Origin of the sequence: Burkholderia sp. 22313 (assembly GCF_052045245.1) — a bacterium.
Lineage (GTDB): Bacteria > Pseudomonadota > Gammaproteobacteria > Burkholderiales > Burkholderiaceae > Burkholderia.
Genome location: NZ_JBQEON010000010.1, coordinates 1 through 54,895 on the forward strand (window position 1 = coordinate 1; position 54,895 = coordinate 54,895).

Genomic DNA, 54,895 nt, shown 5'->3' on the forward strand with positions numbered 1-54,895 from the left:
CTGCTCGTGCTCGACGATGCGAACCTGTCGCTGCGCGAAGGCGAGATCGTCGGGCTGCTCGGCCGTTCCGGCTCGGGCAAGTCCACGCTGCTGCGGATCATCGCCGGCCTGATCGAGCCGACCGGCGGTGAGGTGACCTATCTCGGCAAGCCGCTGGACGGCCCGGCCGAAGGCGTCGCGATGGTGTTCCAGACGTTTGCGCTGTTCCCGTGGCTGACCGTGTTGCAGAACGTGGAAGCCGGGCTGGAGGCGCTCGGCGTCGGCGCGCGCGAGCGGCGCGAACGCGCGCTCGCCGCGATCGACCTGATCGGTCTCGACGGCTTCGAGAACGCGTATCCGCGCGAGTTGTCGGGCGGGATGCGCCAGCGCGTGGGCTTCGCGCGCGCGCTCGTCGTCGACCCGACGATCCTGCTGATGGACGAGCCGTTCTCGGCACTCGACGTGCTGACGGCCGAGACGCTGCGTACCGACCTGCTCGACCTGTGGACGCAAGGCCGGATGCCGATCAAGTCGGTGCTGATCGTCACGCACAACATCGAGGAAGCGGTGTTCATGTGCGATCGCATTCTGGTGCTGTCGTCGAACCCGGGCCGCGTGATCGCCGAGATCAAGGTGCCGTTCAAGCATCCGCGCAACCGGCTCGACCCCGCGTTCCGCAAGCTGGTCGACGACATCTACGCGAAGATGACGGCGCGCCAGACCGGCGAGGCGACGAAGAAGGGGCTGGAGCTCGGCAGCTGGCTGCCGCAAGTGTCGACCAACCTGATGGCCGGCCTGATCGAGACGCTCGCGATGGCGCCGTATCACGGCCGCGCGGACATGCCGGAAATCGCGCGCACGCTGCATCTGGAAGTGGACGACCTGTTCCCGATCGCCGAAGTGCTGCAGTACCTCGGGTTTGCGGACGTGCGGGAAGGGGACGTGTTCCTGACGCCGCCGGGGCGCGTGTTCGCCGAATTCGGCACGCAGGAGCGCAAGCTGATGTTCGCCGATCATCTGCTGAAGCACGTGCCGCTGGCGGCCCGGATCCGGAAGGTGCTGAACGAACGACCCGGGCATCGTGCGCCGCGCGTGCGCTTCGAGCAGGAGCTGGAGGATTTCCTGTCGGATGAAGCGGCCGAGGAAACGCTCGATGCGGTGATCGACTGGGGGCGTTACGGCGAAGTGTTTTCGTACAACGACAAGACGGAAGTGTTCAGTCTCGAGGATGTCGAGAGTTGATACCCGCGCCCGGATGACGTCCCGCCATCATTCGGGCAAATCCCACTGGTTCGCATCCTGCCCGGTCCCGCCGGTACTGAGCTGCTCGATCTTCTCCATCCGCTGGCGCGCGAGCTCGGGGAGCCGGTTCGTCACGCCGATCACCAGCGCTTCGGCCAGCGCGAGCGCGGGCACGTTGGTCTGCAGCATCGCGAACGGGCGTCCCTGTATCCGCAGCACGATCTCGGCGAACGCGCTGATCGGCGAGCGCCATTCGTCGGTGATCAGCAGCACGCGCGCGCCGAGCCGGTGCGCGGCCTGTGCGAACCGGATGCTGTCCTTCTGATAGCGGCGGAAATCGAAAATCACCAGCACGTCGGCAGGCCCCATGTCCGTCAGCGTGACCGACGCGAGGTTCACGTTCGGCTCGACGTACTGCACATGCGGGCGCGCATACGCGAGCGTGAACGAAAACAGCGAAGCGAGCGGCGCGGTATAACGCCCGCCGCCGCAGAACACGCGGATCTCCGGGTCGGCCAGCAGCGTCACCGCTGCGTCGAATGCCGCCGCGTCCAGCCCCTCGATCGTGGTGGCGAGCGATTGCGAGAGCCGCTGGAAGATCGCCGCGTGGCTGTCGCGCATCCCCGATTCCGAGTGGAACGCGTCCATCCGCGCGAGCGGCGAATTCATCGCGGTATCGATCTCGTCGTGCAGCGCTTGCTGGAACGACGAGTAGTTCGGAAAGCCGATCCTGACGACGAAGCGAAACACGGTCGGGTCGCTGACTTCCGCTTGCTTCGCGAAGCTCGCGATCGGGCCGAGCCCCAGGCTCGGATAGCGATCCAGCAGCGCATGCGCGACCTTCTGTTCCGACGGCGTGAAGCTATCCATCTGGGATAGCAGCAACGCCCTGATGCTTGTCCCCATCGGGCACTCCGGCTGGCTCTTGGCTGAATGACAAACGGCAGACATGCGTCTGCCGGCAACTCCCCGCATGTTAGCCGATCGACGGGGCTGCGGACCGCGGGCGACTGCAGATTGGAGGGACATATCACGCCACACATCGGCCAGCTGTCAATGTAATGAAACAAACATGTCACTCCGCTTGATATCCGCTGTCACGCGCAATAATTCAGTGATAACCCTAGGTTTTTCGATGAAAACGCCGGTGCTATGATCGCGGCCTTGTTGAAATGTATTATTCATTACATGCCGGATCAACAGCGTCGCCCAGCCCTTGCGGCAGGGGGGCGCCTCCCGGCATGGGCCCGGTTATTCGTCTGGAGGACTCCGTCATGAGGCGGCTCGTAGTAATCACCCTGTTGTCGGCCATGAGCGCATGCGCGCTCGCCGCTTCGGAACCCGCGGTGGAAGCGAAGAACGGCATGGTCGTGTCGTCGCAGCACTTCGCGTCGCAGATCGGCGTCGACATCCTGAAGGCAGGCGGCAACGCGGTGGACGCCGCGGTGGCGGTCGGCTATGCGCAGGCCGTCACCAATCCGTGCTGCGGCAACATCGGCGGCGGCGGCTTCATGACGCTGCACCTGGCCGACGGCCGCGACCGCTTCATCAACTTCCGCGAGACGGCGCCGGCCGCGGCATCGGCGAACATGTATCTCGATGCGAAGGGCAACGTCATTCCGGACGACAGCCTGTACGGCTATCGCGCGGTCGGCGTGCCGGGCACGGTCGCGGGCCTGGATCTCGCGCAGCGCAAGTACGGCAAGCTGACGCGCAAGCAGGTCATGGAGCCGGCGATCCGGCTCGCGCGCGACGGCTTCGTGCTGACGCGCGGCGATACGGACATCCTCGACACCACGATCGACCGTTTCAAGAAGGACCCGGACGCCGCGCGCATCTTCCTGCGCCCGGACGGCACGCCGCTGCAGCCGGGCGACCGCCTGGTGCAGAAGGACCTGGCGCGCACGCTCGAGCGCATCGCGGAGCAGGGCCCCGACGCGTTCTATCACGGCGAGATTCCGAAGATTGTCGAAGCGGCCGCGAAGCGCGGCGGCGGGCTGATCACGGCGGCGGATTTCGCGTCGTATCGCGCGCAGGACATCGCGCCGCTGACCTGCACGTATCGCGGCTACGAGTTCGTGTCGGCACCGCCGCCGAGTTCGGGCGGCGTGACGATGTGCGAGACGCTGAACGTGCTCGAAGGGTATGACCTGCGCAAGTTCGGCTACCAGTCGGCGTCGGTGGTCCACTACATGACCGAGGCGATGCGCCACGCGTACGAAGACCGCAACACGCTGCTGGGCGACCCGAACTTCATCGACAATCCGGTCGCGAAGCTGACGAGCAAGCAGTATGCGGCCGAGATCCGCAAGCAGATCAACGGCGACACGGCGACGGCATCGGTCGACGTGCAGCCGGGTGTCGGCGTGCACGAGAAGCCGGAAACGACCCACTACTCGATCATCGACCACGACGGCAACGCGGTGTCGACCACCTACACGGTGAACGGCCGCTTCGGCGCCGTGGTGATCGCGCCGGGCACGGGCTTCTTCCTGAACGACGAGATGGACGACTTCACCGTGAAGGTCGGCGCGCAGAACCTGTTCGGTCTCGTGCAGGGCACGCGCAACTCGATCGCACCGGGCAAGCGTCCGCTGTCGTCGATGGCGCCGACGATCGTGAAGAAGGACGGCAAGGTGTTCATGGTGGTCGGCTCGCCGGGCGGTTCGCGCATCATCACCATCACGCTGCAGACCGTGCTGAACGTGATCGACTACGGGATGACGCCGCAGGATGCGGTCGATGCGCCGCGTGTCCATCACCAGTGGCTGCCGGACGAGGTCTATTACGAGACCCGCGGCCTGTCGCCCGACACGCTCGCGATCCTGCGCAAGATGGGCTACAAGATGGTCGAGGAGACGCCGTGGGGCGCCGCCGAGCTGATCATGGTCGGCCTGCCCGGCACCGAGGCGGTCAGCCACAAGAGTTCCGGCAACGACTCGTCGGTGTCCGGCAACGTGCGCGAAGGCTATATCTACGGCGTCAACGATCCGCGTCGCCCGGCCGGTTCGGCGATCGGGTACTGACCCGATCCGACCTGATCGGACTGGCTTCGATCGCATCACGCTGAACGGCTGCAACCGGCGTTCGCCATCGCGCGAACGCCGGTGCCGCGACAGCGCGTCCGTTCGCGGACTTCCTCCGTATCGAGCGTGGCAGGTACCCGGCATGCCGGGTCCGACCGGCCCGCAACGCGCACCCTGGCACGGCACCGGTGCGCGGGTTGTCTTTTCCATTTCTGTACCGTGCGTCGAGTTCCATCATGAACAAACGAATGTCCGCGGCAGTCTGGATCCTGCTCGCGATGGCGGCCGGCATCCTGATCGGCTACCTGATCTACACGCAGTTTCCCGACAAGCAGTCGACCACCGAGATCGCCGGCTACATCTCGCTCGTGTCCGACGTGTTCCTGCGCCTGATCAAGATGGTGATCGGGCCGCTGGTGTTCTCGACGCTCGTCGTCGGCATCGCGCACATGGGCGACGCGTCGTCGGTGGGGCGCGTGTTCGTGAAGGCGCTCGGCTGGTTCATCACCGCGTCGCTGATCTCGCTGCTGCTCGGCTTGCTGATGGCGAACCTGCTGCGTCCCGGCGAAAACCTCGGCCTGCCGTTGCCGGACATCGGCGCGTCCGCGCATCTTGCGACGTCCAAGTTCACGCTGAAGGACTTCGTCGGCCACATGGTGCCGAAGTCGTTCGCCGAGGCGATGGCAAACAACGAGATCCTGCAGATCGTCGTGTTCTCGATGTTCTTCGGCGTCGCGCTGTCGGCGCTCGGCGAGCGCGGCAAGATCCTGGTTGCTGCCATCGACCAGCTCGCGCACGTGATGCTCAAGATCACCGGCTACGTGATGAAGCTCGCGCCGCTCGCCGTGCTGGCGGCGATGGCATCGACGGTCGCGATCAACGGGCTGTCGATCCTGCTGAAGTTCGCGGTGTTCATGGGCGACTTCTACATGAGCCTGTTCCTGCTGTGGAGCGTGCTGGTGCTGGCCGGCCTGCTGTTCCTCGGCCGTCGCGTGTTCAAGCTGATCGTGCTGATCCGGGAAGCGTTCATGCTGTCGTTCGCGACCGCGAGCTCCGAAGCCGCGTACCCGAAGATCCTCGACGCACTCGACCGGTTCGGCGTGCGGCGCAAGATCTCGAGCTTCGTGATGCCGATGGGCTATTCGTTCAACCTCGACGGCTCGATGATGTACTGCACGTTCGCGTCGCTGTTCATCGCACAGGCGTACAACATCCACCTGTCGCTCGGTACGCAGGTCACGATGCTGCTGGTCCTGATGCTGACGTCGAAGGGGATGGCCGGCGTGCCGCGCGCGTCGCTCGTCGTGATCGCGGCGACGCTGCACCAGTTCGATATCCCGGAAGCGGGGCTGCTGCTGATTCTCGGCGTCGACACGTTCCTCGACATGGGGCGCTCGGCCACCAATGCGGTGGGCAACTCGATCGCCAGCGCGGTGGTCGCGAAGTGGGAAGGCGAATTGATGTCGGAGTCCGAAGCGGACGCGCATGCCGCGCATCTCGATGCGGAACTGGAGCGGCAGAAGGGCGATCCGGCCTATGGCGCCGGTCGGGCGACCTCGGCCTAAGCGGCGCACGCGTCGTCGATGCACGCCGCCAGCACCATCGCGGCGGCGTTGCCCGGCGTCGAGCCGAGCAGTTGCGGCGCATAGACGCTGTCGCCGGCAGCGATCGGCCGCCCCGACAGCGCGCAGACGCCGCGCTTGCGCGTCGTGAACAGCCGCCACTTCTGGTAGCCGTAGTGGCCGGTGCACGCGTCGCACCACGAAATCATCACGGTGTCGGGCGTGGGCCGCTCGAGCACGCTGATCGTCGGCCGGCTCGCCGGGTCCCACGCCGGCAAGCGATCGCGCGTGATGGTGCGCCGTCGCGGCGCGCCCCATGAGACCGACGGCATGTCGAAGCTGCCGATCGCGGCGACGGTCCTGAGCCAGGCTGCTGCACTGTTGCTCATGGTTGCTTTCCTCGAAACGTTACGCGCTGCCGCGACACGCGGCATCACGACAGGCGGATGCGCGGCTGCACGCAGCCGTTGATCCGTTCGGCGATCCACAACAGCGTCGCCTTGGAGAACCCGTGCAGTGCCTGCTGGTGGCGCCGGTACAGCATCAGGTGGCTGAACTGCGCGAACCGGCCCCGGATGAAGCCGCCGCGGAAGAATCCGAACTGCCCGAGCGTGCCGAATGCGTCGTAGTCGCTGATCGACACGAGCGCGCCGAAATCGTGGAACGCGAATGGCGGCAGCGGCTTGCCGTCGAGCCATGCGGGCAGATGCTTCGCGAGATGCTCGGCCTGCTGGGTCGCGACCTGCGCGGTGGGCGGCAGCGGCCGCTCATGGCCGTCGGGCTGCAGGCTCGCGCAATCGCCGATCGCGAATACATGCGCGTCGGCCGTGGCCTGCAAGGTGGCCCCGACCACGATCTGGTTGGCGCGGTTCGTCGCGAGCCCGCCCAGCGCCTGCATGAAATCGGGCGCCTTCACCCCGGCCGCCCACACCATCAGATCCGCCTCGGCAAACGAACCGTCGCCATAGTGGAAACCGTTCGGATCGGCCGCCGTCACGCGCGTCGACGTCAGCACATGAAAGCCGATCTGTTCGAGCCGCCGCTGCGCCGATGCGGAAATGCGCGGCGGAAACGCGGCGAGGATGCGCGGGCCGCTTTCGAGCAGCGTGAGCCGCAGCCGCTCGCGCACCGTCGCATCGCCATACGCCTGTGCCACTTCCAGCAGCCGGCTCAGTTCCGCCGCCAGCTCCACGCCGGTCGCGCCCGCGCCGACGATCGCGACGCGAAACGGCTCGTCGCGCGCGATGCTGCGGAACACGCGCATCCGCAGCGCTTCGTTGAAGGTTTCGGCTTGTTGCTGGCTGTCGATGAAGTAGCAGTGCTCGCGCACGCCCGGCACGCCGAAATCGTTGGCCTGGCTGCCGAGCGCGAGGATCAGCACGTCGTATTCGAGTTCGCGTGCGTCGATCTCGCGTTCGCCGTCCTGCGAGCGGATTTCGCCGAGCTGCACGCGACGCCGTGCGCGATCGAGCCCCTTCAGTTCGCCGGGTTGATACGTGTAGCCGTGATCGCGTGCATGGGCGAGGAAAATCACCTGCTGTTGCTGGACGTCGCGCGTGCCGGCCGCGATCGTATGCAACATCGGCTTCCAGACATGGGTCGGGCTGCGGTCGACGACGGTGACCTGGGCTCGCCCGGTGCGGCCGAGACGTTCGCCGAGGCGGGTCGCGAGCTGCAATCCGGCGATGCCGCCGCCGACGATGACGATGCGAGTAGGGGTTGTCATGGATAAATCATCGAGTGATGAATAAGCTATGATCCTAGCGCCTCCCGATTTCGCGTGTCAACGGAGCGGGGCAGGCAGTCCGGTTTCGGCGACACGAAACCGGGGCCCGAGCACGGGCCTTCGAATCATTCAACGGGAGCAGGAAAACGTGGCTGAAGTCACTGAGCGCGCGCCATCGAAGCGGCGTACGCGCGGGCGGCCGCTGGCGGAGGCGTCCGTCGGTCCGGACGTGATATTGCGGGCCGCGCGCCGCACGTTCGCGAAGCGCGGCTACGATGCGACGAGCGTGCGCGAAATCGCGCGCGAGCTGGGCATCGACGCGGCGCTGATCGCCCATCATTTCGGCACGAAGGAAACCGTGTGGCTGGCCGTCGTCGAGCAGATCGCCGATCTCGCCGAGCCGATGTTCGACGCACTGCGCGCGCTGCGCACGTCGGCATTGCCGCCGCGCGAGCGCGTGCGGCGCGCGATCGAGCTGTGCGTCGATCACGAATTCGCGGAGCCGGACATCGGCATGTTCTTCTCGACGGCGGCGACCGAGGAGGGCGGGCGGCTCGACCGGCTGCAAGCGCGGATCGTGCGCCCGTATCACGATGCGATGTTTCCGCTGCTGGCGGACGCGGTCGAGGCCGGCGTGATCCGTGCGGTCGATCCGAACGTGCTGTTCTTCATGATCGCGAGCGCCGTCGGCACGACGGTGTCGTACAGCCACATGATGCGGGAGTTCACGTCGCTGCCCACGCGGCAGGACGCGTTCCGGCAGGCCGTGCTCGACGTCGCGCTGAACATCCTGCACGTCTGAGCGCAGCACGCGGCGCGAAGCCGGCTTGCGCGCACGCGCGATCGACCGGCCACAGTGCCGTGCCCGGGCCGTGATTGTTTCCAACCGTCAACATCAGGAAGGCTGGCGATCACGGGCACGGCGATCGCGGTGATCGGCGGCCGACGGGCGGATGCGCGGTGCGGCGTCGACCGTTGCGCTGTACAAGGCGCTCGCGGGCGGATGGCCGGCGGGCACGGCGCAACAGGCACCGGGTTTGCTCGCGCCGTCGGAACAGTCGTCCGTGGAGCCGCGCGACGGGCCGGTTCGGCATCGACCCGCCGCGCGGGAGAACCATCGGCGGCATGGTCGTTGCCGGATGCTTGAGCGGCAATGAATGGGCGTGACTTGCTCGACCTGACTTTCACTTCACCCGGCTGCAAACGAATACGCCCGCCGGGCGGGCGTGTATCGGCCGGGACGCGGATTAATGGAACGTGCTGCCCGCGAGCATCCCGCCGTCGACGACGAATTCCGAACCCGTGCAATACGCGGATTCGTCGGACGCGAGGAACAGCACGAGGCTGGCGACTTCTTCGGGTTTGCCGATGCGCGCGATCGGCAGTCCGCTGTAGATCGATGCCGGATCGAAATCGGCGTATTCCGGCGGGCGCGCCATCACGGTGTCGATGCCGCCCGGGTGGACCGAGTTCACGCGAATCCCGTAGCGGCCGAACTCGAGCGCGGCGGCCTTGGTCATCCCGCGCACCGCGAACTTGCTCGACACATACGCGCTGCCGCCGGCCACGCCTTCCATCCCGGCTGTCGACGACACGTTGACGATCGAGCCGCCGCCCGCATCCTTCAGCGCCGCCAGCGCCGATTTCATGCCGAGCCAGCAGCCGACCTGGTTCACGTCGATCACCTTGCGATAGTCGTCGAGCGAACAGGACTCGATCGGCACGAGCTTCAGGATCGCCGCGTTGTTCACGAGGATGTCCAGCCGGCCGAATTGCGCGAGCGTCGCGCGGACGGCGGTGTGCCAGTCGTCTTCATTCGTCACGTCGAGATGCTGGTAGCGTGCGGCGTCGCCAAGTTCGGCCGCGACGCGCCGGCCCGCGTCGTCCAGCACGTCGGCGATCACCACGCGTGCGCCTTCGGCGACGAACCGGCGTGCCTCCGCCTCGCCCTGGCCGCGGGCGCCGCCCGTGATCAGTGCCACCTTGCCTTCGAGTCGTTTCATCGTGTTTGCTCCTGTGAGTGAAGGGGCGCGCGTGCGGGTCCGCTCGTGAGCGTCACCGCTTCGCCGAGGTAGCGGCCGTCGAGCCGTACGGTTCGGAATATGGTCCGCAGGCCTGCATCGTGGCGGGCTCGCCAGCGCGAGATGCCGTGGTCGAGATCGGCGACCCGATGGCCGATCCGGCCGATGGGGCCGAGGGCACGGTCGTGCATGGTGTCTCCGTCGCGAGGGCGCGCGAGTGTGCGCCGCGCGGTTCGATGCGGGCATGCGGCGCGCGCTGAATGACGGCCATGATGGCAACAAAGCACGCGTGGCGTGCCGTCCAAACGGACTAGCAGCACTGTTCGCGGCGTCGTTCCGGCTGGTCGCGAGCGTGTTCATGAAGGCGCACCGTGCGTGCTCGCGCGCCGGCAATGTCGAGGCGAACCGCCGAGCGTGAAATGGCGGGGCGCCATTCGGGCCGGCCGGCGTTTGGTCGGGGTGGCTGGCCGGGAGTCGGCCGGGCCGATGGCTGGCGTCCGGGGTTTTCGGTCTGGCTGCGTGACGATGGCGCGTGCGTAACACAAGCGGGTCGGAGCGCACGCGGATGCGCTGCCGCAAGCGGTTGTGCGAAGGTTGGCCCGATCCCGTCGGACGTTGTCCAGCGCGCTGCTGTCGCGCGGGGCCGCGCGGCCCGACACTGGCGCCTCGCGGTCATGACAGGCCCGCTGGCGGTGGATGCCGGCCCGGGGCCGCATGCGGTGGCACCGGCGTTGCCGGGCCGCCATCCCGTCCGATGTGCCAATCTGGAGTAGAGCGCGACCCATGCAACATCCGACCATCCGGACCCTGGCCGGCGCGCGCCGGCATCGATCGACGCCGCTCGCACCGCGCTGCTGGTGATCGATTTCCAGAACGAATATTTCAGCGGCCGCCTGCGATTCCGGACGAGCCGCGTGCACTGGGCAATGCGCAACGCGTGATCGCGTTTGCCGATCGCGCGGGCATTCCGGTGTTCCATATCCAGCACGTCGGCGCGGCCGATGGCCCGCTCTTCGCCGACGGCAGCGACAGCTTCCGCTTTCATGCGGACCTGCAGCCGGCGCCGCATCACGCGATCGTGACGAAGACGTCGGTGAGCGTGTTTCCGACGACGGACATCGACGCGTGCCTGAAGGCGGCTGGTATCGATACGCTGATCGTCACCGGGCTGATGACGCATGCGTGCGTCGCGGGGGCGGCGCGCGATGCGGTGCCGCTTGGTTATGCGGTGATCGTCGTCGACGACGCGTGCGCGACGCGTGACCTCGATCTCGACGTCGCGGGCGGCGGCACGGTGCCTCACCGCGATCTCCATCGCGCGACGCTGGCCGCGTTGTCGGACACGTTCGGCGACGTGCTGACGACCGGGCAGGTGCTCGCGCTCGGCGTCGCCTGACGCCCGCACGGCCCGCGCCCGGCGCGGTCAACCGGACAGGCGCGGCGTACCCGACGCTTCGGGCGCGTACGCGCCGCCGGTTGTCACGGTGCCTCGTGTGGTCGCATGGCGGCGGTCGGCCGCGTGTGCTTGCCATCGCGGCATCGGATGATTTCGTGATCCGAATGCTTTGCGGTGCTGCCGGTGCGTGCCTTGTCGAGACGCGACGTCACCTGTTCGTGACGCCTGGCGCTGCAAGCGTGCGCCCGCCCGCTATATTGCTGCGCGCCGGTCACGGGGGCCGGCGCGTGCGGATGCTATCGCCAGCCGCCGTCGACGTAGATCCACACTTGCCCCTGGCGTCGCCAGTAGCCGGGCACCCAGCGATGCCCCGGGCGCCGCGCGAGCCAGCGGCCGGGCACCCATATATAGTGGCCGCGCTGCCAGCGCCAGTAGCCGTCGGTCCAGACATAGCCGTGCGGCCTCGGCGGCGGCGGCCGGCGATCGCGCCGCGGTGCCGGCGGCGCGAAGCCCGGGCGACTGGAATAAGGTGGCCTGGCGGGCCCGTGGTTCGGCCCGGACGGCGGATATCCGGGCGGTGCGGGCTGGGCCGAGGCGGTGCGCAACCAGCCGCCGGAGCCGACGAGGGCGGCGGTCAGGCCTATGGCGCGCAACAACGAGCGTCGATTCACGGCAAGTCCTCATATATGTAATCGGGTCTGCCTTACATTAGCCTGCCGGTCACGTGGCCGGGTTACGCCGGCCGTCACGGCTGTTACCGCATGTCACGGTGGACCCGGCAGGCTGCCTGGGCGGGCGCCAGGCTCCCGTCGCGGCGGTCGCCATCGGCGAACGGGCCGATTACAGCCGCGTGCTCAGTGTTTACCATTCGATTGCCGCGTTTTCAGGCTCGGGAACCCAGTATTTGAGATGAATTCGGGTAAAAATTACCGTTTCGACGATGTTCCATCGATTCCGCTTGTTGTTTCTATGCAACCGTCAAGTCGATGACATGAAAGAATGGTGGGATGAAAGCCTCCAAAAAGCGGTCGTCAAGAAGTCAAAAAAATACGTTAAAACAAATACTTATAAATCGTCCCCACTTTCATTATTTCTAGTTCTGGAAAAGCTTATTTCTTTATTTGCAGATCGCGCGCCTAGGGTACACCCCTAAACTCACGGTTCCCAAACGGGCAACTATCCGGGCGCGGCCAGAAGGACAGATGGCGCTCCCGGGCGGTTGCAGACCGTTTATGAACAAGGTCGCGAGACCTGCCTCTTTTTAGAAGGGAGCTCCACGAATGAACAAGACTCTGATCGTTGCAGCAGCTGCAGCATCGTTCGCTACCGTCGCTCACGCGCAAAGCAGCGTCACGCTGTACGGCGTGCTGGACGCAGGCATCACCTACCAAAGCAACGTTCAGCCGGCTCTGGGCCAGGCTGGCAAGTCGCTGTGGTCGATGGGTTCGGGCATTGACCAGAGCCGCTTCGGTCTGCGTGGTTCGGAAGACCTCGGTGGCGGCCTGAAGGCAATCTTCACGTTGGAAAGCGGTTTCAACATCGGCAACGGCAAGTTCGCGAACGGCAGCAACGGCATGTTCAACCGTCAAGCGTTCGTTGGTCTGTCGAGCCAGTACGGCACGGTCACGCTGGGTAAGCAATACGACGCAACGCAAGACTACCTGGCGCCGCTGACGGCAACGGGCTCGTGGGGCGGCACGTACTTCGCGCACCCGCTGAACCTTGATCGTCTGAGCACGACCGGCGATGTCGCATCGAACAACACGGTCAAGTTCACGAGCGCGAACTACGCTGGCCTGCAATTCGGCGGCACGTACTCGTTCTCGAACAACACGAACTTCGGCAACAACCGTGCGTACAGCGCAGGTGCTTCTTACCAGTTCCAAGGCCTGAAGCTGGGTGCAGCATACTCGCAAGCGAACCTGGGTGACGGTACGAACGCAAACGGCGCGACGTCGTCGGCGATCGGTGGCATCGCTGCTCAAGGCCGCGTCCGCACGTACGGTGCTGCTGCTGGTTATGCATTCGGCCCGGCACAAGTCGGCGCTGCATGGACGCAAGCGCGTCTCGACAACAATGCAGTCGGTCTGGGCACGCTGCGCACCGACAACTACGAAGTCAACGCAAAGTACAACCTGACGCCGGCTCTCGGCCTGGGCGCTGCTTACACGTACACGAACGCGAAGATCAATAACGGCAGCACGCACTGGAACCAGTTCGGCCTGCAAGCTGACTACTCGCTGTCGAAGCGCACGGACGTCTACGCACAAGCTGTGTACCAGCGTGCAGCGAAGAACGGCATTGGCGCATCGATCTACAACGGCGACAACAGCACGCTGCCGAGCTCGTCGATCAACCAAACCGCAGCAACGGTTGGTCTGCGTCACCGCTTCTAAGCGTGACGGCTGGGTAACCAGCTACGCAGCATCGAAAAAGGCGCCTTCGGGCGCCTTTTTTTCGCGCGCGGGATGCGGCGACGAGGGCGGCGATGCAGGTGCCTGTCGTCCGGACACAAAAAAGCGAGGCCTGAGCCTCGCTTTTTCGCTGTGTGCGTCAGTGGCGCGCTGCCCGCCAGCAGCGGCATCAGCGCGTGTATTCGCCGTTCGCTTCCGGCTGGAACACGATTGCCGCGACCTTCATCAGCTTTTCGGCGCCGCTCGGCTGCAGCACCTTCACCAGCTGGCCGCGCTGCGTACCGAGCAGGGCCATGCCGACCGGCGAGAACACGTTCAGGCGGCCGAGTTCGAGATTGGCGGCATCCGGATAAACAATTGTCCAGGTGGCCTGCTCCTGGGACGCTTCATCGAGCAGGGTGATCTGCGAGTTCATCGTGACGACGTTGGCCTTGATGGCGTCGGGCTGCACGATGTCGGCGCGCTCGAGCAGCATGTCGAGCATCGTCTGGAAGCGCGGGTTGTTCTCGGCGTGCTTTTCGAGGCGGGCGACGTCGAGTTCGGTCAACTGGTAAAGGCGTTGTTTCATGATGGTTCTCCAAATGATCGGCATGGGGCAGGCGTGGCGTGCCTATGAGGATCGCCCGGAGCCTGTCTGACCTGGCTCCGGGAGGAGACCGAGCCGTCAGATCAGGCGCCGGGCAGGGGCGAGCGGTGCGTGGGCCGTGCGTCGAACGTAGAGGTGCGCCGGATGGCCGGTGCACGCGCGCACGCCGTCCGGGCCGGACGGCGAAACCGAAAGGAGTTTGGGCGCGTACATGGTGGATGCGGTACCGACGGGTAAATATAACCTTACGATTCTACAACACAACTTTCCGAACTGGCGATTCGGCTGTCGGCCTTTTGTCAGGTATTGTTGTCGAAATGATTCAAGTGATAGCAATCTCGCCCGGCCATCACGGCCGATATTTTCCAAAAATGCAACGCTGTATGTTAAAACCAAGGGTTTCCCCTTGGTTTGGCGAGAACTACACTTGATCTCATCGCTTCAGACAGTCCTGCCGGAAGCGACGTCAAAAGAGAACATATTTCGGAGGTCCATCATGAAGTCGATCATCTACGCCGCGATTGCCGCAACCGTCCTTGCCGCACCGATCGCATCGTTTGCCCAGTCCGAGCAGGGCTTGACCCGCGACCAAGTCCGGGCCGATCTCGTGCAACTGGAACAGAATGGCTACAAGCCGCTCGCGAGCGACGCGCAATACCCGCAGAACATCCAGGCCGCGGAACAACGGAGCCAGCCGAGCCAGCCGATGCTCGCCCATGCCGATACGAGCGGCTATGGTGCGGTGGCGACGGCCGCAGGCCAGTCGGGCCGCCGCATGACGCGCGAAGCCCCGAATCCCGTGAATTCGGTCTACTTCGGCAACTGAACAACTGGGTCTGCCCGAACAACCTATGTGACTGACGGGACGCGCGCCATCTGCACGCGTGCGCGTCAGCAGAGCAGAACCTCCGTCGCCGCATTCCGGCGGCTTTACCGCCCAGACGCTCACGCGTTTGGGCCTTTTTTGCTGGATGGGTCAGGCGGACGTGACCGCCGGGGTGCCATGGATGTAGTGTTCGAGCTGGCTGATCGTGAATTGCTGGTCGGCAATCACGCTCTTCACGAGGTCGCCGATCGAGATGAGGCCGATCAGCTTGCCGCCGTCGAGGACGGGCAGGTGGCGCATTCGGTGCTCGGTCATCAACGCCATGCACTCGTCGGTGGATTGCGACGGCTCGACGTAGCGCACCTTGGCCGTCATGATTTCCTCGACGCGGGTGGCCTTCGACGAACGATCCTGCAGCACGACCTTGCGCGCGTAATCGCGCTCGGTGACGATGCCGGCGATGTCGTCGCCGTCCAGGACCAGCAATGCGCCGATGCCCTTTTCCGCCATCAGCTTGATGGCGTCATAGACGAAATCGGCTTTCGTGACGGTGTAGATGGTGCGGCCGGAATCCGGCTTGGCTTTGAGAATCTGCGCGACAGTCGTGCTCATTTGCTTTCTCCGTGTACAGGCGATGCAGGGAAGGCAGGGCGTGATGCGCGGCACCCGATGGGCCCAGTATATCCGGGCCGGCGGCGGCAGTCGCGTGACGTTTCCAGATTAGCGGTAAACTCCGGTCACGCACCATCCACACAACTCCTACATTCCTGATCGTTTCGACTGAATTCATGATGTCTTCGCGTCCCCAATCGCCCGCATCGGGCAATGGCCAGGTCGACGAGTGCGTGGCGCTCGTCGCTACCGCGTCGCTGCCCACGCGCTACGGTACGTTCACGTCGTACGCCTTCCGCGTATCCGGCAGCGATGCCGAACATCTCGCGCTCGTAATGGGTGACGTCGCCGGCGAGCAGTCCGTGCTGACGCGGCTGCATTCCGAATGCCTGACCGGTGACGTGTTCGGTTCCTACCGCTGCGATTGCGGCGAGCAGCTCGATCTCGCGCTGCGCTACATCGCGGCCGAAGGCCGCGGCGTGCTGCTGTATCTGCGCGGCCATGAAGGGCGCGGCATCGGCCTGAGCAACAAGATCCGCGCATACGCGTTGCAGGAGCAGGGGCGCGATACCGTCGAGGCGAACCTCGACCTCGGCCTGCCCGACGACGCGCGCGAATACGACTCGGCCGCCGCGATCCTGCGGATCCTCGGCGTGACGTCGGTCCGGCTGATGAGCAACAACCCGAAGAAGTTCGACACGCTCGCGAAGCACGGCATTCCCGTGTGCGAACGCGTGGCGCTTGCGGTGCCGGTGCGCGAGGAAAACGAGCGTTATATCCGGACCAAGCAGGCGAAGTTCGGGCATTACTTCGAAGAGAACGAATAGTCGTGTCCGACGCGCGGGCGCCCGAGCGGGCGTCGCGCGCGCATTCGGCGAACGCCGGGCGGGACGCAACGTCCCGCCGCATTCATTTCCTGCCGTTTTGTTCTTTCGATCGTCGGCACGCGTTGCCGGCAAACGCGACGATTGCAATTGCTTTACCCGCCACCTCGCATTCGGCGCGTCACGTGACGTCGATTGCATACGTGCAACCTCTCGCTTCCTGAATCCCCGGCCTGTCCTGATCCCGTTCGCCCCCGCCTTTGAAGATCGAAACCGAACGTCTGGCGTTGCGACGCGGGTTCCGCGATGGCGACGTCCGGGCGTAACGGCCGGGGCATGCCTGCCCGTCAACGCCATTCGGCGTTCTGCAGCACGATCCAGTAACCGTCGGCGTCTTCGAGCGTCTGTCCGGACGCATCCCGCTACGGATTGAACGACGTCACGCGCGCGAAGCCGTGCGCGGTTGCGCGTGCGCATGCGGTTTCCCATGCCGGGCGCTCGGGCAGATGGAACGTGGTCAGGTCTTCGGGCGTCGCGCATCGGTGCCGGCATCCATGCATGCAGCCGACGAAGGGCAATCGTATTAGTATTGCAGCGCCCCGGCCGAACGGGTTGCGGGGCGCCGACACCATAAGACAATCATGACCACTTCAACCACGCGCGCCAATCCCATTGCCGTCGCCACGCTCCTCGAAAACTTCTGGGTATTCGCCCTCTATGGCGTGATCACCGGCTGGTTCGCCGGCGGGATGGCGAAGCTGCACCTGACGCTCGTCGACATGGCGAGCGTGATGACGGAACCGCTTTCGTACCGTTCGTTCATGTTGCTGACACTGACGGGTTTCATCGGTCTCGGCGTGGCCAATGCCTCGTACGCGAAGACCGCTGAACGGATGCATGCGTCGCGCATCGTCAGGCGGATTCTGGTGCCGATCGCGAACGCCGGCCTGTGTACCGGCGCGATCGTCACAGGGGCGACGGCAGGCTTGTGCGTCGGGCTCTTGCCCTGGTCGTTCGGTGACGCCGAGACGATGCGGGCGGTAAGGATGCTCGGTGCGATGTCGTTGTTTACGCTGGCGCTGCTTGTGCCGCTGACGAACGTTAAACGGTCGATGTTCGACCTGACGCGCAACGAAGAGCGTCGGTCCAACGTTGTCGGCATCGTCTATTGCGTCGCGTTGATCGGTGCGATGTGGTGGCTCGACCGGCAGACGTTCTGGTACACGACGCTGCTGATGGGCGTGGTGTTTTTGGGGGTGTGGTGGCTGATACGCCACGTCAACCGGAAGCGTGGCGTCGCGGCGGGCTGAGCGATGCATAAGCCTGACCTGCGCCGGCCGGTTGCCGGGCCCTTCTGGCCGGGGCCGGCGAATCCGCACGCCGCGGGCGGATAAGGTAGGGTCTTCGATGTGTCCCCGATAAATTATCGCGGGCAAGAAAAAGCCCGCTACTGGAGCGGGCTGAATCCATGTTTGGAGACATGGAGGAGACAGATGCAACTTTAAGGGAAAACCCGAGGAATGGCAAGCCCTAGTTGTAATTGTGCAACGCAGCGTCAACCAGCGCGGTTGGCGAGGGCAGGCCAGTTCGCCGTACGGCCGTCGCGCGGCGGTATCTTGCGTCGGAACCGTTGTTGCGTTGGCGGCTGCCGCGTATCCATGTATCCGCGAGGCCGCTGGCTCCTTTACATGCCACCGGCCCGCGCATGCGCGGCAAACGCACCGAACCGCTCCTGCGCGACCGGCACCGCGTACTTGTTTCTCATCTCGGTCTCGATCCACGCACAGGCCTCGCGCGCGCAGTCGGTCAGTGCGTGCCGCGTCGCGTGCCCGTCGATGTCGTAGACGAAGCGGACACCGACCTCGTCGTCGGACACCTGCCGCTGCAACTGGTTGAGCTGCAGTTGCGGCCCGTGCCGCTGCGATAGCGCGCGCAGTTCATCGAAGTGATATTCGAGCCAGTCGGCGAAAAACAGCGCATCGCTGTGGCAGCGCAGACGGAACGCCGCGCTGCGCGACGGACGCTGCGCGGTGTCGCCGGTCGCCTGCCGCTCGCCGTCCGGTGCGACGGTCGCATCGACGGGCGCGAGCGGCTGCCGGATCTGCCGGTACGGTTCGCGCTCGCGCAGCGCGTGCCACAGCAGTTCGTCGCCGGCGGCGCCGGACGGCTGCATCGTCAGATCGTGCCGGCCGCCGCCGACAGCGGCGACGTCGCGGATCACGAGCCGCAGCGAGCAGATCGGCTCGTCCGCAACCAGCAGCGTCGCCGCCCGCGGCAGCCCGCACACGAGCGGCGCAGCGCCGGCCGCACGGAACACGAGCCCGCTGCGATCGAGCCGTACGAGCGGCAGCGGCCGCGGAAACGACGGGTACGCGACCGCGATGCGGGCGCCGCCGGCACCCGTCAACCCGGGCATCATCGCGCGCAAGACCTGAGACTGGTCCACAGTATTTCTCCTTCGTTACGAGGCTGCCCGGCCGGACTACGCGCGTTCCGGCTCAGGCGGCGATGGCTTGCCGGGCGGCCCGTCCCGGCTCGATTCCCAGTGAAGCAAACGTTTGCGGATCGATGTCGATCCAGCACGCGACTACCAGACGGCCGTCCACCTGTTTCGGTGGGCCTGCCCGGTGCGCGTGCACGCCGATCCGGCGGAACAGCCGCTCCATGCTCGCGAACGTCACGCCGATCAGCTGTCGCGCGCCCAGCTGCGCCGCGCATTCGACGACCGCGGCGAGCATCGGGCGGACGGCCCACTCGGCGTTGCCCGGTCCACCTTCGTCGCCGGTCGCCGCGAACCGCGACAGCTCCCAGACGGCCGCCGATTGCGGCAGCGCGACGTCTTCGGCGATCAGGTCGGCGAACAGCGACTTCAGCAGATACGGGCGGGTGGTCGGCAACAGGCGCGCACATCCGCACACGTCGCCGCCGGCGTTTCTCGCGAACACGTAGACGGTATCGTCGCGATCGAACTGGTCGCGCTCGAAACCTTCGTTCGCCGACGGCAGCGCCCAACCGAGCTGTTCGACGAACACGCGGCGCCGATAGCGCCCGAGATCCGCTGCAAGTTCGTGTGGCAATCGCCCTTCATCGTGAACGAAGGTCCGCATGGTGTCCTCGGATCGGTACTTTGGTATGCACGCATTACAGCGCGCGTCCCGAGGAGGCGGTAACTGGTAACTCTTACAGGGTGAACGGTGCGCCGAGACGATTCGACCAGTGGTAACGGTTTCTTGATCGACGGGATTGAAATGCGGGCGGCTTTTGCTTATAAAGAGCGCCAGTCATGCGGAAATGTCAGGGGAAAGCGCGGCCAGTTGTCACTGGAGCGTCGGACCGGCATCATAGGCGTCGTTGCAGCCGAGCAGTGCCGACGCGACCGCGGCGGCCCAGTCGATGCAGGCAAGCCGCGCGGCGAGCGCGGCGGCGGTGCGGAACATGCCGAGATCGGCGCCGGTGGCGTCGACGGCCATGATGTTGCTGCGGACGTCGCCGCCCGCAATCACGAACGTGCCCGTCGCGCGTTCGAGATACCAGTCCCAGCCGACCGTCAGGTATGCGACGCCGGCGCCGGCCGGGCGGTGCCATTCGGTGTAGCCGGCCAGGCGCGCGTCGATGGCGCTGTCGCGCAGTTCCGCGCGCAGCGATGCATCGAGGCCGCTGGCGACATGGTCGAGCACGAGCGCGGCCAGTGCGCTTTCGGACAGGCGCACGTAGCCGTCCGGAGACGGGCCGCGGACCGGGTGCAACAAAGGTGAAGTCATGCGCGGAATGTATCAGCCCCGAACCGGCGCTGGCACCTGACAGGTATGACAGCGTGACGTTGTCGGAGAAAAGATGGAACTGCGCTGGCAGGATGCCTACCAACAATTCAGCGCCGCGGAAGACGAGCAGCAGCTCTTCCAGCGGATCGCCGCTTATTCTAAACGCCTCGGCTTCGAATATTGCTGTTACGGCATTCGCGTGCCGCTGCCCGTGTCGAAGCCGGCCGTCGCGATCTTCAATACCTATCCGGACGGCTGGATGGCGCACTACCAGGCGCAGAACTACATCGAGATCGACTCGACGGTTCGCGACGGCGCGCAGAGCACCAACATGATCGTCTGGCCGGACGTCGACCGGATCGATCCGTGCCCGTTGTGGCAGGACGCGCGCGACTTCGGGCTGTCGGTCGGCGTCGCGCAGTCGAGCTGGGCCGCGCGCGGCGCATTCGGGCTGTTGAGCATCGCGCGTCATGCGGACCGGCTCACGCCGGCCGAGATCAACATGCTGACGCTGCAGACCAACTGGCTCGCGAACCTGTCGCATTCGCTGATGAGCCGCTTCATGGTGCCGAAGCTGTCGCCCGAATCGAGCGTCACGCTGACCGCCCGCGAGCGCGAGGTGCTGTGCTGGACGGCCGAAGGCAAGACCGCGTGCGAGATCGGCCAGATCCTCAGCATCTCGGAGCGCACGGTCAACTTCCACGTGAACAACATCCTCGAGAAGCTCGCCGCGACCAACAAGGTCCAGGCGGTGGTCAAGGCGATGTCGGCCGGACTCATCGATACGCCCTGACGGCGCGCCGGCGGCGGGGCGAACCCGTCGTGCCGGCCGCCGCTCATTCCATCATCGGTTCCGCTTCCTTCGCGGTCCAGCTCACGCTGGAAATGCTCTTCTCCATGCTCATCCGGCTCGCGATCTGCTCGAGCTTCTGCTGATCCTTCGGATGCAGCTTCAGCGTCGCGGTCACCTTCAGCCGGTCGGGCTGCTCGGGCACGTCCTCGCTCGTGAGGCTCTGGAACGACAGCGGCTTCGCGTACATCGAATTCGACAGCAGCGTGCGGATGTGTACCTCGTCGGAGGTCAGGCAGATCACGGTGATCTGGTATTCGCGCACGAGGTCGGCGTTCGACACGGGGGTCGCGTTGATCGCCTGGCTGACGCCGCGCAGCACCGTGTTGGTGAGCAGCACGACACCCGTGCCGGCCAGTGCCGGCACGAAGTGGCCGGAGCCGGCCAGCACGCCGACGGCGGCCGAGCACCACAGCGTCGCGGCGGTGTTGATGCCCTGGATCGAACCCTTGTCGCGCATGATCACGCCGCCGCCGAGAAAGCCGACGCCCGACACGACGTACGCGGCGATCTGCGTGACGCCGGCCACGCCGTTGCCGGTCAGCACGCCGAGCGTGACGAACAGGCACGCGCCGCTCGCGACGAGCGTGATCGTGCGCAGGCCCGCCGTGCGTTGCCGCATCTGGCGTTCGAGGCCGATCGCGACGCCGCAGGCGAACGCCGTGAAAAGACGGAGTGCGAAATCGAGAGTCATGGTTGTCCTGCCGTGCAAGGAGCGCATGCCGACCCGCGTCGCGGCGGCGCGAAGCCGAACGCGGCACGATGGCCGTCAGCGCGCGGTACTGTACCGCGCGAATGCGTCATTCAGTGTGAAACGGATGGCGTGCGGGCTCGCGGAACGCGAGCCGCGGCAGGAGCACTGCGGCGGACAGGCGTTCAGGCGGCAAGCGGCGCACGCAACGGAGTGCTGCAACTGTCCACGATGGTTCCTGAAGGAAGAATGGGCGGCATTCTAGTGGGCCGCCCGCGCACGCGTCAACCGGTTTGGCGGCCGGCCGCGAACGGCCGGCGCGTTGCCGCGGCGAGTGTTGCGGCGGTCGCTGCGACGGCTACTGCGATGCGCCGATCGTGCCCGTGGCGAGCGCGAGTGCGGCGGCTGCCGACAAGGCCCCGGCGTAGCTGTCGACTTCCGCATTGCGCGCGGCGAGCAGCTGGCTTTGCGCGATCGTCGCATCGGTGACCGAGCCGACGCCGTTGCGGTAGGCCGTCAGCGCCGCGTCGTAGCTCGTCTGCGCGGCATCGACGAGCGCGCTGGCCGCATCGTGCGACGCGAGGCTCGTCTGCACCGCGTTCTGCGCGGCGACAACCTGGCGGACGGCTTCCTCCTTGGTCCGCGTGAGCCGCGCGGACGCGCTTTGCGCATCGTTGCGGGCCTGCATCAGCACCGCCGAGCGCAGGCCGCCGTCGTACAGCGGAATCGTCACGCCGAGGAACACGCCGCCGCCGTAGCGGCTGCCGTTCAGGTTGACGGTCGGCGCCTGGTCGCCGATCGCGGGCAGCGCGGAGATGGACGTGCCGCCGCTCGCGTACGACGTCGATGCGGACAGGAAGACCTTCGGCATGAACGCCGCTTCCGCGGCCTTGATCTTCGCGCGATTGGCCTGTTCGAGCGCATACGCGCCTTGCAGGTCGGGGCGGCGCGCGATCGCGTCCGCCACGATTGCATCGACCGACGACGCGAGGGCCGGCGGCAGTGGCCGCAACGGCAGCGCGGCGATCGACGGCTTCGACAGCGGCGAAATGCCGAGCGCGGAAACCAGCGCGAGGTAGCTGTCGCTTTCCGTGCCGTTCGCCTGCACGAGCGCGAGATTCGCCTGCGCGCGGTTCTGCGTCGCCTGCGCGAGTTCGACGACGGTGCCGACGCCTTGCCTGAGCCGCGCGCGGGACGCCGCGAGGATCGCGTCCGCGTTCGCGAGGCCCTGCTGCGCGCTGGCCGCGCGCGAGCGGGCGGCTTCGTACCGGTAGTACGCGACGCTCACGTCGTGGATCACTTGCTGATGCACGGCGGTGAATGCGACGTTCGACGCGATCGACGCCTGTTCGGCCGCCTCGACGCGCGCCGCCCGGCCGCCGAAATCGAACAGCAGCCATTGCAGCGACAGCGCCGAGATCGTGCCGTGCGCCGTGGTGTTGCTCGACGCGTCGCCGAGGATCGTCGACGTCGAGCCGTGGTTCGCCTGGTAGGCGCCCATCGCCGTCGCGGACAGGCTCGGCAGGTACGCGGCCTTCGCGATGCCGACCGCGAGCGCCGCGTTGCGTGCGTCGTTCCATGCGATGCGGGTCAGCGGATTCGTCGATTCGGCGAGATCGATCAGCTCGGGCAGCGTGTACGGATGCGTGGCGTCGAGCGCGGCGGGCGGCGATACCGACGCGAGCGCGGGCGAGGCCGGCAGCGTGTAGTCGTGCGGCGCGCGTTGCGCGGACGCCAGCGGCGGCGCCGGCACGATGTCGCCCGCGGCCGACGTTTGCGGCTGCCACGGACGGTCGGGGGCCGCCGGCGCCAGATCGATCGACGACGTGGCGCAACCGGTCAGCGCGAGGGCGGTCGCGAGCGCGGCGGCGGCGATCGGCGCCGCCGGCGGTTCAGGGACGCGCATGAGGGGCAGGCTCCTTCGGGGTGGCTTGACGCGCGGCATCGGCGATGTGGGCGAGCCGCGTGTCGATCAGGTTCAGCAGTGCGTCGCGCGCAGGGTCGGCGGGCGCGGCGGCCGGCGGCGGAGCCGGCACGGCGGCTGCGGGTGCCGCTGCGGTAGAGGTCGGCATCGGCGCGGCGGCGCCGGCCGCCGGATCGTCGTCGCGCAGTTCGACCACGCGCGCGAGCCGCGCATCGATCGCCGCATCGCCCGGCGCGCGTTCGGCGAGCAGGAACAGCGGGCCTTCGAGCGCGCCGAGTTCCGCGAGCGCGCGCCGCCGGGTGGCGAGCCACGTGGCGGCCGGCCGCACCCACGACGGCTCGTAGTGGACGAGGCCGAGCTCCTGCGCGATCGCACCGTGGCGCGCGAAGGCTTCGGCGGCGAGCGTGCGGCGTTCGGCCGGCGGCACGACCTGCGCGATACGGCGCCACTGGTCGAGCAGCGCGGCGAGCGCGACGTCGATCTGCTTGCCGATGCTGACCGGCCAGATGCGCGTGAAGACGAGATACACGGCGAGGTTGCCGAGCAGGATGCCGATCGTGCGATCGCGCGCGATCGTCAGGTCGAAGCCGGGGCCGGCGCCCTGGATCACGCACAGGAAAAACGCGAAGGCGATCTGGAAGCCCGCGTAGCCGATGCGCGGCGAGCCGAACGCGACCCACGCGGAGATCCACGCGCCGGCGAACACCAGCGCCATCAACTGACCGACCGACGACAGCGCCGGCACGACGAACACGAGCGCCGCGGTGCCGAGCAGCGCGCCGACGATGCAGCCGGCGATCCGCAACGTGAGCTTCTCGACCGTTTCGGCCGTCGAGCCGAGCGACACGATGTAGCAGGTGACGACGCACGTATGGATGCCCGACCAGTCGAGCTGCGAATACAGCAGATAGCAGAAGATCGCCGCGGCGGTCGTCTTCAGCGCATAGCGGATATGGTCGGGATTGCTGCGCGCATCCGGCAGGAAGAAGCCGCCGCGCGGTGCCGGTGCCGGCGATGCGGCGGGTTCGGGGCGGACGGCAGCGGGTGCGGCCGGTGCCGATGCATCGGCCGCCGCGTCCGCCACGTCCGGTTCCGCGAAGCGCGTGATCGCCGCATGGAGATCCGTCGCGGCGATGCGCGCGAGCCGCGGCAGCACATCGGCCGGTGGCAGCGCGAGCGTCACGTCGACCGGATAGCCGCCGCGCTCGAGCAGGGCCGCCATCTCGTCGAGCGTGGCCGCGATCGGGGTGGCGAACGCGGCGGGCAGCCGCGCGTCCGGTTCGCGATCGATCAGCGCGACGCCAACCAGCAGCGCCGTGCTCGACGCAATGGCCTGGCGCAGCGCCGCGACGTCGGCGGCGCTCGACGAGCCTTCGAGTGTCGACAGCTTGAGCCAGGTCAGCAACTGCTTGTCGCCTTCGCGCAGGCTCGCGTCGAACGCGGCGCGCGTGTCGTCGTCGCCGCGCAGCCGCAGCGCGGCGAGCCGCAGCCGCCTCGCGAGCTGCGCGAACGCGAGCCGGCGCGGCGACGGCGCGATCAGCAGGTTGACGACGATCGCGACGCCCACGGGAATCGCGATCGTCAGCCAGATGTAGAGCAGCGCGCGTGTCGCGGCTTCGCCGAACGGGGCGAGGCCGAGCTGGTCGAGCCCGAAGCCGACGATCATCGCCAGGATCGCGCCCACGGGGCGCAATTTGCTGGCCGACGTCAGGTACAACAGCCCGACCGACAGCACGGCCATGCACGCGACCCGCAGGATCGAATAGTCGATGCTGAAGATGGCGATGCCGAGCACGAGCCCGATCACGATCGTGACGATCAAGAGCAGCGCGGCCGCGAGCACGACGCTCGTCACGCGGTCGGCGCGGATCATGAAGAACACGACGTAGGCGGACAGCGCGGCTTCGGGCGTACCGTACGCGCTCGTCACGAGCACGGTCAGCGCGCAGATCAGTGCGACCCGCACGGCGATCGACGTGCGCCCCGGAAACGGCGCGAGCAGCCGCAGGACTTCGCGCGGGCCCGGCGCGCGGACCTCAGCGGCAGGCTGCGCCATGCCGGACCTCGACGATCGCGCTCGCGCCGACACGCACGAGCTTGCCGTCGGGTTCGTCGAGCTTCACGCGCACCGGGAAGCGCTGCGCGACATGCACCCAGTTCACCGAGCGCTGCACGATCGGCAATGCGCGCGGCAGGTTGATGCGATCGCTGTCCGAGATACCGGCGCCGATGCCGACGACCTTGCCCGTCAGCGGACGGCTGCGGTCGATCATCGAATAGACGGTCGCGCAGTCGCCGACCGCGATGCGGTTCAGCGACGTCTCGCGGAAATTGCCGACCGCGAACCATTCGCTCGCATCGATCAGCGTGAAGATCGACTGGTTCGGCGCGAGGGTTTCGCCGGCGAGCACGGTCAGGCCCGTCACCAACCCGTCGTACGGCGCGCGCACGACCGTATCGTCGAGCGCGTGCCGCGCGCGGGCGAGCGCGGCTTCGCGCGCATGAAGCGTCGCGATCGCGTCGGCGTCGTCGCCGATCGTCTGCGCGGATGCGCGCTGCTGTTCCTGCGCCTGCGCGAGCGACACGGCCGCGTCGCGCTGCCGGACCTTCGCCTGGTCGAACTGCTGCGCGCTGACGTAGCCCTGCGCGGCGAGCGGCGCGAGCCGGTTCACGTCGCGCGTCGTCAAATCGTGATTCTGCGTCGCACGCTTGACCTGCTCGGCCGCGACCGCCGCGTTCGAATGCTCGCCGATCAGCGCGCGGCGGCGGGTGGCAAGCGATGCTTGCGCGAGTTCGAGATCGGCCTGCGCCTGCGCGACGGTCAGCCGGTATGGCACCGGATCGATGACATACAGCAGGTCGCCTTTCGCGACGCGCTGGTTCTCGTGCACCGCAAGCTGCACGATGCGTCCGCCAACGGGCGACGCGACGTGCACGACATCGGCGTCGATCGACGCGTCGTCGGTGGACGGGTAGGCCGTCGTGCGGTGGTACGCATACGCGAGCGCGGCGATGCCGAGCGCGACGATCGCCAGCGCGATCACGCGGCCTTTCGTGGAGGGGCGGGCGATTCCGGCGGCCTTCATGCGAACGGCCCCGTGCCGGTGAGCCACACGATCACCGCGACCACGAGCCCGATCGCGGTGCACACGGCGAGCTGGTAAGGCACGGTGGCGGCCCAGCCGGTCGCGACGAATACGCGGTGCGCGACGATCGCGCCGACGATGCCGACGATCGCACTGACGAGCCAGAGCGGGAAATATGCGCCGAACAGCACGTACGACGGTGCGCCGCGCGACGTGCAGCCCGCGAGCGGCAGGGCGGGCACCAGGGCGGCGGCGACGCGCAGGGGGGCGCGCGGCGTTGTTGTTCTCATGGTGTGACGAGCTCGACGTTGGAGGTGGATGCCGGGCACGGCGCAATGCGGTTCGTCGCCGCAACGACTACTTCGCGATATGGCGCCGATAATAAATCAGCGCGATGCGGATCGCCAGCGATGCGGCATGCACCGGCGGCCTGCGTCAGGCACGTCCGCGGCCGGCTCGCGATTCTGCCAGCACATGCTCTTGTAGGGTTGCTAACGGACTGTAAAGGATCGTCAGACGAAAAAAACGGCGTCGCGACGTTGGTGCGCCGATGCGCGGGAATCGCTGCACGAATGATCGATCGCAGCATGAACCAGCGAGAATCCGCGGTCGGGCGTGGCGGGCGTGACCAGGCGGGGCGGATGGGCGCATCCGCGATGCACGCCGGCGACGGCTGTTCGGCGTGACGTCGTCGGCGTTGCGTCACGTTGCGTCACGTCGCGACACGACGCGACACGACGCGACGCGGCGTGCCAGGCGACGCAATCGGCCCGCCCGCCGCGGCCGTGACCGGTCGTGCCATCCGGTATCTGTGTACCATCGTGCGTAGGGTGCGACGCGCGGCGCGGGACATGACGGGATCTGGCGTCACGGCCCCGTTCGATGCGCGGCGCGGCAGCGGTATCGCAACGAGGATGAGTGTTCCATGCGAAGTTTCTTTGTCCGGTTCATTGCAATCGGCGTGCTGTTCCATCTGTATGTCGGGTTGCGGATCATTCCCGATGCCTTTGCGTCGCCGCTCGCGCGCACGATCGCGGCGCTCGTGCTGGTGAGCTTCGTCGTGCTGATCCCGGTCGGCATGTTCTCGCGCCGCTTCGACGAAGGCTGGGCCGCGACGGTGGCCGGCTGGACCGGCTCGCTCGTGATGGGTTTCTTTTCGTCGCTGCTGGTGCTGACGTTCCTGCGCGAACCGGTGCTGCTCGGCGTCGTCGCCTGGCGGCATCTCGGGCATGACGGCGCATGGAGCGGCGCGGCCTCCGACACGGCGCTCGGCGTGCTCGCGGCCGCGGTGCTGGTCAGCGCGATCGGCTTCGTCGGCGCGCGCCGCACGGCGGCGGTCAAGCGCGTGTCGATTCCGGTCGACGGGCTGCCGGCCGCGCTCGACGGGCTGACCATCGTGCAGCTGTCGGACATCCACGTCGGGCCGACGATCAAGCGGCCGTATATCGAGCGGATCGTGCGGGCGGTCAATGCGCTCGACGCGGATCTCGTCGTCGTGACGGGCGACGTGGTCGACGGCTCGGTCAAGCGGCTGCGCGAACACACGGCGCCGCTCGGCCGGATGCAGTCGCGGCACGGCAGCTTCCTCGTGACGGGCAACCACGAGTACTACGCCGGCGCGCACGCGTGGATCGACGAATTCCGGCGGATCGGGTTGACGGTGCTGCTCAACGAGCACGTGCTGATCGAGCACGACGGTGCGCGCGCGGTGCTCGCGGGCGTCACCGATTTCACGGCGGGCGGGTTCGATCCCGCGCATCGCAGCGACCCCGAGCGGGCACTGGCCGGCGCGCCGCGCGACGTCGCCACCCGGATCCTGCTCGCCCACCAGCCGCGCAGCGCGGAAGCGGCGAGCCGCGCCGGTTTCACCGTGCAGCTGTCCGGCCATACGCACGGCGGCCAGTTCCTGCCGTGGCCGCCGTTCGTGCGCCTGCAGCAGCCGGTGATCGGCGGGTTGAACCGGTTCGGCGCGATGTGGCTCTACACCAGCCGCGGCACCGGCTACTGGGGGCCGCCGAACCGCTTCGGCGTGCCGTCCGAGATCACGCTGATCCGCTTGACGCGCGGCCGCTAGCGTGCGTCAGACGATGCGCGCGATATCGTCGAAATCGAAGCGCGGGCTGCGCGGGAACAGGCCCGCCGGGTCGCCGTAGCCGAGATTCACCAGGAAGTTGGTGCGGATCGCGGTGCCGGCGAAGAATTCGGCATCGACCTTCGCGGCATCGAAGCCCGACATCGGCCCGGCATCGAGGCCGAGCGCACGCGCGGCGAGGATCAGATACCCGCCTTGCAGCGACGAATTGCGAAACGCGGTGGCTTCGATCAGCGCGTCGTTGCCGGCGAACCAGCTGCGCGCGTCGGCGTGCGGGAACAGGCGCGGCAGGTGCTCGTGAAACGCGAAATCCATGCCGACGATCACGGTGACGGGCGCGGCCATCGTCTTCGCGAGATTGCCCTCGGACAGCGCCGGTTTCAGGCGCGCCTTCGCTTCGGGCGACTTGACGAACACGAAGCGCGCGGGGCTCGCGTTCGCCGACGTCGGGCCGAATTTCGTCAGGTCGATCAGCCGGTGCAGCAGCGCATCGGCGACGGGTTTGTCCTGCCACGCGTTATGCGTGCGGGCGGTGACGAACAACTGGTCGAGGGCGGAATCGGAGAGCGTCATGGTGGGTCCGGGAAGAGTTCGGCCGCGTCGCGTCGGCCGGTATTGCGGAAGAAGGCCGCGCCCTGGATAAGGGCGCGCTGCGACAGGCCGCGATGATAGCGTGGTGCGGGACAACGCGGCGGCTTTGCGGGGCGGACTGGCGATGCGCGGGCCTGTCATGCGCCGGAATGACAGCGCATGGCGGTGCGCGTCGGCGTTGGCTACCATGCAGACATGGTCCTCCTGCACCGTTCATCCGCTGCCTGATCCCGACATGTCGACGCCCGATTTCTTCGACGATACGCCCGCGCCCGACGTGGACTGGTACCCGGACTGGCTCGTGCCGGCCGAGGCCGACCGCGCGCTGGCCGCGCTGATCGACGAGGTCGCGTGGCGGCAGGACACGATCCGCACGCCGCGCGGACGCATTCCGCTACCGCGGCTCACCGCGTGGCAGGGCGAGCCGGACGCCGTCTACGTGTATTCGGGAATCCGCAACGTGCCCGCGCCGTGGACGCCGGCCGTGCTCGAGCTGAAGCGCGCGGTCGAGGCAACCAGCGGCGCGCATTTCAACAGCGTGCTGCTCAATCGTTACCGCAACGGGCAGGACAGTCTCGGCTGGCATGCGGACAACGAACCGGAGCTCGGCGACGCGCCGGTGATCGCATCGGTGAGCCTCGGTGCGATGCGCGTGTTCGATCTGCGTCATCGTGCGACCGGCGTCGTGCATGCGTACCGGCTGACGCACGGCAGCCTGCTGGTGATGCGGGGCCGCACGCAGGCCGAATGGCAGCACCGCGTGCCGAAGGCGCCGGCCGTGCAGGGCGAGCGCGTCAACCTGACGTTCCGGCGGGTGGTGTCGTCGTCGGCGGCGGGGCGTTAGCGGCTGGCGATGCCGATGGTCCGGCGCGATTGATCGGCTCGGGGTCGCGCCCTTTTCAAGCCGATGCGACCCATCGGTCGTCCATGCGGCACGTTGCCGCACAGGTGGTGCGCCATCCTTCGGAAACAGGCTCGTGAGGCCCGTGCCCTATGGGTTTCAGGGGGATTTGATCGACCGTCCGGTTTCGATAGGCAGGTGTAAGTCCTGATGGTGCGTCGCAACATTCCTTGACTAGACTATCGAAAGATTGAAGCGCGCCGTGACCCGGCGCATTTTTTCGACATGCCCGACGCGTCGCCGATGCGATGCGCAGGGCAGGAGCCTAACCCGTGACCGTACTGGACTCATCCCTCGAACCCTCGCTGCACGTCTTCGAACAAGACGGCGGATGGCAATGGGCGCTGACGGTGAAGCGAGCGTCCGGCGTCGGTGTGAAAGTCGTCGCATTCAGCACGGACGGCTTTCGCGGCGAAGCCGACGCGTACGCCGCCGGCCGGCTCGCCCGTGCCGAATATAACGACGCCGTGACGGCCTGACGTCGCGTCGCGTCGCGCCGATCCCGTTCGCGGATCGGCGCGGTCATTTGCTGGCCGGCGTTTCCCCGTTCATTTTTCTCCCCCCGATACCCGAATCGATCCGTATGCGACATCGCATGCGGTGCGTCCGCGCGTCATGAGCCGCCACCGCCGCCCACGACGACGTTCCGGTGGGCAGCCCTGTCTATCGCTGTTATCCTTCCGATCGCATCAGGCTATGCGCCAGTCCGGTTGCCGGGCCGAGCGCACCGGGCCGTCGGCCGCCTGCACCGGATCGTGTTGATCCGGTCCGGTCGAAAATCCATAATCAAGCATTGCGGGTCTTTCGTGAACGCTTCCATTCCGTCCATGTGCACAGGGTCAATTCAACGATGAGCGGCGCATCGAAACCGCCGGCGAAGCCGGCCAGCGCGCCGCGCGCGGCAGCCGGCGGCGACGCCGACCACGACGCGTCGAAGCAGGGCGCGGGCGACGACGAAGCGTCCGGCGGCGCGTCGTCGTACCTGGTGCCGGGCCTCGAACGCGGGCTGCGGATCCTCGCCGAATTCTCCGCGCGCGAGCCGGTGCTCGGCGCACCCGAGCTGTCGAAGCGCATCGGCATCCCGCGCACGACCACCTTCCGCCTGCTGCAGACGCTCGAGGCGCTCGGCTTTCTCGAGCGCGTGAACGGCGACCGTTATTTCCGGCTGGGCGTCGGCGTGCTGCGGCTCGGCTTCGAATACCTGAATTCGCTGGAACTGACCGATCTCGGCACGCCCGTGCTCGAACGGCTGCGTGACGCGTCCGGGCTGTCGACGCACCTGCTGATCCGTGACCAGCGCGACGTCGTGTTCGTCGCGAAGGCGCAGAGCAACACGTCGATGTTCGGTTCGGTGAAGGTGCACGTCGGCACGCGGCTGCCCGCGCATGCGACCGTGCACGGCCACGTGCTGATGGGCGACCTCACGCGCGACGCGCTGCGCCAGCTGTATCCGGAGAAGCGGCTCGAGCAGTTCACCGAGCGCACGCCGGGCACCGTCGACGAACTGTACGAACGCGTGCGTCAGTACGCGCGGCTCGGCTACGCGGTCAGCGAGGCCGCATTCGAGAGCGGCATCTCGGCCGTGACCGCGCCGGTGCGCGATCATTCGGGGGCGATCGTCGCGGCGATCACCGCGACGGTGCCGCGCTCGGAGATCGGCGAGGCCGGCGAGAAGGAGCGGCTCGTCGAAGCGGTGTGCGGCGCGGCGGTCGACCTGTCGCAGCGCCTGAACTACCGGCCGCTCGAAAGCGACCCGACGTTCGCGCATGCGCGCCACCGCGTCGCGATGTTCTGACCTGGAGAGCGAGCCGCGTCGCGCGGCTTCGCCCATCGCCGATCGCCAACGAAAAGAGCAGCCCGCGTGGCTGCTCTTTTCGTTTCCGGCATCGGGCCTGCGGGCCCGTCGGGGCTCAGAACGAGTGATGGATGCCGGTCAGCACGATCACCTGGTTCGCGGTGCTCGACGTGCCGGCCGTGAAGAACGCGGCCTTCGCACCGCCCGAACCGTGTTCGACCAGCACGTTCGCATAGAGCTGCGTGCGCTTGGACAGCGCGTAGATGTCGCCGAGCTCGACCTGGGTCCAGCGGCGGCCGGCGAGCGTCGTCGTCGCGGCGCCGCCCGCGATCGTGTTGAACGCGCTGCTGCGGTAGTTCACGCCCGCGTCGTAGCTTTGGAACGTGTCGGAAAACCCGTTCGACTGCATCTTCACGCGCGTGTAGAGGCCGTGCACGAGGAAGTCGCCGATCTGGTACGACGCGCCCGCGCCGATGTTCTCGACCTTGTTCGCGAGATAGCCGTTCGCGGTGTTCTGCCCCTGGAACGACGTGATGCCGGTCGTGCTGATCAGGATCGCGCGGTCGTGCTCGTTCGAGTAGACGGCCGACGCCTTGAACGGCCCGTTCGCATAGTTCAGCGCGACGCCGACCGACTTGCCGGTCGAGAAGTTCGTCGTATTGCCGAACGCCATCATCGCCGCGGCCGAGAAGCCGGCGAAGCCCGGCGAACGGTACTTGACCGAGTTGTTGTACGGCACGTTGCCGGTCGCGGCGAGCCCGTCGATGTTGCCGGGGTGGAACGCGTACCAGCTCATCGCGAGATAGGCCGTGCTGAGCGGATCGAGATAGTCGAACGTCAGCGGCGTCTGGCGGCCGAGCGTCAGCGTGCCGTAGCGGTCCGAACCGAGGCCGACGTACGCCGCGCGGTTCCAGATCGTGTTCGCGGTCGCGAACTGGCCGTTGTTCGTATAGAAGCCGTTTTCGAGCTGGAAGATCGCCGACAGGCCGCCGCCGAGGTCTTCCTTGCCTTTGAGGCCCCACCGATCGGGCTGCGTGTTGCCCTGGATCATCGCCCACTTCGCGTGGCCGCCGACGTTGTTCACATAGGCGACGCCGGCATCCATGCTGCCGTACAGCACCACGCTGCTCTGTGCCCACGCGCCCGACACGGCGCCCATCCCGATGACTGCTGCTGCTACCGCATGCTTGACCATTTGATCTCCTGATTCTCCAAACCTGATGAAAACGGGCCGTGGTGGCGGGCGCGAGGACGGCCGGCCGTCGCGCGTTCTTCGTCACCGGGCGGGCATTTTTAATGTTCCATATAAGGAACAATGTGCCTCTGATGGAATGGAGTATAGAGGTGTCACGCGCAGGATCAAAAATAAATTTATCGGGCCGGATGAGGCTGCAGACAATCCGCAACACGGGATCGAGAATCCTGAAAAAGGGACTTAAACCCCCGTCAACAAACAAAAAATCACATCTGATGCGGTAGGCGGAAGCGATCGTCGACCCGGCGGTCAGTGTTTTCCCTAGGACATGCAGCTTTTTGTTTTACTCGTGGAAAGTCGCTTCTATAATCACCATCCATAAACTGCTGTTCCGGATATGGAACAAATCCGGAGCGAACCGAGAGTCGATCAGAAGGAAGGGTGTGAGATGTCTGAACAATGGGTTTGCGCCGGGCATGCCGGCGCGCTGTCGGAAGACACGCCGATCGAGTTCAAGCGGACCGACGGCGTCGAAATCGGGATCTACCGCGTCGGCGACGACGTGTATGCGCTCGAGAACGTGTGCCCGCATGCCTACGCGCTGCTGACGCAGGGGTTCGTCGACGAAGGCACGGTCGAATGCCCGCTGCACGAGGCGGTGTTCGACATCAGGACCGGCGAATGCCTGAAGGGCCCGGGCGGGCGCGCGCTGAAGCAGTACGCGGTGCGCCTCGCCGGTGAAGAAATCCAGATCAAGGTGGAGTGACATGAAAGAAGCGACCGTCAATTTCAATCCCTTCCTGAAGCCGTGGGTGGCACCGCAGCCGAACAACGTCGCCGGCAAGGGGCAGATCGAGATCCCGGGGCAGGTCGAGAACCAGGTGTGGCAGAACCGCAAGGCCGCGCCGACCCAGTACGAGAACGACCTCGGCGATGCGCTCGAACGCGTGTTCGAGAGCGGCGCGACCGAGCTGGACGATGTCGTCGCGGGCCTGAACCGCATCGGCTTCCGCGCGCCGGACGGCACGGCGTGGACCGCCGAGCGCTTTCGCGCCGAAATGGCCTCGCTGGCGGAATGAGCGCGCGCGCCGCGTGACCGCCGACCCGACGACAACCGCATCCGGAGCACACTGATGACGTCCCCCGCACAACACGAAGTCCAACACGACCCGGTCCGCGACTATCTCGATCGCGGCATCAAGAACTACTGGTATCCCGTCGCGCCGAGCTGGCAGGTGTCGAACGCGCCCGTCGGCCTCACGCGCCTGTCCGAGCAGATCGTGCTGTGGCGCGATCACGAGGGCAAGGTCCACGCGCTGGAAGATCGCTGCCCGCACCGCGGCGCGCGCCTGTCGCTCGGCTGGAACCTCGGCGGCAACATCGCCTGCTGGTATCACGGCGTCGAAATCGACGGTGGCGGCACGGTCAATCGTGTGCCGGCCGTGTCGAACTGTCCGCTCGAAGGCACGAAGTGCGTGAAGTCGTATCCGGTCGAAGAGAAGGCCGGTGCGATCTTCCTGTGGTTCGGCGACGAAGCGCATGGCGAGCCGGCGCCGCTGAACCTGCCGGAAGAGCTGGTCGCCGACGAGTACGGCCACTTCCTGTGCGTGTCGAACTGGAAGTGCAATTACCAGTACGCGATCGACAACGTGATGGATCCGATGCACGGCGCGTACCTGCACGCGACGTCGCACTCGATGGCCGAAGGCGACAAGCAGGCCGAGATGCGCGTGCGCAAGACGGAAACGGGCCTGATGTTCGAGAAGGTCGGCCAGCGCGACGTGAACTTCGACTGGGTCGAGCTCGGCGAAACCGGCTGCCTGTGGATGCGCCTCGCGATTCCGTACAAGCAGAAGTTCGGCCCGGGCGGCAACTTCGGGATCATCGGCTTCGCGACGCCGGTCGACGGCGACAACTGCCAAGTCTACTTCTGGCGGACCCGCAAGGTCAGCGGCTGGCAGCGCGACGTGTGGCGCTTCATGTACCGCAACCGCCTCGAGGGCCTCCATTGGGACGTGCTCGAGCAGGACCGCTACGTCCTCGAAAGCCTCGCGCCGCACGCACGCGATCACGAATACCTTTACCAGCACGACGTCGGCATCACGCGCGTGCGCCGGATGCTGCGCCAGCGTGCGCAGGAACATCTGTCCGCGCTCGACGCGCACCGTGCGGCGCATGCCGCGGCGGAGTCCGCGAATGGCTGAGTTCGCACCGGTGGTGGCACTGCCGGGGCGCCGCGTGCTCGTCACGGGCGGCGCGCGCGGTCTCGGTGCCGCGTTCGTGAAGGCGCTGGTCGAGGCGGGCGCGCAGGTCGCGTTCGGCGACGTGCTTGCCGAAGCGGGCCGCGCGCTGGCCGCGCAGCTCACGCAAGCCGGCCACACCGCGCATTTCTTCGCACTCGACCTGGCCGATCCGGCGAGCGTCGACGCGTTCGTCGCACAGGGCGCTGCCGCGCTCGGCGGCATCGACGCGCTGATCAACAACGCGGCGATCACGAATTCGGGCGGCAAGCTGTCGACGGAACTCGACGTGTCGACCTGGGATGCCGTGATGAACGTGAACGTGCGCGGCGTGTGGCTCGTCAGCAATGCGGCGTTGCCGCACCTCGCGAAGTCGGGCCGCGGCGCGATCGTGAACCTCGCCTCGGACACCGCGCTGTGGGGCGCGCCGAAGCTGCTCGCCTACGTCGCCAGCAAGGGCGCGGTGATCGCGATGACGCATGCGCAGGCGCGCGAGTTCGGCGCGCACGGCGTGACGGTCAACGCGATCGCGCCGGGGCTTACCGAAGTCGAGGCGACGGCCTACGTGCCGGCCGAACGCCACGCGTTCTACATGCAGGGCCGCGCGCTCGCGCGTGCGCAGGTACCCGAGGACGTGACGGGCCCCGTGCTGTTCCTGCTGTCGGACGGCGCGCGTTTCGTGACGGGCCAACTGCTGCCGGTGAACGGCGGCTTCGTAATGAACTGAATTGAAGTTTTCACTCGGAATGAAGGAGAGGACGATGGCGGACGCAGATCTCGAACGCAAGTCGTGGGACCAGCCGGAAGACGCAAGCTTCGGCGACTGGATGGAAGGGCGGGTCGCGCGCTACGAAACGCGGCGCTACGACTGGGACGCGCTGAAGTTCCAGGCCGACTACGACCCGAAGTACCGCCGTGCGCAGATGCGCTACGTCGGCACGGGCGGCACGGGCGTCGCGAAGGACGTCAACACGGTGCCGGCCGGCAACTTCACGTTCTCGACGATGGTGATCCCGGCCGGCAACATCGGCCCGAGCCACATCCACATCGACGTCGAGGAAATCTTCTTCGTGCTGCGCGGCAAGATGAAGGTGATCTGCGAGCGCGACGGCGAGACCTGGGAAGCGATCCTTGGCGAGCGCGACCTGATCTCGGTGCCGCCGGGCGTGTATCGCACGGAAATCAACATCGGCGAGGAAGATGCGCTGATGTGCGTGATGCTCGGTTCGTCGAAGCCGATCACGCCGACGTACCCGCCGGATTCGCCGCTCGCGAAGATCAAGCGCTGAGACGGGGCGGAGCACGCAATGAGTGTCATCGACAAACGTGAACGCGACCGCACCGCGGCGTTCGCCGCGCTGCTCGGGCAGTATCCCGAACAGCGCTGCGCGGCCGGCGCGGCGGGCACGATCGGCTACCGTGAGGCTGGCGCAGGCGAGGCCGGCGCGCGGCATGCGGGCCGCGCGTTGCCCGTCGTGCTGCTGCACGGAATCGGCTCGGGCGCCGCATCGTGGGTGTGCCAGCTCGACACGCTCGGCGCATCGCGGCGCGTGCTCGCGTGGGATGCGCCCGGCTACGGCGTGTCGACGCCCGTGCACGGCGCGTCGCCGGCGGCCGCCGATTACGCGGCGTCGCTGAACGCGTGGCTCGAGGCACTCGGCATCGAACGCTGCGTGCTGGTCGGGCATTCGCTCGGCGCGATCATCGCGGGCGGCTTGTCCCGCGTGATGCCCGCGCGCATCGCCGGCCTGCTGCTGATTTCGCCCGCGGGCGGCTACGGCAGCGCGCCCGCCGAAACGCGCGACACGCGCCGCGATGCGCGCCTCGCGATGCTCGAGGAACTCGGCCCGGCCGGGCTCGCCGAGCAGCGCAGCGGCAACATGCTGTCCGGTTTCGCGAGCGAGGATGCGCGTGCATGGGTGCGCTGGAACATGGCGCGCATCGTGCCGGCCGGCTATGCGCAGGCCACGCATCTGCTCGCGAATGCCGATCTCGCGTCCGATCTGGCCGGCTTTCGCGGCCGCGCGGCGGTGGCGGTCGGCGCGAACGACGCGATCACGCCGCCTGCTGCATGCGAGCGAATCGCCGCGGCCGTGCATGTCGGGCTGCAGGTGATTCCGCAGGCCGGTCATGCGGGTTACGTGGAACAGCCGGCGGTTTACTCGTCGCTGATCGACGGCTTCTGCCGTCAATGCGATCGTCAACGGGGGCTGGAATGAACGACCCCCACGCTCACTATCGTTCGCTTGGGGGGGCGCAGCCCCCCCATTCCCGGCATGCATGCCATCGCGCCCTTGGGGCGGCCCGGCGGGAGGCATCATGAGCGAACCGTTGCAACAACAGGACGCGGAAAACGCGAAGTCCGACGCCAACTACGTGGTGCCGGGCCTCGAACGCGGTCTGCGCATCCTCGCCGAATTCTCGCCGCGCGAGCCGGTGCTCGGCGCGCCGGAACTGTCGAAGCGCCTCGGCATTCCACGCACGACGGTGTTCCGTCTGCTGCAGACGCTCGAATCGCTCGGCTTCCTCGAGCGCGCGGACAAGGATCGCAACTACAAGCTCGGCATCGCCGTGCTGCGGCTCGGCTTCGAATACCTGAGCTCGCTCGAGCTGACCGATCTCGGCCTGCCGGTGATCGAAAGCCTGCGCGACGCGACCGGCTTCACGACGCACATCGTGATCCGCGACGGCCGCGACGTGGTGTTCGTCGCGAAGGCGCAGAGCCAGTCGCCGGTGTTCAGCTCGATTCGCGTGAACGTCGGCACGCGGTTGCCCGCGCATGCGACGACCCACGGCCACGTGCTGATGGGCGACCTGTCGCTGAAGGAGCTGCGCACGCTGTATCCGGAAGGCACGCTGAACCGGATGACGAGCGCGACGCCGGAAACGGTCGACGCGCTGTACGAAGTGATCCGCGAGGATGCATTGCGCGGCTACGGCGTCAGCAATTCGTCGTTCGAGCGCGGGATTTCGGTGGTCACGGCACCGGTGCGCAACGACACGCAAAGGATCGTCGCGTGCATCACGGTGACGGTGCCGCGGCCGGAGATCGACGCGGCGCTGATCGCCGACGGCCTGATCGACAAGGTGCAGCGCGCGGCGGCGGAATTGTCGCGGCGGCTCAATTACCGCTCGGATGACGAGCACACGTTTCTGAAGGCTTTAGGATTGAAATGAGACCCCCACGTTCGCTTTGCTCACTGCCCCCCGAGGGGGCTGTCGGCCCTCTTGGGGCGGCCCGGCGAGGACCGACGACATGATTGAGATCGATCTGACCGGGCAGGTGGCGGTGGTGACGGGCGGTTCGTCCGGCATTGGCCTCGCGACTGCCGAACGGTTCCTGCAGGCCGGCGCGTCGGTCGCGATTTGCGGCCGCGACGGCGAACGCCTCGCACGCGCGCAAGCGCTGCTCGGCGAAAAGTATCCGGGCGCACCGCTGCTCGCCGTGCGCTGCAACGTGCTCGACGAAGCCGACGTGGCCGCATTCGCGCAGGCCGTGTCCGACCGCTTCGGCCGCGCCGACATGCTCGTCAACAACGCAGGCCAGGGCCGCGTGTCGACCTTCGCCGACACGACCGACGATGCATGGCGCGAGGAACTCGAACTGAAGTACTTCAGCATCATCCGCCCGACCCGCGCGTTCCTGCCGCTGCTGCGCGACGCGCGGGCGCCGACGATCACCTGCGTGAACTCGCTGCTCGCGCTGCAGCCGGAGCCGCACATGGTCGCGACGTCGTCGGCGCGCGCGGGCGTGCTGAGCCTCGTGAAGTCGCTCGCGGCCGAACTGGCGCCGCAGCGCATCCGCGTGAACTCGATCTTGATCGGCATCGTCGAGTCGGGCCAGTGGCGCCGCCGCTACGAAGCGCAGGCGCAGCCCGGCGAAAGCTGGGAGGACTGGACGGGCGCGCTCGCCCGCAAGAAGAACATTCCGCTGAACCGCTTCGGCAAGCCCGATGAGGCCGCCTGGGCACTTTTTTATCTCGCAACGCATCTGTCGTCCTACACGACGGGCAGCCATATCGACGTTTCTGGAGGTTTTGCACGCCATGTCTAAAAAAACCACGGTTGGCGAGCTGATTGCCGCCTTTCTCGAGCAGTGCGACGTCAAAACCGCATTCGGTGTCATCTCGATCCACAACATGCCGATCCTCGACGCGATCAACTCGCGCGGCAACATCCGGTACGTCGGCGCGCGCGGTGAAGCGGGTGCGCTGAACATGGCCGATGGCCTGGCCCGCGTGTCGGGCGGCCTCGGCGTCGCCTTCACGAGCACGGGCACGGCGGCGGGCAACGCGGCCGGCGCGATGGTCGAGGCACTGACGGCCGGCACCGCGCTGCTGCACATCACCGGGCAGATCGAGACGCCGTACCTCGACCAGGACCTCGCCTACATCCACGAAGCGCCGGACCAGCTCTCGATGCTCGATGCGATCTCGAAGGCCGCGTTCCGCGTGCGGACGGTCGAAACCGTGCTGCCGACGATCCGCGAAGCAGTGCGCATCGCGCAGACCGCGCCGACAGGCCCCGTGTCGGTCGAGATTCCGATCGACATCCAGGCAGCCGAAATCGAATGGCCGGAAGACCTCGCACCGGCGCACGTCGCGGTGCGCGAGCACGACGACGCGCGCGTCGCGATGCTGGCCGACGCGCTGGCCGCCAAGCGCCGCCCGCTGCTGTGGCTGGGCGGCGGCGCGCGCCATGCGCGGGCGGAAGTCGAACGCCTGGTGAAGCTCGGCTTCGGCGTCGTGACGAGCGTGCAGGGCCGCGGCGTGCTGCCGGAAGATCATCCGGCGACGCTCGGCGCATTCAACGTGCATGCGGCCGTCGAAGCGTTCTACAAGACCTGCGACGCGCTCGTCGTGGTCGGCTCGCGCCTGCGCGGCAACGAGACGCTGAAGTACAAGCTCGGGCTGCCGCAGCCGCTGTTCCGCGTCGACGCCGATGCGCTCGCCGACAATCGCGGCTATCGCAACGCGCTGTTCGTGCACGGCGATTCGAAGCGCGTGCTGGCGGCGCTGGCCGATCGCCTCGAGGGCCGCCTGTCCGTCGATCCGCGGTTCGCGGGCGATCTCGCGGCGGCGCGCGAGCAGGCCGTCGCCAGCGTGGCGGAAGGCCTCGGGCCGTACAAGACGCTGGTCGACACGCTGCAGGGCGCGGTGGGCCGCGACTACAACTGGGTGCGCGACGTGACGATCTCGAACAGCACGTGGGGCAACCGCCTGCTGAAGATCTTCGAGCCGCGCGCGGGCGTGCATGCGCTCGGCGGCGGCATCGGCCAGGGTATCCAGATGGGCATCGGCGCGGCGCTGGCCGGCTCCGCGGCGAAGACGGTCTGCCTCGTCGGCGACGGCGGCCTGATGGTCAACGTCGGCGAGCTCGTGACGGCCGTGCAGGAAAACGCGAACGTGATGATCGTGCTGATGAACGACCAGTGCTACGGCGTGATCCGCAACATCCAGGACGCGCACTACGGCGGCCGCCGCTGCTTCGTGCAGCTGCACCAGCCCGATTTCGCGCAGTTCTGCGCGAGCTTCGGCCTCACGCATTACCGGATCTCGTCGCTCGACCAGGCCGAAGCGATCGTGCGCGAAGGGATCGCGAAGGAAGGCCCGGTGATGGTCGAGGTCGACATGCTGTCGGTCGGCTCGTTCGCATCGGCATTCGCGGGCCCGCCGGTGAAGAAGGAAGAAACGCCGTCGGAGCGTCAATATGCTTGACGGACGCCACCCCGGCCACGGATACGGGCATGCGCCCGTCGACGTCGCGATGATCGGCTTCGGCGCGATCGGTGCCGCCGTGTATCACGCGGTCGAGCACGATGCATCGTTGCGCGTCGCGCACGTGATCGTGCCCGAGCATCAGCGCGACGCGGTGCAGCGTGAGCTCGGCGGTGCGGTGGAGGTCGTGTCGTCGGTCGACGCGCTGGCCCATCGCCCCGAATTCGCGCTCGAATGCGCGGGTCACAGCGCGCTCGTCGATCACGTCGTGCCGCTGCTGAAGGCGGGCACCGATTGTGCGGTCGCATCGATCGGCGCGCTGTCCGATCTCGCGCTGCTCGACGTGCTGTCGCAGGCCGCCGACGAAGGCGACGCGACGCTGACGCTGTTGTCCGGCGCGATCGGCGGGATCGACGCGCTGGCGTCGGCGAAGCAGGGCGGTCTGGACGAGGTGCTGTACGTCGGCCGCAAGCCGCCGCTCGGCTGGCTCGGCACGCCCGCCGAGGAACTGTGCGACCTGCGCGCGATGACCGAAGAGAAGGTGATCTTCGAAGGCACCGCACGCGACGCCGCACGGCTCTATCCGAAGAACGCGAACGTCGCGGCGACCGTCGCGCTCGCGGGCCTCGGGCTCGACGCGACGCGCGTGCGCCTGATCGCCGATCCGGCGGTCGCGCGCAACGTGCACCGCATTACCGCGCGCGGCGCATTCGGCGAGATGTCGCTCGAAATGAGCGGCAAGCCGTTGCCCGACAACCCGAAGACTTCCGCGTTGACCGCGTACAGCGCGATTCGCGCGCTGCGCAACCGCGCGGCCCGCTGCGTGATCTGAGCGGGCCACCCGGCCGACGCGGCCTTCGGGCCATTGAACGGCCGCCTGCGCCACCGCGCGGGCGGCTGCGCAGAGACAGATTTGTGGGACTTGTGACATGACTCCATTCGATACGAGCCTCGTACCCAACGGCGACATCCTGATCGGCGGCGAGTGGCGGCGTGGCCGCGGCGCGCCTTACGCGAGCATCTATCCGGCCGACCAGTCGGTGAACATGGAAGTCTCGACGGCGAACGCGCAAGACGCGGCCGACGCCGTCGTGGCCGCCGACGCCGCATGGCGTCGCGCCGACTGGGCTGGCCTGAAGCCGCATCAGCGCGCGCTGGTGCTGTACCGGATCGCCGACCTGATCATGCAGCGTCACGAGGCGCTCGCGAACCTGCAGCGCCGCGACAACGGCAAGCCGATCGCCGAGACGCGCGTGCTGGTGGCGAGCGCGGCGAACACGTTCCGCTATTTCGCGGCCTGCCTGGAAACGCTCGACGAAGAACTGACGCCGTCGCGCGGCGATTACCTGACGATGAGCGTGCATGAGCCGATCGGCGTGATCGCGGCGATCACGCCGTGGAACTCGCCGATCGCATCCGACGCGCAGAAGCTGGCCCCGGCGCTCGCCGGCGGCAACGCGGTGGTGCTGAAGCCGGCCGAGGTCACGCCGCTCGTGTCGCTCGCGCTGGCCCGGATCTGCGAGGAAGCCGGCGTGCCGAAGGGCGTGCTGAGCGTGCTGCCGGGCAAGGGCTCGGTGATCGGCGACGTGCTGGTGCGTCACCCGCTCGTGAAGAAGGTGTCGTTTACCGGCGGGACCGAAGTGGGCCGCGGCATCGCGCGCATCGCGGCGGAAAAGCTGATGCCGGTGTCGCTGGAGCTGGGCGGCAAGTCGCCGACGATCGTGTTCGACGATGCGGATCTCGATCACGCGGTCAACGGTGTGCTGTACGGCATCTTCAGCTCGTCGGGCGAGGCGTGCATCGCGGGTTCGCGCCTGTTCGTGCAGCGCGCCGTGTACGACGAATTCATGCAACGGCTGGTGGCCGGTGCGCGCAGGCTGCGCGTGGGCGACCCGACGCGTCCCGATACGCAGATGGGCCCGCTGATCACCGCGAAGCATCGCGAATCGGTGGAACGCTACGTCGCGCTCGGGCTGGAGGAAGGCGGCCGCCTGCTGTGCGGCGGCGAGCGGCCGTCGGGAGACGGGCGCGAGGACGGCTTCTTCTATCAGCCGACGATTCTCGAGGGCTTGCCGAACAGCGCACGCATCTGCCAGGAAGAAATCTTCGGGCCGGTGCTCGTCGCGATGCCGTTCGACGACGAAGCGTCGCTGATCGCGCAGGCGAACGACAGCGTGTTCGGCCTCGCCGCCGGCATCTGGACGCGCGACTACAAGCGCGCATGGCGCACTGCACGCGCGCTCGAGACGGGCACGGTCTGGATCAACACGTACAAGCTGTTCTCGATCTCCACGCCGTTCTCCGGCTGGAAGGAGAGCGGGATGGGGCGCGAGAAGGGGCGTCTCGGCATCCGCGAGTACATGCAGCAGAAGAGCCTCTACTGGGGCTTGAACGACGCGCCGCTGCCGTGGGCGAACTGAGCGAAGGGGAATGACGCAATGACCATCTTGGGTATCGAGCAGATCACGTACGGTGTCGACGACCTCGCGACGTGCCGGCGCTTTTTCGCCGACTGGGGCTTGAAGGAAGTCGCGCACGACGACACGCGCGCACGTTTCGAAACGCTGAACGGCTGCACTGTGCTGATCGTGAAGGCCGACGATCCGTCGCTGCCGCCCGCGTTCGAAGCGGGCCCGACGCTGCGTGAAGTCACGTGGGGCGTCGCGACGCGCCAGGAAGTCGACGCGCTGCGCACGAAGCTGGCCGGCCAGCCCGGCTATTACGCGCAGGACGATGCGGTCGGCTGCATCGATCCGAACGGCATGGCGATCCGCATCGAAGTGACGCGCAAGCGCGAACTCGACATCACCGGCTCGCCGTCGAACGTGTGGGGCCAGACGGTGCGGGTCGACCAGCCGAGCCCGATCTATGCGCGCGCCGAGCCGGTCGAGGTCGGGCACGTCGTGTTCTTCACGAACTGCCTCGACGCGCAGGAAAAGTTCTATCACGCGCTGCTCGGCTTCGAGACGTCGGACCGCTATCCGGGCCGCGGCGCATTCATGCGCTGCGCGCCGCACGGTGGCCATCACGATCTGTTCCTGCTCGCGCTGCCGAACGGCAAACGCGGCCTGAACCACGTCGCGTTCACCGTGCGCGACATCCACGAAGTGTTCGGCGGCGGCATGCACATCGACCGCTGCGGCTGGGAAACGCAGCTCGGCCCGGGGCGTCATCCGGTGTCGTCCGCGTACTTCTGGTACTTCCAGAACCCGGCCGGTGCGCTGATCGAGTATTACGCCGATGAAGACGTGCTGACGCCCGAATGGCAGCCGCGCGAATTCGAGCCGGGCCCGACCGTGTTCGCCGAATGGGCCGTCGACGGCGGCCTCGACGGCAACACGCGCCGCCAGAAGAACGCGAAGGCGCCGGAAGGCAAGTTCATGACGGAGCGGAAATCGTGAGCGAAGCGAACACGCAGGAGCAGGCCGCGCCCGGCACGGTCGTCGTGATCGGCGGCGGGCAGGCGGCTGGCTGGGTGCTGAAGACGCTGCGCGCGGAAGGCTTCGCGGGCCGTCTCGTGATGATCGCCGACGAGCCGCATCTGCCGTACGAGCGTCCGCCGCTGTCGAAGGCCGTGCTGGCCGGCGACGCCGACATCGAGACCGTGCGCGTCGTGCGTCCGGACGAATTCGACGCGCTGAACGTCGAGGCATGGCAGCCGGAACGCGCGGCATCGATCGATCGTGCGCGCCGCGTGGTGAAGAGCGAAAGCGGCCGCGAGATCGAATACGACCGCCTCGTGATCGCGACCGGCGGCACGTCGCGCCGCTTGCCCGACACGATCGTCAAGACCCCGAACCTGCATTACCTGCGCACGCTCGACGAAGCAGCCGCGCTCGGCGAGAAGCTGCGTGCGAGCCGGCGCGTGCTCGTGATCGGCGGCGGCTGGATCGGCCTCGAAGTCGCGGCGACCGCGCGCAAGCTCGGCGTCGAAGCGATCGTGGTCGAAGGCGCGCCGCGCCTGTGCGGCCGCTCGGTGCCGCAGATCGTGTCGGACTTCCTGCTCGACCTGCATCGCGCGAACGGCGTCGACGTGCGGCTCGGCGCGGCACTCGCGTCGCTCGACGCGCAACCGGACGACGCATCGAAGGTGCGCGCGACGCTCGTCGACGGCACGACGATCGATGCCGATTTCGCGGTGGCCGGCATCGGCCTCGCGCTGAACGCCACGCTCGCGAGCGATGCGGGCCTGGCGATCGACGACGGCATCGTCGTCGACGAATTCGGTGCGACCAGCGACCCGGCGATCTTCGCGTGCGGCGACGTCGCGAATCATCACAACGGCTGGCTGAAGCGGCGCGTGCGGCTCGAATCGTGGGCGAATGCGCAGAACCAGGCGATCGCGGCGGCGAAGGCCGTGCTCGGCGTGCGTGCGCCGTACGCGGAGATTCCGTGGTTCTGGTCCGATCAGTACGACGTGAACCTGCAGATCCTCGGCGATCTGCCGGCCGACGCGCAGCTCGTGGTGCGCGGCGACCTCGGCGCGCGACGCGCGACGCTGTTTTTCGTTGGTGAAGGGCACGTGAGAGGTGTCATCGCCGTCAACAACGCACGCGAATTGAAGCTCGCGCGCAAGTGGATGAACCAGGGCCGGGCAGTGGATACGGAAGCCCTGGCAGACACGACCAAAGCGCTTGCCTGACCGGCCAGCCCAGTAAAAATATCCAGGAGACACCCCGCATGAGCACTTTCGACAACGTCGTGGCCGGCAGGGCCACGATGGAAGCTGCCGCCTCCACGCCCGGCGCGATCATCGCGCGGCTCGAGCGGCTTCCGGCCAACTCGATGCAGATCCGTGCGCGCGTGCTGATCGGCACCGCGACGTTTTTCGACGGCTTCGACGTGATCACGATCGCGGCGACGCTGCCGCTGCTGATTCACAAGTGGGGGCTGTCGCCGACGCAGATCGGCATGCTGATCGCGTCCGGCGCGATCGGGCAGCTGATCGGCGCGTTCCTGTTTCCCGCGCTCGCGGAGAAGCATGGCCGAGTGAAGGCGATCGCGTGGAGCTCGGCCGTGATCGGCATCACCAGCATCGCGTGCGGTTTCGCGCCGACCTTCGAGATCTTCGTGCTGTTGCGGATCCTGCAAGGCCTCGGTCTTGGCGGCGAACTGCCGGTTGCGGCCACCTACATCAACGAGATCACGCGCGCGCACGGCCGTGGCCGCTTCGTGCTGCTGTACGAAATCGTGTTCCCGATCGGCCTGCTGGTATCGATGGCGCTCGGCGCATGGCTCGTGCCGCGGTTCGGCTGGGAAATCATGTATTTCGTCGGCGGGCTGCCGCTGATCCTCGCACTGCTGCTCACGCATCTCGTGCCGGAATCGCCGCGCTGGCTCGCATCGCGCGGACGGCTCGCGGAAGCCGGGCGCGCGGTCGGCGTGTTCGAATCGGCGGTGCGCGGCGAACTGCCGCCGGTCACGCAGGTGGCCGCGTTCGACGAGATGGTGCGCCAGCATCCGAAGCGCCGGATGAGCGACCTGTTCAGTGCCGCGTATCGCAAGCGCACGCTCGCGGTGGCGACGCTGTGGGCGACTTGCGGGTTTATCCAGTACGGGCTGTCCACGTGGCTGCCGACGATCTACAAGAACTTCTATCACGCGCCGCTGCAGCTCGCGCTGAATCTCGCGGTGATCGGCTCGGTGATGGGCGTGTTCGGGTCGCTCGCCTCCGCGCTGCTGGTCGACAAGCTCGGCCGCAAGCCGGTGATCGTATGGTCGTTCGTGCTGTGCGCGCTGTCGCTGGCGCTCGCGGGCATCTATCACGCGTCGTCGGTGTATGTCGTCTCGGTCTTCTGCTCGCTGTCGCTCGGGTTGATGGCATCGGGGTTCATTACCGCGTACGTCTATACGCCGGAACAGTATCCGACGAGCATCCGCGCGTCGGGCTGCGGGCTCGGCAGCGCGTGGCTGAAGATCGCGTCGTTCGCGGCGCCGATGATCGTGCCGCACGCGATCATCGGCGGCAATCTCGCGCCGGCGTTCTACCTGATCGGCATCGTGCCGCTGATCGCGGCGGTGACCGTCCACTTCGTCGGGATCGAGACGAAGGGCAAGGTGCTCGAAGCGCTGGAAGCGTAAGCGCGGCTGGCTCAACGGTTGACATGGAAGGCCCGGGCATCGTCCGGGCCTTTTGCCTTGGGGGCATCGTTGGGGCAATCGTTGGGGCAAGCGGTCGCCGCTGCGAACGAATGTCGCATCGGCAGCGTGCGCCGCGGGGACTAGAGTCGAACGGTAGCGTGCACAACGAAACCGAGGACGACGAACGATGGCCAGGAAATTTCCGCTGCATCCCCCGCATCCGGAGCGGATCTGCTGGGGATGCGACAACTACTGCCCGACGCATGCGATGCGTTGCGGCAACGGCTCCAGCCGCACCCAGCACCCGTGCGAACTGCTCGGCGACGACTGGTATCGCCACGGCGACTGGGGCATCGAAGCCCCGGACGACGAAAGCGAAAGGCAAGTCGCGGCGCCGGCCGGCGAATCGTCGTAGCGACAAGTTGTCCCACCGCATGACCGCGATTTCTTGATCTGCGTCACGGCGGCAAACGGTGCGCCGAAACATCATGAAAAAGATGCATAAGACACGCATCTTGAAGCGGGCGGGATGCCCGGCGGCCCGGAACACGATTCCCGCCGCCGTGAGTGCCGACCCGCGCCCCCATGATCGAGAAAGGAGAGCACCGTGTTTTGCTATCAATGCGAACAGACCGACCGGACCGGCGCACGGCCCGGCTGTGCATCGGCGAAGGGCAACTGCGGCAAGGACGAGACGACGGCCGATCTGCAGGATCTGCTGATTCACGCGGTGAAGGGCATCGCGCAGTACGGCGCGATCGCGCGCACGCTGGGCGAGCCCGACCGCGAAGCCGACCGGTTCGTGCTGTACGCGATGTTTACCACGCTGACCAACGTGAACTTCCATGCGGCGCGCTTCGTCGCGCTGCTGCGCGAGGCGGCGCAGACGCGCGATCGCGTGAAGGCCACGTGCGACGCCCGTGCACGGGCCGCCGGCACGGCCGTGCCGATCCAGCATGGCCCGGCCCAGTGGCAGCCGGCGGACGATCTCGCCGGCCTGCTGAAGCAGGCGGCGACCGTCGGCATCGAAGCGGGCCGCGACACGGTGGGCGCGGATATCATCGGGCTGCGTGCGCTGGTGCTGTATGGCCTGAAGGGCGTATGCGCGTATGCGCATCATGCGAAGGTGCTCGGCTACGAACGCGACGACATCTACGAGGGCGTCGAAGCCGCGCTCGTGTTTCTCGCACGCGAACCCGACGACGTCGACGCGCTGCTCGCGCAGGCGCTCGATCTCGGCCGGCTGAACCTGACGGTGATGGAACTGCTCGACAGCGCGAACACCGGCCGCTTCGGCGCGCAGCAGCCGAGCGCCGTGCGCGTGTCGCCGGTGGCGGGCAAGTCGATCCTCGTGTCGGGCCACGATCTCGGCGATCTGCACGCGTTGCTCGAACAGACGGCGGGCACCGGCATTCACGTCTACACGCACGGCGAAATGCTGCCGGCTCATGCGTATCCGGCGCTCAAGGCCTATCCGCATCTGGTCGGCAACTACGGCGGCGCGTGGCAGGACCAGCAGAGCGACTTCGCGCGTTTCCCCGGGCCGATCCTGATGACGTCCAACTGCATCATCGAGCCGCTGCCGCAATACCGGCAGCGGATCTTCACGACCGGGCCGGTCGGCTGGCCGGGCGTGCGCCATCTCGACCATCACGATTTCTCGACGCTGATCCGCGCCGCGCAGGCACTGCCCGGTTTCCCAGCCACCGCGCCGGAGGAGACGATCACCGTCGGGTTCGGCCGTCATGCGGTGCTGGGCGTCGCGGACAAGGTGATCGACGCGGTGAAGGCCGGACAGATCCGCCATTTCTTCCTGATCGGCGGCTGCGACGGCGCGGCGCCGGGGCGCAACTACTACACCGAGTTCGCGGAACAGGCCCCTGACGATACGGTCGTGATGACGCTCGGCTGCAACAAGTACCGGTTCAACCGGCACGCGTTCGGCGACATCGGCGGCATTCCGCGTCTGCTCGACGTCGGGCAGTGCAACGACAGCTATTCGGCGATCCGGATCGCGACCGCGCTTGCCGACGCGTTCGAGTGCGGCGTGAACGATCTGCCGCTGTCGCTCGTCATCTCGTGGTTCGAGCAGAAGGCGGCGGCCGTGCTGCTGACGCTGCTCGCGCTCGGCATCCGCAACATCCGCCTCGGGCCGACGCTGCCGGCGTTCATCACGCCGGGCGTGCTCGCGGTGCTGGTCGAGCAGTTCGGGATCCAGCCGATCGGCGAGGCCGGTGCCGATCTGGCTGCGGCGCTGACTCGCAAGGCCGCGTGAGCGGGATGGTTCGATGAACTATCGAATCGAGATCGCGACGCGTGACGGCGAGCCGTTCGGCTTCGACTGCGAGCCCGGCCAGGACGTGCTCGCGGCGGCCGCGCAGGCCGACATCACGCTGCCGTCGCAATGCCGGCGCGGGAGCTGCGGCGCATGCCAGGCGACCGTCGTCGACGGCCCGTACGCGATGGAGGCGCACAGCGCCGACGCGTTGCCGGCCGGTCAGCCGCGCGCGGTGCTGCTGTGCCGGACGACGCCGCTCGGCGATCTGCGGATCGCCGCGCCGTACGACCGCACCAAGGTGCTGTTGCAGCCGGTGCCCGTGCGTACCGCGCGCATCGCGGCGCTCGATGCGATCGCGCGCGACACGCTGCGCGTCGAGCTGCAGATCGAGCCCGACGATGCGTTCGGCGCGGCGGCCGAGTTCGAGGCCGGCCAGTTCGCGGAACTGGAGGTGCCGGGCAGCGGCCTGCGCCGGCCGTATTCGCTCGCGAACACGAGCAACTGGGACGGCCGCCTGGAATTCCTGATCCGGCTGCGGCCGGGTGGCTGGTTCTCGACCTATCTGCGCGAGCGCGCGCGGCCCGGCGATCCGCTGACCGTGCGCGTGCCGATGGGCGGGTTCGGCCTGTTCGCGGACAGCCTGCGGCCGCGCTGGTTCGTCGCGGGCGGCACCGGGCTCGCGCCGATCCTGTCGATGCTGCGGCGCATGGCCGAGTATCAGGAGATCGGCGACGCGCGGCTGTTCTTCGGCGTCAATGAGGAAAGCGAACTGTTCATGCTCGACGAACTGGCTCGGTTGCAGGGCGAGTTGCCGCAATTGCGGGTCGATCCGTGCGTGTGGCGGCCGGGCGCGGAATGGGCCGGGTTCCGCGGGACGCCGGTCGATGCGTTGCGCGCGGCGCTGGCGCAGACGGCGGTAATGCCGGATCTCTACGTGTGCGGGCCGCCGCCACTCGTGGAGGGCGCGCGGGAAGTGGCCGTCGCGGCCGGCGTACCGGACGCGCAGTTCGCGAGCGAGCGGTTTACCGCGTGATGATGCCCACGCCGCGCGTGTGCAGTGACGCACGCGCGGCGTTTCATCCGACCGACGATCGCTTGCCGGATCGCCGGGTCGAACGTACGCTTGATCGACATCCACGCCAACCAGCAGGTGATCGACCATGCAAGCCCATCCTCTGCGCCTTTCCCCCGGCGACGATCTGCGCGCGTCGGTCGAGCAGGCGTTGCGCCGGCTCGATGCGCAAGCGGCATTCGTCATTCAGGGCATCGGCAGCCTGAACGTCGCGCAGTTGCGCTTTGCCGGCGTCGACGCGCCGGCCGAACTGCGCGGCGACCTCGAGATCCTGACGCTGGCCGGCTCGGTCTCGCCGGACGGCGCGCACCTGCATATGTCGGTATCCGACGCGCAGGGCCGCGTAGCGGGCGGGCACGTCGCGAGCGGCTGCGTGGTGCGCACGACTGCCGAGATCCTGCTCGTGCTGTTGCCCGCGCATCGTTTCTCGCGTGAGCCCGATGCGGGCACCGGCTTCAACGAGCTGGTGATTCGCGCGGCGGCACGCTGATCGCGCGCGCTGCCCGCGGGGAACGACGGGGTGTCCGGCGGCGCGTCAGCGCACTGTCTTGCCGAGCACGTGGCGCCGGCAATGTTCGAGATACGCCTCTTCGTGCGCGGCCATCAGTTCGATGATGCTGCGCCACAGCCATGAAGGTGCGTCGACGGTCTTCGGGCGTTGACGACGCAGTTCCGCGCGCCATGCGCGTTGCGTCGCGCTGTCCATCTGTGCGGCATGCGCGCGGCCGATCACCCGCGCAAGATACCGTGCGGCTTCGACCGCATTGGCTTCCGACAGCCGTTCCGCATCCAGCTTCAGATCCTGCGGCATCAGTTCGCGTATGACGACCGGGCGCCCGTCGATGCGTGCCGCGCACATCCGGCTGCCGAGCATCGGCGAGACGTGCCGCGCGCCTTCGAGCACCCGTTGGGCGGGGTCGCGCGGCATCCGCACGCCGGGATGCTTCGGCGCCTTGGCCGTCGTGGCCTCCTTGATGTCGATCAGGCAGGGCGGATGTCCATCGGAACACGCGTCGTCGATATCGAGCATGACCGCGAAGCGGCGCCGGCCGAGCGAGCTGCAGCCCTTGACCCAATAGGCGGCGTCGAGCACCTTCATGCTGGCGTCGCTGCGTGCCGCGCGGCTGAGCGCCGCCCTAACCGGGGAAACCGACGCGGATTCGAACAGCGCGTGGATCGCGTCGCGCTCCCGTTCCGACAGTGGCCAGAAGCGCTTGCCCAGCGGAATGTGCGGCGTGATGTTGCGGATCGTCTGCCGCTCGAGCTTGCGCCAGGACCGATGCAGGGCCGCCTTCATCGCGATTTCGACCGCCTTCGGGCGCTGCATGCGGCTGACGGCGTCGCGGTGCCGGCGGTCGAACGCGTGTTCGTAGCCGTCGATGAGCGCTTCGATCATCCGCCACGTGATGACGCCGGGCAGATCGGAGCTGCGCGCCGCGGTCGCGAGCGAGAAGCCGAGGCGCAGCACGTCGTGAACGGGGTTGCCGATCACGCTCTGGTCGAGATCGCGTATTTGCACGGCGACTTCGCCCGTTTTCGACGCGACGGGCCCCAGGTTGCCGAGATGGCAATCGCCGCCGATCCATACGGCGGGGCCGTCGGGCAGGGTTCCGGAGCGATGGTCCGCCAGCCACGCGTAGAAACGTTCGGCGCTGCCGCGCGTATAGGTGTGGATCGAGCGCGCCATCTTGCGGCTGCGAAGGAGCGCGAGAAGATGCGCACGCTGGTCGCTGGTTGGCAACCGTGCCGATTCTGCTTGCTGCTTTGCCACGATACGTTTTCCTTCCTTCATGCGGCACGGGTTCCCGGCGCGCGGCCGGTCTTCGCGCGGCCGGTCTATCCCGCGGGGTGGAGCGCCGGCAGGGTGGTGCGGCTCACCCCGGCACGAACACGCCCAGCGCCGCGATCGCCATCGCGAGCGTCGCGAGCCAGCCGCCCCATGCGAGCCAGCCCGTGACGGCGAATTCGCCCATGATGCGCGTGCTGCCGGCCATCAGCATCATCACGACCATGATCGGGACGGCCGTCACGCCGTTGATGACCGCGCTCCAGTAGAGCGCGCGGATCGGGTCGAAATGCATGAACGTGATTGCCACGCCGCCGATGATCGCCAGTGCGATGACCGCATAGAACTCGGGCGCGACGCCCAGCCGCAGCGCGAGACTGTTGCGCCAGCGGAGGGTGCCCGCGGCCGCATACGCTGCCGATCCCGCGAGGACCGGCAACGCCAGCAGGCCGGTGCCGATGATCCCGAGCGCGAACAACAGGTAGGCAAAGTGCCCGGCAATGGGTTCGAGCGCCCGCGCGGCATCCGCCGACGTCTTGACGTCGATGTGGTGCAGATTGAGCGTGGCCGCTGCCGTCAGCGTGATGAAAAATGCAATGACGTTCGATACGCCCATCCCGACCCAGGTATCGAAGCTGATCCGGCGCAACTGCGCGGGCGCCTGCTGCGGCACGCGTCGCAGCGGTCCCTGGGTCGGCGCCGCGCGCAGCTCCTCGACTTCCTGCGACGCTTGCCAGAAGAACAGATAAGGGCTGATCGTGGTGCCGAGCACGGCGATCACGGTGGTCAGGTAAGCGGTGCTCAGCTGGACATGCGGCAGCACGATCGCGCGGCCGACCTCGCCCCACGGGACGGGCACGATCAGCGCCACCGCGACATAGGCGAGCAGGGCCAGCGCGGTCCATTTGAGCAGGCGGGCGTAGCGGTCGTACGGCACGAAGATCTGCAGCACGGCCGACAGGCCGCCGAGGCAGACGACATAGCCTTCCTGCGGGCCGTGCAGCAGCAGGTTGACCGCCGCACCCATCGCCGACAGGTCGGCTGCGATGTTGATCACGTTCGCGACGATCAGCAGCACGACGGTGGCATGGAGCAGCCAGGGCGGATAGTGCTTGCGCATGTTCGACGCGAGCCCCTTGCCCGTCACGCGGCCGATGCGCGCGCTGACCAGCTGGATGGCCGTCATCAGCGGGTAGGTCAGCAGCAGCGACCAGAGCAGCTCGAACCCGAACTGCGCACCGGCCTGCGAGTACGTGCCGATTCCGGACGGATCGTCGTCGGCGGCACCGGTAATCAGGCCCGGCCCGAGGCGCCGCAGCCACGTTGCCGCATGCGCCCGAGGCTGCACGGAATCGAGGGACTCGTTGTCGTTCATGATCGCGACCCGTTGGGAGGGGCAGTCGAGTCGCAATTGGCGTGCCTGGGATGGCTGTGCCGGGCACGATCGGCTGATTGGGGCACGAAGGGTCGCCGGAAAGCCCGCCAGGCCGACGTGTGGAAAACCGGGGATACGGCAGGGTGCGACGATGTGCCCGCGCATGGGCGCGGCAGGAGGCGGCAGCGTTGGACGCTGTCGCGCGAGACACGCCTGCCGCCATGGCAAGAACATGCGTGACGCGGCGCGGCGGCCGCTCATCGGCCGTGTCTAGCGCAGCATGGATGGCGTGTTGCCGCTACCGGCAGGCCCGCGACGACAGCGCAACCGACGCGCTGCCCGTTCGACCTCAGCGCGCGGCCATCGCGACATCCTGATTGCCGCGCCCGGTCACGAGGCAGCCGGACATGTATGCCTCGCTCTGGCTCTCGGCAGCGGCGCTGCCGAAGCCCTTGCCGAGCGCGTCGTATTTCACCTGTTCGGCGCCTTGCGAGCATGCCATCGGGCTGGCGTCGCGGCCTTGTGCGTGCAGCAGCGCCCGATCGCCGATCAGGTAGGCCAGCAGCGCGAAAAAAGCGATGTGTACGACTCGTCTCATGGTGTGTCTCCTCGTCGCTCAAGCGTAACGCGGACCGGTTTCGCGAAGCACTTGGGGCTTCCCCCGGTAAACGTCTGCTGAAATGGCGTTCGCCCGAGTGATCGCGTCCCCTTTTAGACGTCGCCCGAACCGGAAGATCGGCGCGCAGATGGCCGGTCAGGCGCGTGATTGACGCGAGTTTGACGAATGTCAGGGTGCGGGCAGGACGGGACGGTCGCACCGGCATTCAAAGCGATAGCATGGATGCATGTTTTAACGGAACGCGATGCGCGGCAAGCGATGGGCGCAGTGGTTCCGAACGCAGCAGGTACGTGTTGAACATCGCTATCGACATAGTGAGGAATCCAAATGCTTGACGTCTCTTCCGTTCTGATCAGCATGGCGCCGTTGTGGGTAATCCTGCTGGGCGCGTCTTCGTTGGCGACGTATCTCGTCTTCGTGCGCAAGGTCGTCAAGTAAGGATGTCGGCGGTGCGCGAACCCGCACGCGCACGTATGCGCCTCGCGGCGTTCGTGCGTGGCATGCGGCGGCCTTGAATCGACCCGAATGAAACGATCCGCCGAAGCGGGTCCGTGACGACTTCGCCGGGCTGGCGCACATCGAGGTTTCCGGCGCGCGGCCGCACCACGCGACGGTGACGCGGCTGCT

Annotated in this window: 54 protein-coding genes and 1 pseudogene (1 of these 55 cut by a window edge); 33 read left to right on the forward strand and 22 right to left on the reverse strand. The window is 67.4% G+C overall.

The annotated features are described in order from the left end of the window. The coding region (locus ACTJKF_RS10440; protein WP_440623461.1) for an ABC transporter ATP-binding protein at positions 1–1,221 on the forward strand (1,221 nt) is incomplete at its 5' end. Positions 1,222–1,248: 27 nt separating this feature from the next. Here ACTJKF_RS10440 and ACTJKF_RS10445 read toward each other — a convergent pair. Continuing rightward, positions 1,249–2,127, reverse strand: coding sequence for a MurR/RpiR family transcriptional regulator (locus tag ACTJKF_RS10445; protein ID WP_440623462.1), 879 nt, complete (start codon positions 2,125–2,127; stop codon positions 1,249–1,251). Between the two features lie 368 nt (positions 2,128–2,495). On the opposite strand from ACTJKF_RS10445, the gene ggt reads away from it, so the two are divergent. Both ggt and ACTJKF_RS10455 read left to right on the forward strand, forming a co-directional pair. Next, on the forward strand, positions 2,496–4,247 hold the full coding sequence (gene ggt, locus ACTJKF_RS10450; protein WP_440623463.1) for a gamma-glutamyltransferase: 1,752 nt from the start codon (positions 2,496–2,498) through the stop codon (positions 4,245–4,247). Between the two features lie 236 nt (positions 4,248–4,483). Then, the gene (locus ACTJKF_RS10455) at positions 4,484–5,812 is read left to right on the forward strand and encodes a dicarboxylate/amino acid:cation symporter (protein WP_440623464.1); all 1,329 of its coding nucleotides are present in this window, start codon (positions 4,484–4,486) and stop codon (positions 5,810–5,812) included. Here ACTJKF_RS10455 and ACTJKF_RS10460 read toward each other — a convergent pair. Next, on the reverse strand, positions 5,809–6,198 hold the full coding sequence (locus ACTJKF_RS10460; RefSeq protein WP_440623465.1) for a DUF3331 domain-containing protein: 390 nt from the start codon (positions 6,196–6,198) through the stop codon (positions 5,809–5,811). The two genes, ACTJKF_RS10455 and ACTJKF_RS10460, sit on opposite strands and share 4 nt — an antisense overlap. Before the next feature lie 44 nt (positions 6,199–6,242). After that, on the reverse strand, positions 6,243–7,535 hold the full coding sequence (locus tag ACTJKF_RS10465) for an NAD(P)/FAD-dependent oxidoreductase (RefSeq protein WP_440623466.1): 1,293 nt from the start codon (positions 7,533–7,535) through the stop codon (positions 6,243–6,245). Between the two features lie 148 nt (positions 7,536–7,683). On the opposite strand from ACTJKF_RS10465, the gene ACTJKF_RS10470 reads away from it, so the two are divergent. After that, a complete protein-coding gene (locus ACTJKF_RS10470; protein ID WP_440623467.1) occupies positions 7,684–8,337 on the forward strand; it encodes a TetR/AcrR family transcriptional regulator in 654 nt (217 codons plus the stop codon). Positions 8,338–8,782: 445 nt separating this feature from the next. Here ACTJKF_RS10470 and ACTJKF_RS10475 read toward each other — a convergent pair whose 3' ends face one another. Further along, positions 8,783–9,538: a glucose 1-dehydrogenase gene (locus ACTJKF_RS10475; RefSeq protein WP_440623468.1), complete on the reverse strand. Its 756-nt coding sequence runs from the start codon at positions 9,536–9,538 to the stop codon at positions 8,783–8,785. Then, entirely contained in the window at positions 9,535–9,747 is a 213-nt protein-coding gene (locus ACTJKF_RS10480; protein ID WP_440623469.1) for a hypothetical protein, read from the reverse strand. Before ACTJKF_RS10480 ends, ACTJKF_RS10475 begins: the two co-directional genes overlap by 4 nt. Positions 9,748–9,800: 53 nt before the next feature. On the opposite strand from ACTJKF_RS10480, the gene ACTJKF_RS10485 reads away from it, so the two are divergent. Then, on the forward strand, positions 9,801–9,974 hold the full coding sequence (locus ACTJKF_RS10485) for a hypothetical protein (protein WP_440623470.1): 174 nt from the start codon (positions 9,801–9,803) through the stop codon (positions 9,972–9,974). A gap of 365 nt (positions 9,975–10,339) precedes the next feature. Beyond that, positions 10,340–10,952, forward strand: a pseudogene (locus tag ACTJKF_RS10490) (cysteine hydrolase family protein). Positions 10,953–11,248: 296 nt separating this feature from the next. Here ACTJKF_RS10490 and ACTJKF_RS10495 read toward each other — a convergent pair. Beyond that, on the reverse strand, positions 11,249–11,623 hold the full coding sequence (locus tag ACTJKF_RS10495) for a hypothetical protein (protein WP_440623471.1): 375 nt from the start codon (positions 11,621–11,623) through the stop codon (positions 11,249–11,251). A 609-nt stretch (positions 11,624–12,232) separates the two neighbouring features. On the opposite strand from ACTJKF_RS10495, the gene ACTJKF_RS10500 reads away from it, so the two are divergent. After that, the gene (locus ACTJKF_RS10500; protein WP_440623472.1) at positions 12,233–13,348 is read left to right on the forward strand and encodes a porin; all 1,116 of its coding nucleotides are present in this window, start codon (positions 12,233–12,235) and stop codon (positions 13,346–13,348) included. 187 nt (positions 13,349–13,535) lie between these two features. Here ACTJKF_RS10500 and ACTJKF_RS10505 read toward each other — a convergent pair whose 3' ends face one another. Beyond that, positions 13,536–13,934, reverse strand: a complete 399-nt coding sequence (locus tag ACTJKF_RS10505; protein WP_440623473.1) for a GreA/GreB family elongation factor — start codon at positions 13,932–13,934, stop codon at positions 13,536–13,538. Positions 13,935–14,448: 514 nt separating this feature from the next. Between ACTJKF_RS10505 and ACTJKF_RS10510 the strand changes: the two genes are divergently transcribed. Then, positions 14,449–14,778: a DUF4148 domain-containing protein gene (locus ACTJKF_RS10510; RefSeq protein ID WP_440623474.1), complete on the forward strand. Its 330-nt coding sequence runs from the start codon at positions 14,449–14,451 to the stop codon at positions 14,776–14,778. 150 nt (positions 14,779–14,928) lie between these two features. On the opposite strand, the gene ACTJKF_RS10515 is transcribed toward ACTJKF_RS10510, so the two are convergent. Then, complete coding sequence (locus ACTJKF_RS10515; RefSeq protein WP_440623475.1) at positions 14,929–15,390, reverse strand: CBS domain-containing protein; 462 nt, start codon at positions 15,388–15,390, stop codon at positions 14,929–14,931. Between the two features lie 176 nt (positions 15,391–15,566). Between ACTJKF_RS10515 and ribA the strand changes: the two genes are divergently transcribed. Then, entirely contained in the window at positions 15,567–16,217 is a 651-nt protein-coding gene (ribA, locus tag ACTJKF_RS10520) for a GTP cyclohydrolase II (RefSeq protein ID WP_440623476.1), read from the forward strand. Between the two features lie 638 nt (positions 16,218–16,855). After that, the gene (locus tag ACTJKF_RS10525; protein ID WP_440623477.1) at positions 16,856–17,524 is read left to right on the forward strand and encodes a hypothetical protein; all 669 of its coding nucleotides are present in this window, start codon (positions 16,856–16,858) and stop codon (positions 17,522–17,524) included. Between the two features lie 374 nt (positions 17,525–17,898). Here ACTJKF_RS10525 and ACTJKF_RS10530 read toward each other — a convergent pair whose 3' ends face one another. The 3 genes from ACTJKF_RS10530 to ACTJKF_RS10540 all read right to left on the reverse strand — a co-directional run bounded on the left by ACTJKF_RS10530 (position 17,899) and on the right by ACTJKF_RS10540 (position 19,975). Continuing rightward, complete coding sequence (locus tag ACTJKF_RS10530) at positions 17,899–18,660, reverse strand: hypothetical protein (RefSeq protein WP_440623478.1); 762 nt, start codon at positions 18,658–18,660, stop codon at positions 17,899–17,901. Positions 18,661–18,712: 52 nt separating this feature from the next. Then, complete coding sequence (locus ACTJKF_RS10535; protein WP_440623479.1) at positions 18,713–19,321, reverse strand: acyl-homoserine-lactone synthase; 609 nt, start codon at positions 19,319–19,321, stop codon at positions 18,713–18,715. 210 nt (positions 19,322–19,531) lie between these two features. Then, positions 19,532–19,975 (reverse strand): DUF4902 domain-containing protein, encoded by a 444-nt coding sequence (locus tag ACTJKF_RS10540; RefSeq protein WP_440623480.1) that lies wholly within the window; start codon positions 19,973–19,975, stop codon positions 19,532–19,534. A gap of 73 nt (positions 19,976–20,048) precedes the next feature. Between ACTJKF_RS10540 and ACTJKF_RS10545 the strand changes: the two genes are divergently transcribed. Then, positions 20,049–20,768 carry an autoinducer binding domain-containing protein gene (locus tag ACTJKF_RS10545; RefSeq protein WP_440623481.1) on the forward strand — a complete coding sequence of 240 codons (720 nt, stop codon included), beginning with the start codon at positions 20,049–20,051 and terminating at the stop codon, positions 20,766–20,768. A 43-nt stretch (positions 20,769–20,811) separates the two neighbouring features. Here ACTJKF_RS10545 and ACTJKF_RS10550 read toward each other — a convergent pair whose 3' ends face one another. The 5 genes from ACTJKF_RS10550 to ACTJKF_RS10570 form a co-directional block, all read right to left on the reverse strand. Then, positions 20,812–21,519 (reverse strand): MgtC/SapB family protein, encoded by a 708-nt coding sequence (locus tag ACTJKF_RS10550; RefSeq protein WP_440623482.1) that lies wholly within the window; start codon positions 21,517–21,519, stop codon positions 20,812–20,814. A 355-nt stretch (positions 21,520–21,874) separates the two neighbouring features. Further along, on the reverse strand, positions 21,875–23,422 hold the full coding sequence (locus ACTJKF_RS10555; RefSeq protein ID WP_440623483.1) for a TolC family protein: 1,548 nt from the start codon (positions 23,420–23,422) through the stop codon (positions 21,875–21,877). After that, on the reverse strand, positions 23,409–25,496 hold the full coding sequence (locus ACTJKF_RS10560) for an FUSC family protein (RefSeq protein WP_440623484.1): 2,088 nt from the start codon (positions 25,494–25,496) through the stop codon (positions 23,409–23,411). Before ACTJKF_RS10560 ends, ACTJKF_RS10555 begins: the two co-directional genes overlap by 14 nt. Then, complete coding sequence (gene mdtN, locus ACTJKF_RS10565) at positions 25,477–26,526, reverse strand: multidrug transporter subunit MdtN (protein WP_440623485.1); 1,050 nt, start codon at positions 26,524–26,526, stop codon at positions 25,477–25,479. Before mdtN ends, ACTJKF_RS10560 begins: the two co-directional genes overlap by 20 nt. After that, entirely contained in the window at positions 26,523–26,816 is a 294-nt protein-coding gene (locus ACTJKF_RS10570) for a hypothetical protein (protein WP_440623486.1), read from the reverse strand. Before ACTJKF_RS10570 ends, mdtN begins: the two co-directional genes overlap by 4 nt. A 635-nt stretch (positions 26,817–27,451) precedes the next feature. On the opposite strand from ACTJKF_RS10570, the gene ACTJKF_RS10575 reads away from it, so the two are divergent. Continuing rightward, positions 27,452–28,600 (forward strand): metallophosphoesterase, encoded by a 1,149-nt coding sequence (locus tag ACTJKF_RS10575; RefSeq protein ID WP_440623487.1) that lies wholly within the window; start codon positions 27,452–27,454, stop codon positions 28,598–28,600. Between the two features lie 6 nt (positions 28,601–28,606). On the opposite strand, the gene ACTJKF_RS10580 is transcribed toward ACTJKF_RS10575, so the two are convergent. Beyond that, positions 28,607–29,191 (reverse strand): malonic semialdehyde reductase, encoded by a 585-nt coding sequence (locus tag ACTJKF_RS10580; protein ID WP_440623488.1) that lies wholly within the window; start codon positions 29,189–29,191, stop codon positions 28,607–28,609. Positions 29,192–29,444: 253 nt separating this feature from the next. On the opposite strand from ACTJKF_RS10580, the gene ACTJKF_RS10585 reads away from it, so the two are divergent. The 3 genes from ACTJKF_RS10585 (at position 29,445) to ACTJKF_RS10595 (ending at position 31,905) form a co-directional block, all read left to right on the forward strand. Continuing rightward, on the forward strand, positions 29,445–30,053 hold the full coding sequence (locus tag ACTJKF_RS10585) for an alpha-ketoglutarate-dependent dioxygenase AlkB family protein (protein WP_440623489.1): 609 nt from the start codon (positions 29,445–29,447) through the stop codon (positions 30,051–30,053). A gap of 329 nt (positions 30,054–30,382) precedes the next feature. Next, complete coding sequence (locus tag ACTJKF_RS10590) at positions 30,383–30,589, forward strand: hypothetical protein (RefSeq protein ID WP_440623490.1); 207 nt, start codon at positions 30,383–30,385, stop codon at positions 30,587–30,589. Positions 30,590–30,960: 371 nt separating this feature from the next. Beyond that, positions 30,961–31,905, forward strand: coding sequence for an IclR family transcriptional regulator (locus ACTJKF_RS10595; RefSeq protein ID WP_440623491.1), 945 nt, complete (start codon positions 30,961–30,963; stop codon positions 31,903–31,905). Between the two features lie 115 nt (positions 31,906–32,020). Here the strand turns inward: ACTJKF_RS10595 and ACTJKF_RS10600 are convergent, their stop codons facing one another. Then, entirely contained in the window at positions 32,021–33,100 is a 1,080-nt protein-coding gene (locus ACTJKF_RS10600) for a porin (protein ID WP_440623492.1), read from the reverse strand. 448 nt (positions 33,101–33,548) lie between these two features. On the opposite strand from ACTJKF_RS10600, the gene ACTJKF_RS10605 reads away from it, so the two are divergent. The 18 genes from ACTJKF_RS10605 to ACTJKF_RS10690 all read left to right on the forward strand — a co-directional run bounded on the left by ACTJKF_RS10605 (position 33,549) and on the right by ACTJKF_RS10690 (position 50,978). Next, positions 33,549–33,866, forward strand: coding sequence for a non-heme iron oxygenase ferredoxin subunit (locus ACTJKF_RS10605; protein WP_021161517.1), 318 nt, complete (start codon positions 33,549–33,551; stop codon positions 33,864–33,866). A 1-nt stretch (position 33,867) separates the two neighbouring features. Next, positions 33,868–34,179 carry a recombinase-like helix-turn-helix domain-containing protein gene (locus ACTJKF_RS10610; protein ID WP_121857174.1) on the forward strand — a complete coding sequence of 104 codons (312 nt, stop codon included), beginning with the start codon at positions 33,868–33,870 and terminating at the stop codon, positions 34,177–34,179. Positions 34,180–34,233: 54 nt separating this feature from the next. Next, positions 34,234–35,304: an aromatic ring-hydroxylating dioxygenase subunit alpha gene (locus ACTJKF_RS10615; protein ID WP_440623493.1), complete on the forward strand. Its 1,071-nt coding sequence runs from the start codon at positions 34,234–34,236 to the stop codon at positions 35,302–35,304. Then, the gene (locus ACTJKF_RS10620) at positions 35,297–36,067 is read left to right on the forward strand and encodes an SDR family oxidoreductase (RefSeq protein WP_440623494.1); all 771 of its coding nucleotides are present in this window, start codon (positions 35,297–35,299) and stop codon (positions 36,065–36,067) included. Before ACTJKF_RS10615 ends, ACTJKF_RS10620 begins: the two co-directional genes overlap by 8 nt. A gap of 34 nt (positions 36,068–36,101) precedes the next feature. Then, a complete protein-coding gene (locus ACTJKF_RS10625; protein WP_014898928.1) occupies positions 36,102–36,629 on the forward strand; it encodes a cupin domain-containing protein in 528 nt (175 codons plus the stop codon). Between the two features lie 18 nt (positions 36,630–36,647). Beyond that, complete coding sequence (locus ACTJKF_RS10630) at positions 36,648–37,559, forward strand: alpha/beta fold hydrolase (RefSeq protein ID WP_440623495.1); 912 nt, start codon at positions 36,648–36,650, stop codon at positions 37,557–37,559. 100 nt (positions 37,560–37,659) lie between these two features. Beyond that, entirely contained in the window at positions 37,660–38,517 is an 858-nt protein-coding gene (locus ACTJKF_RS10635; protein WP_440623496.1) for an IclR family transcriptional regulator, read from the forward strand. A gap of 79 nt (positions 38,518–38,596) precedes the next feature. Further along, the gene (locus tag ACTJKF_RS10640; RefSeq protein ID WP_440623497.1) at positions 38,597–39,394 is read left to right on the forward strand and encodes an SDR family oxidoreductase; all 798 of its coding nucleotides are present in this window, start codon (positions 38,597–38,599) and stop codon (positions 39,392–39,394) included. Then, positions 39,387–41,057, forward strand: coding sequence for a thiamine pyrophosphate-binding protein (locus tag ACTJKF_RS10645; protein ID WP_440623498.1), 1,671 nt, complete (start codon positions 39,387–39,389; stop codon positions 41,055–41,057). Before ACTJKF_RS10640 ends, ACTJKF_RS10645 begins: the two co-directional genes overlap by 8 nt. Continuing rightward, on the forward strand, positions 41,050–41,889 hold the full coding sequence (locus ACTJKF_RS10650; protein ID WP_440623499.1) for an aspartate dehydrogenase: 840 nt from the start codon (positions 41,050–41,052) through the stop codon (positions 41,887–41,889). The genes ACTJKF_RS10645 and ACTJKF_RS10650 overlap by 8 nt, the downstream gene beginning before the upstream one ends. Before the next feature lie 97 nt (positions 41,890–41,986). After that, complete coding sequence (locus tag ACTJKF_RS10655; RefSeq protein ID WP_440623500.1) at positions 41,987–43,477, forward strand: aldehyde dehydrogenase; 1,491 nt, start codon at positions 41,987–41,989, stop codon at positions 43,475–43,477. 18 nt (positions 43,478–43,495) lie between these two features. Then, positions 43,496–44,458 carry a VOC family protein gene (locus tag ACTJKF_RS10660; RefSeq protein ID WP_440623501.1) on the forward strand — a complete coding sequence of 321 codons (963 nt, stop codon included), beginning with the start codon at positions 43,496–43,498 and terminating at the stop codon, positions 44,456–44,458. Next, on the forward strand, positions 44,455–45,699 hold the full coding sequence (locus tag ACTJKF_RS10665) for an NAD(P)/FAD-dependent oxidoreductase (RefSeq protein WP_440623502.1): 1,245 nt from the start codon (positions 44,455–44,457) through the stop codon (positions 45,697–45,699). Before ACTJKF_RS10660 ends, ACTJKF_RS10665 begins: the two co-directional genes overlap by 4 nt. A 38-nt stretch (positions 45,700–45,737) precedes the next feature. Next, positions 45,738–47,138 carry an MFS transporter gene (locus ACTJKF_RS10670; protein ID WP_440623503.1) on the forward strand — a complete coding sequence of 467 codons (1,401 nt, stop codon included), beginning with the start codon at positions 45,738–45,740 and terminating at the stop codon, positions 47,136–47,138. Between the two features lie 187 nt (positions 47,139–47,325). Then, positions 47,326–47,553, forward strand: a complete 228-nt coding sequence (locus ACTJKF_RS10675) for a DUF3079 domain-containing protein (protein WP_440623504.1) — start codon at positions 47,326–47,328, stop codon at positions 47,551–47,553. Between the two features lie 192 nt (positions 47,554–47,745). Continuing rightward, positions 47,746–49,413, forward strand: coding sequence for a hydroxylamine reductase (hcp, locus tag ACTJKF_RS10680; protein WP_440623505.1), 1,668 nt, complete (start codon positions 47,746–47,748; stop codon positions 49,411–49,413). Between the two features lie 13 nt (positions 49,414–49,426). Then, positions 49,427–50,449, forward strand: coding sequence for a 2Fe-2S iron-sulfur cluster binding domain-containing protein (locus ACTJKF_RS10685; RefSeq protein WP_440623506.1), 1,023 nt, complete (start codon positions 49,427–49,429; stop codon positions 50,447–50,449). 127 nt (positions 50,450–50,576) lie between these two features. Beyond that, a complete protein-coding gene (locus ACTJKF_RS10690; protein ID WP_440623507.1) occupies positions 50,577–50,978 on the forward strand; it encodes a PPC domain-containing DNA-binding protein in 402 nt (133 codons plus the stop codon). Positions 50,979–51,023: 45 nt separating this feature from the next. On the opposite strand, the gene ACTJKF_RS10695 is transcribed toward ACTJKF_RS10690, so the two are convergent. The 4 genes from ACTJKF_RS10695 to ACTJKF_RS10710 form a co-directional block, all read right to left on the reverse strand. Continuing rightward, positions 51,024–52,280 carry a DUF2252 family protein gene (locus ACTJKF_RS10695; RefSeq protein WP_440623508.1) on the reverse strand — a complete coding sequence of 419 codons (1,257 nt, stop codon included), beginning with the start codon at positions 52,278–52,280 and terminating at the stop codon, positions 51,024–51,026. A gap of 82 nt (positions 52,281–52,362) precedes the next feature. Continuing rightward, on the reverse strand, positions 52,363–53,649 hold the full coding sequence (locus ACTJKF_RS10700) for an NRAMP family divalent metal transporter (RefSeq protein ID WP_440623509.1): 1,287 nt from the start codon (positions 53,647–53,649) through the stop codon (positions 52,363–52,365). 349 nt (positions 53,650–53,998) lie between these two features. Next, a complete protein-coding gene (locus tag ACTJKF_RS10705) occupies positions 53,999–54,247 on the reverse strand; it encodes an adhesin (RefSeq protein WP_440623510.1) in 249 nt (82 codons plus the stop codon). 647 nt (positions 54,248–54,894) lie between these two features. Further along, position 54,895, reverse strand: partial view of a universal stress protein gene (locus tag ACTJKF_RS10710; protein WP_440623511.1) — a 1-nt sliver only. It continues 434 nt past the right edge of the window; a 1-nt sliver of its 435-nt coding sequence is all that appears in the window; its start codon lies off the right edge, out of view; the stop codon is cut by the window's right edge — 1 of its three bases falls inside, at position 54,895.

What these genes read in the sequence shown, in the direction of transcription:
- ACTJKF_RS10445 (WP_440623462.1), bottom strand. Translation starts at nt 2,127, where the DNA reads ATGGGGACAAGCATCAGGGCGTTGCTGCTATCCCAGATGGATAGCTTC.
- ggt (WP_440623463.1), top strand. Translation starts at nt 2,496, where the DNA reads ATGAGGCGGCTCGTAGTAATCACCCTGTTGTCGGCCATGAGCGCATGC.
- ACTJKF_RS10455 (WP_440623464.1), top strand. Translation starts at nt 4,484, where the DNA reads ATGAACAAACGAATGTCCGCGGCAGTCTGGATCCTGCTCGCGATGGCG.
- ACTJKF_RS10460 (WP_440623465.1), bottom strand. Translation starts at nt 6,198, where the DNA reads ATGAGCAACAGTGCAGCAGCCTGGCTCAGGACCGTCGCCGCGATCGGC.
- ACTJKF_RS10465 (WP_440623466.1), bottom strand. Translation starts at nt 7,535, where the DNA reads ATGACAACCCCTACTCGCATCGTCATCGTCGGCGGCGGCATCGCCGGA.
- ACTJKF_RS10475 (WP_440623468.1), bottom strand. Translation starts at nt 9,538, where the DNA reads ATGAAACGACTCGAAGGCAAGGTGGCACTGATCACGGGCGGCGCCCGC.
- ACTJKF_RS10480 (WP_440623469.1), bottom strand. Translation starts at nt 9,747, where the DNA reads ATGCACGACCGTGCCCTCGGCCCCATCGGCCGGATCGGCCATCGGGTC.
- ACTJKF_RS10485 (WP_440623470.1), top strand. Translation starts at nt 9,801, where the DNA reads ATGCGGCGCGCGCTGAATGACGGCCATGATGGCAACAAAGCACGCGTG.
- ACTJKF_RS10500 (WP_440623472.1), top strand. Translation starts at nt 12,233, where the DNA reads ATGAACAAGACTCTGATCGTTGCAGCAGCTGCAGCATCGTTCGCTACC.
- ACTJKF_RS10505 (WP_440623473.1), bottom strand. Translation starts at nt 13,934, where the DNA reads ATGAAACAACGCCTTTACCAGTTGACCGAACTCGACGTCGCCCGCCTC.
- ACTJKF_RS10510 (WP_440623474.1), top strand. Translation starts at nt 14,449, where the DNA reads ATGAAGTCGATCATCTACGCCGCGATTGCCGCAACCGTCCTTGCCGCA.
- ACTJKF_RS10515 (WP_440623475.1), bottom strand. Translation starts at nt 15,390, where the DNA reads ATGAGCACGACTGTCGCGCAGATTCTCAAAGCCAAGCCGGATTCCGGC.
- ribA (WP_440623476.1), top strand. Translation starts at nt 15,567, where the DNA reads ATGATGTCTTCGCGTCCCCAATCGCCCGCATCGGGCAATGGCCAGGTC.
- ACTJKF_RS10525 (WP_440623477.1), top strand. Translation starts at nt 16,856, where the DNA reads ATGACCACTTCAACCACGCGCGCCAATCCCATTGCCGTCGCCACGCTC.
- ACTJKF_RS10535 (WP_440623479.1), bottom strand. Translation starts at nt 19,321, where the DNA reads ATGCGGACCTTCGTTCACGATGAAGGGCGATTGCCACACGAACTTGCA.
- ACTJKF_RS10540 (WP_440623480.1), bottom strand. Translation starts at nt 19,975, where the DNA reads ATGACTTCACCTTTGTTGCACCCGGTCCGCGGCCCGTCTCCGGACGGC.
- ACTJKF_RS10545 (WP_440623481.1), top strand. Translation starts at nt 20,049, where the DNA reads ATGGAACTGCGCTGGCAGGATGCCTACCAACAATTCAGCGCCGCGGAA.
- ACTJKF_RS10550 (WP_440623482.1), bottom strand. Translation starts at nt 21,519, where the DNA reads ATGACTCTCGATTTCGCACTCCGTCTTTTCACGGCGTTCGCCTGCGGC.
- ACTJKF_RS10555 (WP_440623483.1), bottom strand. Translation starts at nt 23,422, where the DNA reads ATGCGCGTCCCTGAACCGCCGGCGGCGCCGATCGCCGCCGCCGCGCTC.
- ACTJKF_RS10560 (WP_440623484.1), bottom strand. Translation starts at nt 25,496, where the DNA reads ATGGCGCAGCCTGCCGCTGAGGTCCGCGCGCCGGGCCCGCGCGAAGTC.
- mdtN (WP_440623485.1), bottom strand. Translation starts at nt 26,526, where the DNA reads ATGAAGGCCGCCGGAATCGCCCGCCCCTCCACGAAAGGCCGCGTGATC.
- ACTJKF_RS10570 (WP_440623486.1), bottom strand. Translation starts at nt 26,816, where the DNA reads ATGAGAACAACAACGCCGCGCGCCCCCCTGCGCGTCGCCGCCGCCCTG.
- ACTJKF_RS10575 (WP_440623487.1), top strand. Translation starts at nt 27,452, where the DNA reads ATGCGAAGTTTCTTTGTCCGGTTCATTGCAATCGGCGTGCTGTTCCAT.
- ACTJKF_RS10580 (WP_440623488.1), bottom strand. Translation starts at nt 29,191, where the DNA reads ATGACGCTCTCCGATTCCGCCCTCGACCAGTTGTTCGTCACCGCCCGC.
- ACTJKF_RS10585 (WP_440623489.1), top strand. Translation starts at nt 29,445, where the DNA reads ATGTCGACGCCCGATTTCTTCGACGATACGCCCGCGCCCGACGTGGAC.
- ACTJKF_RS10595 (WP_440623491.1), top strand. Translation starts at nt 30,961, where the DNA reads ATGAGCGGCGCATCGAAACCGCCGGCGAAGCCGGCCAGCGCGCCGCGC.
- ACTJKF_RS10600 (WP_440623492.1), bottom strand. Translation starts at nt 33,100, where the DNA reads ATGGTCAAGCATGCGGTAGCAGCAGCAGTCATCGGGATGGGCGCCGTG.
- ACTJKF_RS10605 (WP_021161517.1), top strand. Translation starts at nt 33,549, where the DNA reads ATGTCTGAACAATGGGTTTGCGCCGGGCATGCCGGCGCGCTGTCGGAA.
- ACTJKF_RS10610 (WP_121857174.1), top strand. Translation starts at nt 33,868, where the DNA reads ATGAAAGAAGCGACCGTCAATTTCAATCCCTTCCTGAAGCCGTGGGTG.
- ACTJKF_RS10615 (WP_440623493.1), top strand. Translation starts at nt 34,234, where the DNA reads ATGACGTCCCCCGCACAACACGAAGTCCAACACGACCCGGTCCGCGAC.
- ACTJKF_RS10620 (WP_440623494.1), top strand. Translation starts at nt 35,297, where the DNA reads ATGGCTGAGTTCGCACCGGTGGTGGCACTGCCGGGGCGCCGCGTGCTC.
- ACTJKF_RS10625 (WP_014898928.1), top strand. Translation starts at nt 36,102, where the DNA reads ATGGCGGACGCAGATCTCGAACGCAAGTCGTGGGACCAGCCGGAAGAC.
- ACTJKF_RS10630 (WP_440623495.1), top strand. Translation starts at nt 36,648, where the DNA reads ATGAGTGTCATCGACAAACGTGAACGCGACCGCACCGCGGCGTTCGCC.
- ACTJKF_RS10635 (WP_440623496.1), top strand. Translation starts at nt 37,660, where the DNA reads ATGAGCGAACCGTTGCAACAACAGGACGCGGAAAACGCGAAGTCCGAC.
- ACTJKF_RS10640 (WP_440623497.1), top strand. Translation starts at nt 38,597, where the DNA reads ATGATTGAGATCGATCTGACCGGGCAGGTGGCGGTGGTGACGGGCGGT.
- ACTJKF_RS10645 (WP_440623498.1), top strand. Translation starts at nt 39,387, where the DNA reads ATGTCTAAAAAAACCACGGTTGGCGAGCTGATTGCCGCCTTTCTCGAG.
- ACTJKF_RS10650 (WP_440623499.1), top strand. Translation starts at nt 41,050, where the DNA reads ATGCTTGACGGACGCCACCCCGGCCACGGATACGGGCATGCGCCCGTC.
- ACTJKF_RS10655 (WP_440623500.1), top strand. Translation starts at nt 41,987, where the DNA reads ATGACTCCATTCGATACGAGCCTCGTACCCAACGGCGACATCCTGATC.
- ACTJKF_RS10660 (WP_440623501.1), top strand. Translation starts at nt 43,496, where the DNA reads ATGACCATCTTGGGTATCGAGCAGATCACGTACGGTGTCGACGACCTC.
- ACTJKF_RS10670 (WP_440623503.1), top strand. Translation starts at nt 45,738, where the DNA reads ATGAGCACTTTCGACAACGTCGTGGCCGGCAGGGCCACGATGGAAGCT.
- ACTJKF_RS10675 (WP_440623504.1), top strand. Translation starts at nt 47,326, where the DNA reads ATGGCCAGGAAATTTCCGCTGCATCCCCCGCATCCGGAGCGGATCTGC.
- ACTJKF_RS10685 (WP_440623506.1), top strand. Translation starts at nt 49,427, where the DNA reads ATGAACTATCGAATCGAGATCGCGACGCGTGACGGCGAGCCGTTCGGC.
- ACTJKF_RS10690 (WP_440623507.1), top strand. Translation starts at nt 50,577, where the DNA reads ATGCAAGCCCATCCTCTGCGCCTTTCCCCCGGCGACGATCTGCGCGCG.
- ACTJKF_RS10695 (WP_440623508.1), bottom strand. Translation starts at nt 52,280, where the DNA reads ATGAAGGAAGGAAAACGTATCGTGGCAAAGCAGCAAGCAGAATCGGCA.
- ACTJKF_RS10700 (WP_440623509.1), bottom strand. Translation starts at nt 53,649, where the DNA reads ATGAACGACAACGAGTCCCTCGATTCCGTGCAGCCTCGGGCGCATGCG.
- ACTJKF_RS10705 (WP_440623510.1), bottom strand. Translation starts at nt 54,247, where the DNA reads ATGAGACGAGTCGTACACATCGCTTTTTTCGCGCTGCTGGCCTACCTG.